This window comes from Microbacterium yannicii, assembly GCF_024055635.1.
GTDB classification, from domain to species: domain Bacteria; phylum Actinomycetota; class Actinomycetes; order Actinomycetales; family Microbacteriaceae; genus Microbacterium; species Microbacterium yannicii.
On sequence record NZ_JAMXMB010000035.1, the window covers coordinates 1 to 56,508 of the forward strand.

52 protein-coding genes (1 of these 52 only partly in view) are annotated in these 56,508 nt (G+C 69.8%); 25 read left to right on the forward strand and 27 right to left on the reverse strand.

Going from position 1 to position 56,508, the window contains the following annotated elements:
* Positions 1-234 precede the first annotated feature (234 nt).
* Positions 235-1,347, forward strand: coding sequence for a 5-methyltetrahydropteroyltriglutamate--homocysteine S-methyltransferase (locus NCG93_RS14190; RefSeq protein WP_194412427.1), 1,113 nt, complete (start codon positions 235-237; stop codon positions 1,345-1,347).
* A gap of 173 nt (positions 1,348-1,520) precedes the next feature.
* Here the strand turns inward: NCG93_RS14190 and NCG93_RS14195 are convergent, their stop codons facing one another.
* Genes NCG93_RS14195 through NCG93_RS14205 form a run of 3 tightly spaced genes read right to left on the reverse strand, consistent with a single transcriptional unit; the run spans position 1,521 to position 3,027 of the window.
* A complete protein-coding gene (locus NCG93_RS14195; protein ID WP_241741561.1) occupies positions 1,521-1,910 on the reverse strand; it encodes a hypothetical protein in 390 nt (129 codons plus the stop codon).
* Between the two features lie 29 nt (positions 1,911-1,939).
* Complete coding sequence (locus NCG93_RS14200; protein WP_241741562.1) at positions 1,940-2,311, reverse strand: hypothetical protein; 372 nt, start codon at positions 2,309-2,311, stop codon at positions 1,940-1,942.
* Complete coding sequence (locus tag NCG93_RS14205; RefSeq protein ID WP_194412428.1) at positions 2,308-3,027, reverse strand: ABC transporter ATP-binding protein; 720 nt, start codon at positions 3,025-3,027, stop codon at positions 2,308-2,310. The genes NCG93_RS14200 and NCG93_RS14205 overlap by 4 nt, the downstream gene beginning before the upstream one ends.
* Before the next feature lie 119 nt (positions 3,028-3,146).
* On the opposite strand from NCG93_RS14205, the gene NCG93_RS14210 reads away from it, so the two are divergent.
* A complete protein-coding gene (locus tag NCG93_RS14210; RefSeq protein WP_194412429.1) occupies positions 3,147-3,695 on the forward strand; it encodes a helix-turn-helix domain-containing protein in 549 nt (182 codons plus the stop codon).
* Positions 3,696-4,088: 393 nt separating this feature from the next.
* Here the strand turns inward: NCG93_RS14210 and NCG93_RS14215 are convergent, their stop codons facing one another.
* The 4 genes from NCG93_RS14215 to NCG93_RS14230 all read right to left on the reverse strand — a co-directional run bounded on the left by NCG93_RS14215 (position 4,089) and on the right by NCG93_RS14230 (position 7,718).
* Positions 4,089-5,039 (reverse strand): VOC family protein, encoded by a 951-nt coding sequence (locus tag NCG93_RS14215; RefSeq protein ID WP_194412430.1) that lies wholly within the window; start codon positions 5,037-5,039, stop codon positions 4,089-4,091.
* 67 nt (positions 5,040-5,106) lie between these two features.
* Complete coding sequence (locus NCG93_RS14220) at positions 5,107-6,219, reverse strand: 4-oxalomesaconate tautomerase (RefSeq protein WP_252787561.1); 1,113 nt, start codon at positions 6,217-6,219, stop codon at positions 5,107-5,109.
* On the reverse strand, positions 6,206-6,919 hold the full coding sequence (locus NCG93_RS14225) for a 4-carboxy-4-hydroxy-2-oxoadipate aldolase/oxaloacetate decarboxylase (protein ID WP_194412431.1): 714 nt from the start codon (positions 6,917-6,919) through the stop codon (positions 6,206-6,208). The genes NCG93_RS14220 and NCG93_RS14225 overlap by 14 nt, the downstream gene beginning before the upstream one ends.
* 43 nt (positions 6,920-6,962) lie before the next feature.
* Positions 6,963-7,718, reverse strand: coding sequence for a PIG-L deacetylase family protein (locus tag NCG93_RS14230; protein ID WP_194412432.1), 756 nt, complete (start codon positions 7,716-7,718; stop codon positions 6,963-6,965).
* 147 nt (positions 7,719-7,865) lie between these two features.
* On the opposite strand from NCG93_RS14230, the gene ligM (NCG93_RS14235) reads away from it, so the two are divergent.
* Positions 7,866-9,272: a vanillate/3-O-methylgallate O-demethylase gene (gene ligM / locus NCG93_RS14235; protein WP_194412433.1), complete on the forward strand. Its 1,407-nt coding sequence runs from the start codon at positions 7,866-7,868 to the stop codon at positions 9,270-9,272.
* A 295-nt stretch (positions 9,273-9,567) separates the two neighbouring features.
* Positions 9,568-10,428 carry an IclR family transcriptional regulator gene (locus NCG93_RS14240; protein WP_194412434.1) on the forward strand — a complete coding sequence of 287 codons (861 nt, stop codon included), beginning with the start codon at positions 9,568-9,570 and terminating at the stop codon, positions 10,426-10,428.
* Between the two features lie 167 nt (positions 10,429-10,595).
* Here NCG93_RS14240 and NCG93_RS14245 read toward each other — a convergent pair whose 3' ends face one another.
* The 4 genes from NCG93_RS14245 to NCG93_RS14260 all read right to left on the reverse strand — a co-directional run bounded on the left by NCG93_RS14245 (position 10,596) and on the right by NCG93_RS14260 (position 15,660).
* Entirely contained in the window at positions 10,596-12,236 is a 1,641-nt protein-coding gene (locus tag NCG93_RS14245; RefSeq protein ID WP_194412435.1) for a tannase/feruloyl esterase family alpha/beta hydrolase, read from the reverse strand.
* A gap of 153 nt (positions 12,237-12,389) precedes the next feature.
* Positions 12,390-13,181 (reverse strand): NAD(P)-dependent oxidoreductase, encoded by a 792-nt coding sequence (locus tag NCG93_RS14250; RefSeq protein WP_194412436.1) that lies wholly within the window; start codon positions 13,179-13,181, stop codon positions 12,390-12,392.
* Between the two features lie 11 nt (positions 13,182-13,192).
* On the reverse strand, positions 13,193-14,122 hold the full coding sequence (locus NCG93_RS14255) for an IclR family transcriptional regulator (RefSeq protein WP_194412437.1): 930 nt from the start codon (positions 14,120-14,122) through the stop codon (positions 13,193-13,195).
* A 152-nt stretch (positions 14,123-14,274) separates the two neighbouring features.
* Positions 14,275-15,660 (reverse strand): aminomethyl transferase family protein, encoded by a 1,386-nt coding sequence (locus NCG93_RS14260; RefSeq protein ID WP_194412438.1) that lies wholly within the window; start codon positions 15,658-15,660, stop codon positions 14,275-14,277.
* A gap of 302 nt (positions 15,661-15,962) precedes the next feature.
* On the opposite strand from NCG93_RS14260, the gene NCG93_RS14265 reads away from it, so the two are divergent.
* The 5 genes from NCG93_RS14265 to NCG93_RS14285 are packed head-to-tail and all read left to right on the forward strand — an operon-like array spanning position 15,963 to position 20,738.
* Positions 15,963-16,742, forward strand: a complete 780-nt coding sequence (locus NCG93_RS14265) for an ABC transporter ATP-binding protein (RefSeq protein ID WP_194412439.1) — start codon at positions 15,963-15,965, stop codon at positions 16,740-16,742.
* A complete protein-coding gene (locus NCG93_RS14270) occupies positions 16,729-17,439 on the forward strand; it encodes an ABC transporter ATP-binding protein (RefSeq protein WP_194412440.1) in 711 nt (236 codons plus the stop codon). Before NCG93_RS14265 ends, NCG93_RS14270 begins: the two co-directional genes overlap by 14 nt.
* A gap of 2 nt (positions 17,440-17,441) precedes the next feature.
* Positions 17,442-18,323, forward strand: coding sequence for a branched-chain amino acid ABC transporter permease (locus tag NCG93_RS14275; RefSeq protein WP_194412441.1), 882 nt, complete (start codon positions 17,442-17,444; stop codon positions 18,321-18,323).
* Positions 18,323-19,447, forward strand: coding sequence for a branched-chain amino acid ABC transporter permease (locus NCG93_RS14280; protein ID WP_241741564.1), 1,125 nt, complete (start codon positions 18,323-18,325; stop codon positions 19,445-19,447). Before NCG93_RS14275 ends, NCG93_RS14280 begins: the two co-directional genes overlap by 1 nt.
* A gap of 22 nt (positions 19,448-19,469) precedes the next feature.
* Positions 19,470-20,738, forward strand: a complete 1,269-nt coding sequence (locus tag NCG93_RS14285) for an ABC transporter substrate-binding protein (protein WP_241741565.1) — start codon at positions 19,470-19,472, stop codon at positions 20,736-20,738.
* A gap of 348 nt (positions 20,739-21,086) precedes the next feature.
* Here the strand turns inward: NCG93_RS14285 and NCG93_RS14290 are convergent, their stop codons facing one another.
* A complete protein-coding gene (locus NCG93_RS14290; RefSeq protein ID WP_308212180.1) occupies positions 21,087-21,755 on the reverse strand; it encodes a GntR family transcriptional regulator in 669 nt (222 codons plus the stop codon).
* A gap of 357 nt (positions 21,756-22,112) precedes the next feature.
* Between NCG93_RS14290 and NCG93_RS14295 the strand changes: the two genes are divergently transcribed.
* Positions 22,113-23,609 (forward strand): aldehyde dehydrogenase family protein, encoded by a 1,497-nt coding sequence (locus tag NCG93_RS14295; protein ID WP_194412442.1) that lies wholly within the window; start codon positions 22,113-22,115, stop codon positions 23,607-23,609.
* Between the two features lie 22 nt (positions 23,610-23,631).
* On the opposite strand, the gene NCG93_RS14300 is transcribed toward NCG93_RS14295, so the two are convergent.
* From NCG93_RS14300 to NCG93_RS14315, 4 genes are all read right to left on the reverse strand, one after another.
* Positions 23,632-24,213 carry a dihydrofolate reductase family protein gene (locus tag NCG93_RS14300; RefSeq protein WP_194412443.1) on the reverse strand — a complete coding sequence of 194 codons (582 nt, stop codon included), beginning with the start codon at positions 24,211-24,213 and terminating at the stop codon, positions 23,632-23,634.
* Between the two features lie 63 nt (positions 24,214-24,276).
* The gene (locus NCG93_RS20380) at positions 24,277-25,098 is read right to left on the reverse strand and encodes a helix-turn-helix domain-containing protein (RefSeq protein WP_194412444.1); all 822 of its coding nucleotides are present in this window, start codon (positions 25,096-25,098) and stop codon (positions 24,277-24,279) included.
* Positions 25,099-25,202: 104 nt separating this feature from the next.
* Positions 25,203-25,922 carry a hypothetical protein gene (locus tag NCG93_RS14310; RefSeq protein WP_194412445.1) on the reverse strand — a complete coding sequence of 240 codons (720 nt, stop codon included), beginning with the start codon at positions 25,920-25,922 and terminating at the stop codon, positions 25,203-25,205.
* A gap of 197 nt (positions 25,923-26,119) precedes the next feature.
* The gene (locus NCG93_RS14315; protein ID WP_194412446.1) at positions 26,120-28,576 is read right to left on the reverse strand and encodes a prolyl oligopeptidase family serine peptidase; all 2,457 of its coding nucleotides are present in this window, start codon (positions 28,574-28,576) and stop codon (positions 26,120-26,122) included.
* A gap of 183 nt (positions 28,577-28,759) precedes the next feature.
* Here NCG93_RS14315 and NCG93_RS14320 point away from each other — a divergent pair, with 183 nt between their 5' ends.
* The 8 genes from NCG93_RS14320 to NCG93_RS14355 are packed head-to-tail and all read left to right on the forward strand — an operon-like array spanning position 28,760 to position 37,257.
* Complete coding sequence (locus NCG93_RS14320; protein ID WP_194412447.1) at positions 28,760-29,662, forward strand: transporter substrate-binding domain-containing protein; 903 nt, start codon at positions 28,760-28,762, stop codon at positions 29,660-29,662.
* Between the two features lie 2 nt (positions 29,663-29,664).
* Positions 29,665-30,588 carry an amino acid ABC transporter permease gene (locus tag NCG93_RS14325; protein WP_194412448.1) on the forward strand — a complete coding sequence of 308 codons (924 nt, stop codon included), beginning with the start codon at positions 29,665-29,667 and terminating at the stop codon, positions 30,586-30,588.
* Complete coding sequence (locus NCG93_RS14330; protein ID WP_194412449.1) at positions 30,585-31,391, forward strand: amino acid ABC transporter ATP-binding protein; 807 nt, start codon at positions 30,585-30,587, stop codon at positions 31,389-31,391. Before NCG93_RS14325 ends, NCG93_RS14330 begins: the two co-directional genes overlap by 4 nt.
* On the forward strand, positions 31,388-32,530 hold the full coding sequence (locus tag NCG93_RS14335) for a CapA family protein (RefSeq protein WP_194412450.1): 1,143 nt from the start codon (positions 31,388-31,390) through the stop codon (positions 32,528-32,530). Before NCG93_RS14330 ends, NCG93_RS14335 begins: the two co-directional genes overlap by 4 nt.
* A complete protein-coding gene (locus NCG93_RS14340) occupies positions 32,527-33,771 on the forward strand; it encodes a CaiB/BaiF CoA transferase family protein (RefSeq protein WP_194412451.1) in 1,245 nt (414 codons plus the stop codon). The genes NCG93_RS14335 and NCG93_RS14340 overlap by 4 nt, the downstream gene beginning before the upstream one ends.
* Positions 33,768-34,805, forward strand: a complete 1,038-nt coding sequence (locus tag NCG93_RS14345; protein WP_194412452.1) for a 2-hydroxyacyl-CoA dehydratase family protein — start codon at positions 33,768-33,770, stop codon at positions 34,803-34,805. Before NCG93_RS14340 ends, NCG93_RS14345 begins: the two co-directional genes overlap by 4 nt.
* Positions 34,802-36,064 carry a 2-hydroxyacyl-CoA dehydratase gene (locus NCG93_RS14350; RefSeq protein ID WP_194412453.1) on the forward strand — a complete coding sequence of 421 codons (1,263 nt, stop codon included), beginning with the start codon at positions 34,802-34,804 and terminating at the stop codon, positions 36,062-36,064. Before NCG93_RS14345 ends, NCG93_RS14350 begins: the two co-directional genes overlap by 4 nt.
* 14 nt (positions 36,065-36,078) lie before the next feature.
* Positions 36,079-37,257, forward strand: coding sequence for an MFS transporter (locus NCG93_RS14355; protein WP_241741674.1), 1,179 nt, complete (start codon positions 36,079-36,081; stop codon positions 37,255-37,257).
* 27 nt (positions 37,258-37,284) lie between these two features.
* Here the strand turns inward: NCG93_RS14355 and NCG93_RS14360 are convergent, their stop codons facing one another.
* Positions 37,285-37,815 carry a MarR family winged helix-turn-helix transcriptional regulator gene (locus tag NCG93_RS14360; protein ID WP_194412455.1) on the reverse strand — a complete coding sequence of 177 codons (531 nt, stop codon included), beginning with the start codon at positions 37,813-37,815 and terminating at the stop codon, positions 37,285-37,287.
* A gap of 372 nt (positions 37,816-38,187) precedes the next feature.
* A complete protein-coding gene (locus tag NCG93_RS14365; protein ID WP_194412456.1) occupies positions 38,188-39,897 on the reverse strand; it encodes a tannase/feruloyl esterase family alpha/beta hydrolase in 1,710 nt (569 codons plus the stop codon).
* Positions 39,898-40,160: 263 nt separating this feature from the next.
* Here NCG93_RS14365 and NCG93_RS14370 point away from each other — a divergent pair, with 263 nt between their 5' ends.
* On the forward strand, positions 40,161-40,628 hold the full coding sequence (locus tag NCG93_RS14370; protein ID WP_194412457.1) for a MarR family winged helix-turn-helix transcriptional regulator: 468 nt from the start codon (positions 40,161-40,163) through the stop codon (positions 40,626-40,628).
* Positions 40,629-40,732: 104 nt separating this feature from the next.
* On the opposite strand, the gene NCG93_RS14375 is transcribed toward NCG93_RS14370, so the two are convergent.
* From NCG93_RS14375 to NCG93_RS14390, 4 genes are all read right to left on the reverse strand, one after another.
* Positions 40,733-41,350, reverse strand: a complete 618-nt coding sequence (locus NCG93_RS14375; RefSeq protein ID WP_194412458.1) for a PadR family transcriptional regulator — start codon at positions 41,348-41,350, stop codon at positions 40,733-40,735.
* A 131-nt stretch (positions 41,351-41,481) separates the two neighbouring features.
* On the reverse strand, positions 41,482-42,894 hold the full coding sequence (gene ligM, locus NCG93_RS14380; protein ID WP_194412459.1) for a vanillate/3-O-methylgallate O-demethylase: 1,413 nt from the start codon (positions 42,892-42,894) through the stop codon (positions 41,482-41,484).
* Positions 42,895-43,005: 111 nt separating this feature from the next.
* On the reverse strand, positions 43,006-43,881 hold the full coding sequence (purU, locus tag NCG93_RS14385) for a formyltetrahydrofolate deformylase (RefSeq protein ID WP_194412460.1): 876 nt from the start codon (positions 43,879-43,881) through the stop codon (positions 43,006-43,008).
* Positions 43,878-44,783: a methylenetetrahydrofolate reductase gene (locus NCG93_RS14390; protein WP_194412461.1), complete on the reverse strand. Its 906-nt coding sequence runs from the start codon at positions 44,781-44,783 to the stop codon at positions 43,878-43,880. Before NCG93_RS14390 ends, purU begins: the two co-directional genes overlap by 4 nt.
* Positions 44,784-45,121: 338 nt before the next feature.
* Between NCG93_RS14390 and NCG93_RS14395 the strand changes: the two genes are divergently transcribed.
* From NCG93_RS14395 to NCG93_RS14415, 5 genes are all read left to right on the forward strand, one after another.
* Entirely contained in the window at positions 45,122-46,105 is a 984-nt protein-coding gene (locus NCG93_RS14395) for an ABC transporter substrate-binding protein (protein ID WP_194412462.1), read from the forward strand.
* 191 nt (positions 46,106-46,296) lie between these two features.
* Positions 46,297-47,130, forward strand: coding sequence for an ABC transporter permease (locus tag NCG93_RS14400; RefSeq protein ID WP_252787562.1), 834 nt, complete (start codon positions 46,297-46,299; stop codon positions 47,128-47,130).
* A complete protein-coding gene (locus tag NCG93_RS14405; RefSeq protein WP_194412463.1) occupies positions 47,127-47,951 on the forward strand; it encodes an ABC transporter permease in 825 nt (274 codons plus the stop codon). Before NCG93_RS14400 ends, NCG93_RS14405 begins: the two co-directional genes overlap by 4 nt.
* The gene (locus NCG93_RS14410) at positions 47,944-48,765 is read left to right on the forward strand and encodes an ABC transporter ATP-binding protein (protein ID WP_194412464.1); all 822 of its coding nucleotides are present in this window, start codon (positions 47,944-47,946) and stop codon (positions 48,763-48,765) included. The genes NCG93_RS14405 and NCG93_RS14410 overlap by 8 nt, the downstream gene beginning before the upstream one ends.
* The gene (locus NCG93_RS14415) at positions 48,762-49,622 is read left to right on the forward strand and encodes a PaaX family transcriptional regulator (RefSeq protein ID WP_252787563.1); all 861 of its coding nucleotides are present in this window, start codon (positions 48,762-48,764) and stop codon (positions 49,620-49,622) included. Before NCG93_RS14410 ends, NCG93_RS14415 begins: the two co-directional genes overlap by 4 nt.
* Positions 49,623-49,652: 30 nt before the next feature.
* On the opposite strand, the gene NCG93_RS14420 is transcribed toward NCG93_RS14415, so the two are convergent.
* Genes NCG93_RS14420 through NCG93_RS14440 form a run of 5 tightly spaced genes read right to left on the reverse strand, consistent with a single transcriptional unit; the run spans position 49,653 to position 55,368 of the window.
* Positions 49,653-50,621 carry a PaaX family transcriptional regulator gene (locus NCG93_RS14420; protein WP_194412465.1) on the reverse strand — a complete coding sequence of 323 codons (969 nt, stop codon included), beginning with the start codon at positions 50,619-50,621 and terminating at the stop codon, positions 49,653-49,655.
* A gap of 24 nt (positions 50,622-50,645) precedes the next feature.
* Positions 50,646-51,911 carry a cytochrome P450 gene (locus NCG93_RS14425; protein WP_194412466.1) on the reverse strand — a complete coding sequence of 422 codons (1,266 nt, stop codon included), beginning with the start codon at positions 51,909-51,911 and terminating at the stop codon, positions 50,646-50,648.
* Entirely contained in the window at positions 51,911-53,548 is a 1,638-nt protein-coding gene (gene phnE, locus NCG93_RS14430) for a phosphonate ABC transporter, permease protein PhnE (RefSeq protein WP_194412467.1), read from the reverse strand. Before phnE ends, NCG93_RS14425 begins: the two co-directional genes overlap by 1 nt.
* A gap of 1 nt (position 53,549) precedes the next feature.
* Entirely contained in the window at positions 53,550-54,368 is an 819-nt protein-coding gene (gene phnC / locus NCG93_RS14435; RefSeq protein WP_241741566.1) for a phosphonate ABC transporter ATP-binding protein, read from the reverse strand.
* Positions 54,369-54,372: 4 nt separating this feature from the next.
* Positions 54,373-55,368, reverse strand: coding sequence for a phosphate/phosphite/phosphonate ABC transporter substrate-binding protein (locus NCG93_RS14440; RefSeq protein WP_194412468.1), 996 nt, complete (start codon positions 55,366-55,368; stop codon positions 54,373-54,375).
* A gap of 298 nt (positions 55,369-55,666) precedes the next feature.
* On the opposite strand from NCG93_RS14440, the gene NCG93_RS14445 reads away from it, so the two are divergent.
* A protein-coding gene (locus NCG93_RS14445; RefSeq protein ID WP_194412469.1) for a prolyl oligopeptidase family serine peptidase crosses the window boundary here: on the forward strand, positions 55,667-56,508 show its 5' portion. It continues 448 nt past the right edge of the window; only the first 842 of its 1,290 coding nucleotides appear in the window; the start codon lies at positions 55,667-55,669; its stop codon lies beyond the right edge, outside the window.

The following is a 56,508-nucleotide window of genomic DNA, read 5'->3' on the forward strand; positions in this document are numbered from 1 at the left end:
CCGGTTGGCGGGGCTCGGAGGCCGATTGCTGACTGCGCAGGGACCGGTTGCTGGCGGCCTCGGGGGCCGGTTGCTGACTGCGCAGGGACCGGTTGCTGACTGCTTCGGAGGCCGGTTGCTGACTGCGCAGGGACCGGTTGCCGACCGCTGCAGGATCGGTTGCTGAGCCTGTCGAAGCACGTTCTGTGACGCGGGGTTTCCCTACGCGGGAAGGGATCGACTACCGTTGCGAGGGTGTCAACACCGCCGTTCCGCGCCGATATCGTCGGCAGCTTCCTCCGTCCCACCGAGCTCGCAGAGGCGCGTCGGCGCTTCGCGTCCGGCCAGATCGACGCTGATGCGCTGCGCATCGCGGAAGAGACGGCGATCGCCGAGCTCGTCGTGCGCGAGGCCGATGCCGGCCTGAAGCTCGCGACCGATGGGGAGTTCCGCCGCTCGTGGTGGCACTTCGACTTCTTCGGCCTGCTCGACGGCGTGGAGGTGGTCGAGCTCGATCACGGCATCCAGTTCCAGGGGGTGCAGACGCGGCCGCGGGGTCTCGAGATCAGCGGCAAGATCGGCTTCAGCGACACCCACCCGTTCCTCGACCACTTCCGCTCTCTCAAGAGCCTGCTGGAGCGCACGACGGGGGCGGTGCCGAAGTTCAGCATTCCGGCGCCGACGGTCCTCGACTTCCGCCTCGAACCCGGGCACATCGACGGCTCGGCGTACGACGGCCGCGACGACATCGTCGACGACCTCGTCCAGGCCTATCGCGATGCGGTGGCCGCGTTCTACGACGCCGGCGCCCGCTACCTGCAGTTCGACGACACCGCATGGGCCTACCTCTGCTCGGACGTCGAGCTCGAGAAGGCGCGGGAGCGCGGCATCCGCACCGACGGCATCGCCGAGCGGTACGCCGGCATCCTCAACCGCATCCTCGACGGCAAGCCCGACGACCTGACCGTCACGACTCACGTGTGCCGCGGCAACTTCCGCTCCACCTGGATCTCGTCGGGCGGCTACGAGCCGGTCGCCGAGCAGCTGCTGGGCAACACGGCGTACGACGGCTACTTCCTCGAGTACGACAGCGAGCGGGCCGGCGGCTTCGAGCCGCTCCGCTTCCTGCCGGAGGGCGACAAGACCGTCGTGCTCGGACTCATCACCTCCAAGAGCGGTGACCTCGAGGACGTGGATGCCGTCAAGCAGCGCATCGACGAGGCATCCGCGTTCGCCCCGCTCGAGCAGCTCGCCCTCAGCCCGCAGTGCGGCTTCGCGTCGACCGAGGAGGGCAACGTCCTCACCGAGGACGAGCAGTGGGCCAAGGTGCGCGAGGTCGTCGACATCGCCGCCGACGTCTGGCGCTGACCCGCGCTTCGTCTCGGTCGCTGGCGCTCCCTCGCTCAGCGACCGGGACATGGGTCTGCGCGCCGGACGTGCGCTTCGTCTCGGTCGCTGGCGCTCCCTCGCTCAGGGACCGAACCTTTCTCCCGGTCGCTGAGCGAGCGCCAGCGAGACGAAGCGTCAGACGACGCATCCGCTCAGCGCAGATCCCGGCGCAGGGGAGCGATGAGCGCCGCTCCCGCCGCGAGCAGCGCGTAGAGGACGAGGATCGCCGCCCCCAGGAGGGGTGAGGCGAGCGGTGCCGCGGTGAGCGAGGTCTGCTCGGCGATCGCGTCGGTGAGGAACGTGAAGCGTGTGAGCGACGCGGTGGCTCCGCCCGGCAGGATCGGGTAGAGCGCGTTCACGCCGGGGATCAGCATGAGGACGTGCTCGAGGAAGTAGAAGTATCCCAGCACGATCCCGATCGCGAGGAGCTGGTGGCGGGCGAGCGCGCCGATGCCGACTCCCAGCACCATATAGACAGCGGATGCCGCAGCCAGCTGCGCCAGCATCACCACGAGATGCTCGGTGCTGAGCCCGATGGTCACGCCGCGCAGGGCGGCGGCGCCGATCAGAGTCAGGCCCGCCGGACCGACGCGACGACGCCGTAGAGCAGCCCGAGCATCGTGTAGACCGCGAGCTTCGCGCCCAGGACCCGACCGCGTCGCGGGACGGCGAGGAATGTCGCGCCGATCGTGCGGTGGCGGTACTCGCTGGTGATCGCGACGGTGCCGATGAGCGCGGGGACGAAGAGCATCAGGGCGCCGAGCCCGACCACGAGGCCGGCGCCCTCGGCGGTGTCGATGCCGGGCATGGGAGTCGTCGAGTTCTCGGGTCCGATCAGCGCCAGAAGGCCGGTGATGCTGCCGGTGCAGACGGCGCCCAGGAGCGTCCACAGCGGCAGCCGGGTCGCGAAAAGGCGCACGAACTCGCCGTGGATCGCGTTCATCGCTGTGCGCCTTCCTGTGTGAGGTGAAGGAACGCCTCTTCGAGGGAGGGCCTCGTCGTGAGGACGTCGGCCAGCGCGCCCGACCAGGTGACTCGACCCCGGTCGATGAGCACCACGTCGTCGATGCTGTGTTCGAGGTCGTTGAGAAGATGGCTCGAGATCAGGACCGCACCGCCGGCGGCGGCGAACTGCCGCAGGAATCCACGCAGCCACACGACGCCCGCGGGGTCGAGGCCGTTGGAAGGCTCGTCCAGCACCAGGATTCGCGGCTCGCCGAGCAGTGCGGTCGCGAGCGACAGCCGCTGTCGCATGCCGGTGGAGAAGGTGCCGATCCGGCGGCCGGCGAAGCCCTCGGCGCCGACGGCGGCCAGCGCCGCGTCGACCCGCTCGCCCGGCAGCCCCGCGAGCGCAGCCATCGTGCGCAGGTGCGCGGACGCGGTCATCCGGGGGTGTGCGGACGCGATGTCGAGCACGGCGCCGACGGTGCGGACCGGGGCCGCGAGATCGCGATACCGCTGCCCGTCGATGAGGGCGGTTCCGCCATCCGGGCGGATGAGACCCAGCAGCATGCGCAGCGTCGTCGACTTGCCGGCTCCGTTCGGCCCGAGGAAGCCGGTGACACGTCCCGCGTGAACCGCGAAGCTCGCCTCGGTCACGGCGTCCACGGTGCCGAAGCGCTTGCTGAGACCCGTCACCTCGATCGCTGCATGCGTCATGCGCGCACCTCGCGCTCGGCTCCGGTCGATGTCCTGAGCATCTTCATCCGCGTACCCCGTTCGGTAGAATCGTTCCAATGCCGAGAACATTATCACGCTGATAACAATGAAAGGCCCGCATGGACGACTCCTCGATCGCCGACGTCGTGATGCATCCGGTGCGGTTGCGGATCATCCAGCAGCTCGGCGGTCGCAGTCTCACCACTGCGCAGCTGCGCGCCGCGCTGCCGGACATCACGCAGGCGACGCTGTACCGGCACGTCGCGACGCTCGTCGAATCCGGCATCCTGTCGGTCGTCGAGGAGCGCAAGGTGCGTGGGGCGGTGGAGCGCACGCTGGCGCTGGGTGACCGCATGGCCCACGTGGACCAGGCCGAGCTGCGCGCCATGAGCGATGCCCAGCTGCGCTCGGCGTTCCTCGCCTTCCTGGGCGACCTGTCGGCGGACTTCGACCGGTTCGTCGACAGCGAGGATGCGACGCTGCGAGACTTCGTCGGTTTCGGACGCGTTCCGCTCTATGTCGACGCTGCCGACCTCGCTGCCATCCAGGCCGGGCTCTCGGAGCTCCTCGCGCCGTACCTGTCGCAGACCGGCGACGATGGCCGCCGCCGGGTCAGCTTGGCGACGGTGCTCGTGCCGGAGCCCGAGCTGCCCTCAGCGGCCGACTGACTCATCCGCCCGTGACGCGGCGCGGCGGGCGGAGCCCGCGCTCTCACTCCGCCGACGTCTCGCGCTGACCCGCGCTTCGTCTCGGTCGCTGGCGCTCCCTCGCTCAGCGACCGAACCTGTCTCCCGGTCGCTGAGCGAGCGCCAGCAAGACGAAGCGTGGGACCATTGACCCGCGCTTCGTCTCGGTCGCTGGCGCTCCCTCGCTCAGCGACCGAACCTTTTCTCCCGGTCGCTGAGCGAGCGCCAGCGAGACGAAGCGTCGGACCATTGACCCGCGCTTCGTCTCGGTCGCTGGCGCTCCCTCGCTCAGCGACCGGGACATGGGTCTGCGCGCCGGACGTGCGCTTCGAACCTGTCTGCCGGTCGCTGAGCGAGCGCCAGCGAGACGAAGCGTCAGACCACGGGGGTGCCGTGGGTGTGGAAGGTCTCGATCGTCTTCATGCCCCACGCCTGACCCTTGCGGCGCTCGGCCTCGGACCACTCCACGACGGGCTGGTCGGGGTCGAGCAGCAGCCGGGCACCGGCGTTGGCGAACTCGATGCGGTTGCCGCCGGGCTCCCACACGTACAGGAAGAACGTCTGGTTGATGGCGTGCTTGTGCGGTCCGGACTCGATGTGGATGCCGTTCTCGAGGAAGATGTCGGCGGCCTTCAGGATGTCTTCGCGGGTGTCGGGGGCGAACGCGATGTGGTGCAGGCGGTTGCCGTGCTTCGTCCAGTCGTCGGAGTACACGACGTCGTACGACTTCAGTGAGAAGTGGAACCACCACGCCGCGAACTTGCCGCTGTCGAGGCGGATGCGCTCCGACTCCCGCATGCCGAGCGCGTCGCGCAGGAACGCGCCGTTCGCCTCGACGTCCTTCGCGAGGTAGTTGATGTGGTCGAGGCGGCGGGCGTTGACGCCCCGCCCCGGGAAGCGAGAGGCCTGGTTCTTGAGCGCAGGCCGGTCCTCATCCCCGGCGGCGTAGCGCTCCGCCTCGTAGAAGATCGCCATTGCGTGGCCGTCGGGGTCGGTGAACCCGTACGTCGGGCCGCAGCCCACGTCGCCCTCGGTCCATCCGGTGCCGTGCTCGCTCGCCTCGATGGCTGCGACGCGTCGCTCGAGCGCCTGCGGCGACGAGGCGCGGAACGACGTGCGTCCTACGCCCGCGGCATCCGATGCGGTGAGCTTGATCGTGTACAGCTGGTACTCGTCCCAGGTGCGCAGGTAGATCGAGTCGCCGTCCTCGGCGACGACGCGCATCGCGAGCAGCTCCTCGAAGAACCACCGGCTCTCCGCCGGCTTCGGGGTGAGCAGTTCGACGTGGGCGAGATGGGCGACGTCGAACGACGTGTCGGCGGTCATGGGGCGTCCTCTCTGACGGGTTCAGGTGCGGTCGGACGCTTCGACAGGCTCAGCGACCGGGTTGGGGTTACCGGCGCGGTCTCGGGAAGACCGTGCCGTCGAAGAGCTTGCGGGCGGTGCGGAGCGAGAACGAGGTCGCACGCCACGTGCCGTCGGCGTCGCGGGCGACGTCGACGCGCGACGGGAACGTGCCGCTGGGGTGCTCGACCGCCGTCTCGTCATCGGTGAGCGGGCCGGCGATGTCGTGCCCGACGGCGCCGGGGATCCGCAGTGCTGCGGCGACGGATGCCGCCATCAGTACGCCGATCGACGTGTGCACGCGCGTCGGGATGAAGGCGCGGGTCGAGATCGCGCCACCGGCGCGGGGCGGCGAGAGCAGAATCATCTTCGGCACCGTCTGCTCCGTGACGTCGCCGAGTCCCATGAGCGGACCGGCCGCGAGCCGGATGTGCTCGAGGCGGGCGGCCAGCTCGGCGTCGCCCTCGAGCGCAGCCGGCGACTCGGTGCCGACCACGCCGAACTCCTCGGCGCGCAGCAGTACCACCGGCATTCCGTTGTCGACGAGCGTGACGGTGTGGCCGTCGATCTCGTCGGACGCGTGGCCCGTGGGCAGGAGCGGCTTGTCCGCCCCGCCGCCGACTTCGAGCTCGATCGCGGCTGCCGCTCCCGGCACGCCGTCGATCGTCGCGTCACCGTCGTATTCGGGGCGCCCGTCGACAGTGGGGAACTCGGCGGTGGCGATGTCGCCGGTATTGAGCAGCCGGATGCGGACCGTTGTGCGCTCCCCGGTCGCCCGCACGAGACCGCGCTCGACCGCGAACGGCCCGATGCCGGCGAGGAGGTTGCCGCACGTCTGCGCGTCGCCGACGGTCGCGGCGTCGACGCCGATCTGCAGGAAGAGGTAGTCGACGTCGATCCCCTCGGCCGTCGAGGAAGACACGATCGCCACCTTGCTGGTGAGCGGGTGTGCGCCGCCGATGCCGTCGATCTGGCGCGGGTCGGGCGAGCCCATGATCCGCAGAAGCAGGTCGTCTCGCGCCGCGCGGTCGCTCGGCAGGTCCGTGGCGAGGAAGTAGGCGCCCTTCGACGTGCCGCCGCGCATCAGCAGGCAGTGGATGCCGTCGCGCACCGCCGCGCCCACCGACGGCCCGGTCACGGCCGCCGCGTCAGCCGTGTTCACGGTCCCGCGCCTCCCAGTCGGCCTGCGTGAGGTACTCGACGCCGAGCTCGCCCAGGAGCGGCCGCAGCCCCTTGCGGTCGAGGCTCAGATCGCCGCTGCGGTACGCCGCGCGGTCGGCCTCCTCCTTCGCGAGGCGCGCGTCGGCAGCGGCGAGCGCCGACTCTGCGCCGCGCCGGGGAACCCGCAGCACGCCGTCGTCGTCGGCGACGATGACGTCGCCGGGAGCGACCGTGACGGCACCGAGGATGATCGGCACGTTGACCGAGCCGGGCGTCGCCTTGACCGTGCCCTGTGCGAAGACGGCCGGCGACCACACCGGGAACCCCATCGCCCGGAGCTCCGCGACGTCACGCACCCCGGTGGTCGTGACGAGCCCGCGCACACCGCGGGCGTGCAGTGCCGTCGCGAACAGCTCGCCGAACGCCCCGTCGACCGAGGGGGAGGTCGTCGTCACCACGAGCACATCACCCGCGCGGCACTGCTCCACCGCGGCGTGGATCATGAGGTTGTCGCCCGGGTGGCTCAGCACGGTGACGGCGGTGCCGGCGATGCGCACGCCATCCTGGAGGGGACGGATGCCCGGACCCACGAGTCCCGTCCGGCCCATCGCCTCGTGCACCGTCGCGACACCGTGCACGCCGAGCCGGTCGGCGGTCGCCGCATCCGCGCGGACGATGTCGGTGACGATGACGGCGGTCACGGCATCCGTCCGTCCCGCACAGGGCACGCGCGAAAGGTCGCGCTCATGACAGGACCTGCGCGACCTGCGGGAAATGCCGCATGTACGCCTCGCCCATCGTGTCGTGGGGGAGGCCCAGGTTCGGGCCGGCGTTGCGCTTGAGCTGCACACCGCGGCGGACGGCGAGGTCGGTGTAGTACGACCACATGTGCTTCTGGGCGGGCAGGCACTCCATCGCCGCGCACTTGCGCGGGAACGCCTCAGTGATGTCGAGCAGCACGTTCGGCGTGAAGTCGCACTGCTCGGGCTGGTGCGGCTCGAAGAAGAAGACGGGCGGTGCGCCGATGATGTCGTCCTTCGCCGGGTACGACCCGTCGGAGTTCGCCACGCCGATCGCCTGCGCGAGTACCCGGGCTTCCAGCGCCATGCGCGCCGCGGCAGGGTGGTCGCCGTTGTACGGGTCGCGGAGGGTGTGCGTCAGGACGACGGTCGGCTGCACGCGTCGGTACAGATCGACCAGGCGCGAGACGGCCTCGCGCGACTCGACGAGCGGGTAGTCGCCCAGGTCGAGGAACTCGATCTCTGCTCCGAGAGCGGATGCCGCTGCCTCGGCCTCGTCGCGGCGGATGCGCTTGATCTCGTCCAGCGATTTGCCGTCGAGCCATTGGCTGGCCGACTCGCCGCGCTCGCCGTACGACAGGCAGGCGACCACCGCGCGCTCGCCGCGGAGGGCCGCGGCGGCGATCGCGCCGCCCGCCCGCCAGACGAAGTCGCCGGCGTGGGCGCTGACGACGAGGAGCGTGTCGGCAGGGGCTGTCATGGGGCCAGCGAATCACACCCATGGCGAAATGGTCAACAAATTGTCTACAATCGTGGCGACCAAATACCTCTGGACGTAGGTATAGCGGACACGTAGCATCGCGCTCAGGTCACCCCGGAAACACTGGACGAGGAAGTCGAGGAACTCATGGCGAGCAATCTGCAGGAGCTCATGAACGAACGGGGGAGTGTGGTCGAGATGCTGCGGAACTCGCAGCTCGGCACCTACATCTATCCCGTCGTGCCCGCGGAGTTCACGAACTGGCGCCGCGAGCAGAAGGCGTGGCGCGAGACGGCGGTGCTCTACGACCAGACGCACCACATGGTGAACTTCTTCATGACCGGTCCCGACGCGCTCACGCTGCTGTCGGACACCGGCATCAACTCGTTCGCCAACTTCCCGGTGAACACGGCCAAGCAGTTCGTGCCGACCTCGTCGACCGGCGGGGTCATCGGCGACGGCATCCTGTTCCACCTGGCCGAGAACGAGTACGTCTACGTGGGCCGCGCGCCCGGCGCCAACTGGCTGCAGTTCCACGCCGAGACCGGCGGCTACGACGTCGAGACCCGCTACGACGACCGGTCGCCGTCGCGGCCCTACGGCGAGGCGGTGACGCGGGAGTTCTATCGCTTCCAGATCCAGGGCCCGAACGCCTGGCAGATCATCGAGAAGCTCGCGGGCCGCGAAGTCGAGCAGGTGCGGTTCTTCCACATGGGCGAACTCGAGATCGCGGGCGCGCACGTGCGCACGCTCCGCCACGGCATGGCCGGCGCTCCCGGTCTCGAGATCTGGGGACCGTACGAGCAGCACGGCCGGATCCGTGATGCCGTGCTCGAGGCGGGAAGGGAGTTCGGCATCGAGCCGTGCGGTTCGCGCGCGTACTCGTCGAACACCCTCGAGTCGGGGTGGATCCCGTCGCCGCTTCCCGCGATCTACACCGGCGGCGACATCGAGCGGCGCTACCGCGAGTGGCTGCCGGCGAGCAGCTACGAGGCGATCAACGCCCTCGCCGGATCGTTCGTGTCGGACGACATCGAGGACTACTACCTGAACCCGTGGGATCTCGGCTACGGCTCGTTCGTGAAGTTCGACCACGACTTCATCGGCCGTGAGGCCCTCGAGCAGGTCGATCCCGAGGCGCAGCGCAAGAAGGTCACGCTCGCGTGGAACGACGAGGACCTCGGGCGCATCCTCACCAGCGTCCTCGACCGTGAAGGCCCGGGGTACCAGTTCTTCGACCTGCCGAACGCGAACTACGGCTCGTCGAACTACGACGCCGTGATCGACGCGGACGGCAGCACGGTCGGGCTGTCGCTCTTCACCGGCGTCACCGCCAACGAGAGGCGCGGCCTGTCGCTGGCGACGGTCGACCGCGACGTGCCGATCGGCGCCGAGGTGCGTGTGGTGTGGGGCGAGCCCGACGGCGGCTCGCGCAAGACCACCGTCGAGCCCCACGAGCAGATCGCGGTGCGTGCGGTCGTGAGCCCGGTGCCCTACGCCGAGACGGTGCGGCAGGAGTATCACGGCGGCTGGCGCACGGCCGGAGCGGCCTGAGCTGCCGAGCAGGGGTTCCGGTCCCTGAGGTGGTCTCCGGTCCCTGAGGTGGTCTTCGGTCCCTGAGGTGGTCTTCGGTCCCTGAGGTGGGTCCCGGTCCCTGAGCTTGTCGAAGGGCGCTTCGACAGGCTCAGCGACCCAGGCGCTTCGACAGGCTCAGCGACCCAGGCGCTTCGACAGGCTCAGCGACCCAGGCGCTTCGACAGGCTCAGCGACCGGGGCGCTTCGACAGGCTCAGCGACTCGGCAGCGACCTGTGGCCCCGGCATCCGTCCCCCACCCGAAGGAGGTTCGACGTGGCACGCGGCTCGGACGGCGAGTCCGTCCTGCACAAGCATCTGCGGGTGCTGCAGGCGTTCGACGTGCTGCGCCCGTTCCTCACGCTGACCGAGATCGTGGAGACGACCGGCCTCGCGGTGTCGACCACCCACCGCCTCGTCGCCGAGCTCGAGCGCGAGGGCCTGCTGGAGCGGATGCCGGACCGCTCGTACCGGCTCGGCATCCGGTTGTGGGAGTTCGCGTCGCGGACGCCCGGGGCACTCGGCCTCCGGGAACTCGCCCGCCCGTGGCTGGAGGCCGTGCACTCGCGCGTGCGTCAGCACACCCAGCTCGGGGTGCGCAGCGGGCGGGACGTGCTCTTCATCGAGCGCCTCTCGACCCGGGAGGCGGTGGTCAATGCCACCGTGATCGGCGGGCGCGTGCCGCTGCCGGTCAGCTCGAGCGGGCTGGTGCTGCTCGCCCACTCCGAGCCGGGCGTCGTGGCGGAGGTCATCGCGGCGGGCTGGCCGGCGTACACGTCGGCGACCATACGCACCGGGGAGGAACTTCGGGCGCGGCTGCGCCGCGTGCGGGCGGACGGGTTCGCCGTCACCGACGGGCACATCCATCGCGAGTCGCGGGGCATCGCCGTGCCGGTCCTCGATGCCCACGGCCTGGTGCACGCGTCGCTGGGCGTCGTCGTGCCGAACGACGGCACGTCGCCGCAGGCGGCGGTGGAGCTGCTGACCGTCGCGGCAGCCGGCATCTCACGTGCGCTCGAGGCGGCGGGCGGCGCAGGCGCGCAGGGCATGCGCACCCTCGCCAGCACCTCGCGGAGATCGATGGACTACTTCTCATCGCTCGACGCCCACACCCTGCCGTCGGCGACCGCCGGCTGAGCGCGGAGCGGCGTCGGCCGGGGCGTTCGAGGGTCGCGAAGCGCTGCTTCGGGGTGCCGGTGACGGCGTGTCGTGACACCTGAGCTGCGAGCGACCTCACCCGCCGAAGGCCCGGGCATCGGAGGATGCCCGGGCCTTCGCCCGTCATGACGAGACGGGGTGCGAGGTCAGCCGGTCACGCAGGTGTACGAGCTCGCGTCGTCGATCGATCCGGAGCCCGAGTACTCCGGCCAGGCCGGGTACTCGCACATCGGGCGGGTGCGGTCGGCGCCCGCGTTGCCGTCGCTCGCGACGAGGCCGGACGGGGCGACGCCCTGCTCGACCCAGGCGACGATGGCGTCGAGCCCGTCGTACTGCGCCAGGAACCGGCCCTGGCCGTGACCCCAGCCGGGGACCATGTAGAACTTCGCGAACCTGTCGAGGCGCTTGCCGAACTCGTCCTGCAGCGACTCCCAGTACTGCACGGTGTTGTGCGGCGTGATGAAGTCGTCGATGGTGCCGTGCGTCAGGATGATCTTGCCCCCGTGTGCGCGGAACCGGTTGAGCGAGACATCCGTCACATCCATGATCTCGCCCACTTCCTGCACGCGGTCGGCGTAGTCCAGTGGATCGACCGTGTACGGGTCGAAGCCGGGAGGATTCCCCGCGACGCCGTACCGCATCGTGGCCTCGAACACGGCGAACTGCAGCCCCTGCGCCTGGGCGCTGGTGCCGAAGCCCGCGAACCCCTGGTACAGGGCCCCTTCGAGGAGCGCACTCCTCGCGAAGATCGAGTTGCCCTCGACGTCGATTCCCAGGTCGTAGTCCGTGCTGATCTTCACCGCGGCCGCGATCTCGACGTCCGAGAGGCAGGTGTCGACGGCGGCGGCATCCACTCCTGCGGGGCAGGCGAGCGACTGGATGTCGAACGCCGCGTCGCAGCCGGCGACATCGCTGATGATCCCGTCCACCGCGCCGTCGAGCCCGTCGCAGGTGGCGTAGACCGCGTTGGTGATCGTCGCCGTCTCTGCGGAGTTGAGGTGCCCGGCGCCGCCCTCGAGCTGCAGCGCGTCGCGGAAGTTCACCGCGCCCACGTGCATCATCGTGACGTTGTAGGCCGGATAGTTCGCGATGACGCCGTCGTAGTCCTTGGGATAGCGCGCCGCCGCGTCGAGGGCCTCGTGGCCGCCTTGGGAGCCGCCGATGAAGTAGGACCACTCGGGGTCGGTGCCGTAGGCCGCCTGGATCACGACTGCGGCGGCATCGTGCGCCTTCTTGACCGACCACTGCCCGTAATTGAGGAACAGCTCCTCGTCGAGCTGGAAGGTGCCGTCGAACCCGGGCGCCCCCTGGTGCCCGCCGTCGGAGCCGAGCGTGACCCAGCCCTGCGCCAGCGCCGTGGGGGTGCCGGCCGGCTGAGCGGTGTAGGCGCCGGTCGCGGTGACCAGGGATCCGTCGAAGCCGCCGCCGCCGAACTGCAGGGTGCGCTCGTTCCAGACGGCCGGAAGGTTGACCTGGAACTGCATGTCCTGCGGGGCCGATACCGCGCGGATCCAACCGGTCACGGCGCAATAGCTGCCGGCGGCATCCCACACCGCCGTCTCGACGTCGGCGCCGCTGGTCGGCAGTCCGATCTTCTTCGCGGCGATCGTGAGGCCGGCGAGCGACGCGCACTCGGATGCCGTGAGGGTGGCCGGGCCCGTGTGCCGGCCGCTGGGACCGCCGGAGCCGCCCGGCGCTGCCGTGGCCGACGTGACGCCGGCCGTGAGGACGAGAGCTGCGGCGATGCCCAGCGACACCGCTGACAGCCGCCTGAACGTGGATTTCATCGACGCTCCTTCGCGTTGTGAACCCGCCGTCGCCGTGGGGCCGGCGCCGTGCGTGTGGCGAGGATGCCATCCGCGCGCGCGGGCGGCAACGGCGCTTCCGTCCAATGCGCTTCGTCGTTGTGCCGGGCGGACGATCCGAGTATGTTGTCGCGCTTAGTCGTGGTCGAGAGCGCGTTCGCGCTCGGCGACGAGCCGCTCGAACCATGCCAGTGTCGCGCGGGTCATGTCGGTGGGCTGCCCCGACGACTCGAGTGCCGCCAGGGCGGCGCGCACCTCGTGCTCGCGGCGCACGGCGTGCACGGTCGAGCCGTCGACGAGCCGCTCGACGAGCGCGGCGCCGTCAGGGCCCAGCTCGTCCGCCATCTGCCCCCGCAGCCACTCCTCGGCGCCGGCGGCGCGCGCGGCACCGAGTCCCTCGAGCACGAGCGCCGCCAGTCCCTTCATGAACACGCTCCGCAGCAGCCGCAGGCGCGCGGCTTCGCCCGCGTCGCCGTCGATGACCTCGACCGGCACCTCGAACGGCGCCACGCGCTCGGCGAACGCCCGTGCTCCGGGTCCGCTCGCGAGCAGCGGCGTCCGGTGCCCGGCGCGCACCACGGGTGCCAGCACCGCGACGTCGGCCATGGCCAGTCCGCGGTCGGCCGCGAGGCGGGCGATGCGCTGCTTCAGGTCGGGGGCGGCGGTGTTGAGGTCGGCGTAGACGGCCCCCGCGGCGATGTGCGGCAGTGCCTCTCGGGCGACGGATGCCGCGGCATGCCCCGTGACCAGACTCAGGGCCACGTCGGCCCCGGCGACGGCGTCGGCCATCGTGGCGAACTGCGGCACGTCGGGGTCGCCGAGGTCATGGGCGGGGTCGAAGGCGCGGATTTCGGCTCCCGCATGCGCCAGGCCGCGGGCGTAACGACGGCCGGCCTCACCGAGGCCGAGGATCGCGATCGTCGTCATGGCCGCCAACCCTAGAGCACCGGCGCAGACCCGAGGGCCCGGCCCCTGGCGGGCTCGGCTGTACCGGGAGCGGCTGGCGTGCCGGCGTCGTGCGGGTCGGTGTCGAGGCTCTCGAGGTACTCGAGCGAGCGGCGCGACCCGCTGACGAGCGAGCGGATGCCGTGGGTCCGCTCGTCGACGTCGGGTCGGTACGCGACAGCGAGCTCGCGCGCGATGCCGGCGGCCGCGCGGCGCAGCAGCTCGGCGTACGCGTGGGTCGAGGCGCCGTCGTTGGGCACCACCACGCCGATCGCGGCGTAGACGGTGCCGCCCGGTCCCGTCACGGGCACCGCGATCCCTCGGGACTCGGGGTGGATGGCGCCCTCCGTCACCGCGTACCCGTCCTCGCGGACCCGCCGCAGCTGAGCGCGCAGCTCCGTGCCCGTGCGGATCGTGTTCTCGGTGTACGGTCGCAGCCCACGCGCGATCACGTCGTTCACGAGGGCGTTGTCCGCGTACGCCAGCAGGACGAGACCGCTGGACGACGCGTGCAGCGGGATGCGGCCGCCGATGAGCGTCGCGTTCACGACGGCCTCGCGTGTCGACATCCGGTCGATGAAGAGGACGTCGCGCCCGCTCAGCACGCCGAGCTGCGCGTGCTGGCGCACCCGCTCGTGGACGGCGCCGAGCCACGGCCGCGCGATCTCGCGGAGGCCGACCGCGCCCGGCGTGCGGCTGGCGAACTCCCACAGCCGCACGCCGAGGCGGTACGTGCGGTCCGGGAGTCGCTCGAGCAGACCCTCGCGCTCGAGCTCCGCGATCAGCCGGTGAGCGCTCGAGCGGGGCACGCCCGCGGCATCCGCGATCTCGCTGAGGGTGAGGAACGGATGCCACGCGTCGAAGCTCTCGAGCACGCGCAGGTGCCGGTGCAGGACCGACTCGCCCGCAGATCCTCGTGCCACGGCATCCTCCTCGATGACGCCGCCATCGTAACTCCCCACGCTCCGGGGTTTCCGTTGAGCGGAACCGCCCCCTCGTTGACTTGCCCCACATGCACGCGACACGCCGTGCGCGCTGTACATCTGGGGCAAGTCAACTCCGCTTGCGAAGCGACTCAGGCGTTCGCGCGATACACCGTCCGGGCGTAGTCGTGGTACGGCGCGGGGGCGACGGTCGCGCGGATCCGCACCTGCCGGTGGTCGGCGTCGACGGAGTCCTTCTGCGAGATCGGATCCTCGCCCCACACGATCTCGACCTCGTCGCCGTCGCGCAGCGCCATGTCCAGGGTGGCGAGCGACATGTAGAGCTGGTCGTACGCCACATAGCCGGCATCCGTCGAGATGCCCACGCGCTCGCCGTCCTTCAGGATCTCGTCCATCTGGTACAGCCCGTAGCGCGCCTTGGGGAAGTCGAGGTACTTCGCGGGCGTGCCCGGCTCGACCTGCGAGCGCACGACCGCCGCGACGTCGTCGGCGTTCCAGAGCAGCGTGACTTTGCGGCGGCGCTGGTTCTCGGCGTGCTTCTCGAGCGCCTCCCGTCCGTGGAAGTCGTGGTCGAAGCGCACCGAGCGCCCGAGTCCGATGTCGAACGGCGTCATGTAGAACTCGTGGACGTCGGCCGAGTACAGGGAGCCGGCGACCGAGCCGATGCGCGCGGCGGGCAGCCAGGCGCGGTACTCGGCGAAGTCGTCGTCGAACACCGCAGGGAAGGGCGTCGGCACCCACCCCGACTCGAGCGGCGACGACGAATAGGCCTTCGCGCCGACCCGGCGGATGTCGTGCTCGGCGCCCGCCTCCATCAGCGCGTTCAGGACGATCTCGTTGTCCTCCCACGGTCCGTAGAACTCGAACCCCGGCTGCCCGGCCATGCCGTGGCGCAGCGCTTTGACCGGCCGTCCGGCGATCTCCACGTCGCCGATGTGGAAGAACTTGATGTCGGGCGCCGGTCCGCCGAACACCTTCTCCATCACCAGGTCGGCGTGAGGACCCTGCAGCTCGTAGCGGTAGAACGTCGGCGGTCCCTGGCGCATGTGCGAGTTCGCCTCGAGGCGGTAGCGGACGTCCTTGCCGGCATCCTGCGCCTTCTCGATGTTGAAGCGCACCCAGTCGATGAGGATGTGATGCCCGATGAGCACGAGCCCCTCGGGCCCCTCGGAGTTGTAGAACAGGATGCCGTCGCCGATGAGGTAGCCGTCCTGGTTTACCGAGATCAGCTGCTTCGCGACCCCCGGGCGGAACGTCGCGAACGTGTTCGGCGAGATCGAGCTGAGGAGCGGGATCAGGTCGGCGCCGTCCAGGAACAGCTGCGTCATGTGGTGCGACTGGTCCATGAGGGCCACCGAGGTGTTCCACGCCCGCTGCTCGTCGCGCCAGTTCGTGAACTCCGGTGCGACCGGGAATGTGAACGCCGGCCAGTTCTGGTTGCGCAGCAGCTCCACCGGGCTGCCGGCGCGTTCGATCGCCTGGGCGAGTGTCTCTGCTGCGGTATCGGTCGCGGTCATCGTCGACCCTCCTTCGTTGTTGCGGAAGCTGCGGTCAGCGTAGGAGCGCGTCGACGCAAGGGCGTCAGCCAGTTCCGTTGAGTGGAAACGGATGCCGCGGGCGGACGCTCCGCGCGTCACGATCGAGTCGCAAGGTCACGGTCGCGGAACTTCACACCAAAATCGTTGACAATCTCGACGCACCTCCGTAGTTTCCCAACAGGGGAGGACTCGAGTCCCCAGTACGACCGCGACGACGCGAGATGCGAAAGCGCGATGACGCGACAGTGCGCAAAGCAGGGCGATGGGCGAAAGGTGGAGCGATGGGCGCTCGGCTCGAAGTCCGTGATGTCAGCCTCCAGTTCGGCGGCGTCAAGGTGCTCGAAGACGTCAGCTTCACGGTGGAGGCCGGACAGATCTTCGGTCTCGTCGGGCCCAACGGCGCCGGCAAGACGTCGCTCTTCAACTGCGTCAGCGGGCACTACCGGCCGAGCGCGGGCTCGATCACGATCGACGGCGACGAGGTGCTCGGCTCGCCGCCCGCCACGCTCGCCCGCCATGGACTCGCCCGCACGTTCCAGCACCCGGCGCTACAGCTGCGCGAGACCGTGCTCGAGAACGTGCTGCTCGGCGCCCACAGCCGGCTGCCGGGCGGGCCGGTGGAGTGGTCGCTGCGTCTGCCGCGCACGGTGCGGTCCGAGAAGACGCTGCGTCAGGAGGCGCTCGACCTCCTCGACAGCCACGGCCTGGGCTGGGCGGCGAAGACGCGTGCCGACGAGCTCTCACACGGACTGCACAAGGGCGTCGAGCTGTGCCGGGCCCTCCTCATGAAGCCCCGGCTGCTGCTGCTCGACGAGCCCGCCGCGGGCCTGCCCCACTCCGAGGTCGAGCAGCTCATCCAGACGGTCCGTCGCGTCCGCGACGACGACATCACTGTGGTGATCGTCGAGCACAACATGGGCCTCATCTCCGCCCTCACCGACCGCGTCGTCGTGCTCGACCACGGCCGCAAGCTCATGGAGGGCTCGGCCGCCGAGGCCCAGTCCGACCCGAGGGTCATCGAGGCGTATCTCGGAAAGGACGCGGTCGATGACGCTGCTTGAGCTCGCCGACGTCCGGGCGTTCTACGGACGCGTACAGGTGCTCGAGGGTGTGTCGCTGACCGTGCCCGACGGCGGCGCGGTGGGCATCCTCGGTGCCAACGGCGCCGGCAAGACGACGACCCTGCGCGCGGTGTCGGGCACCGTCCGCTCGACGGGCACCATCCGATTCGACGGCAAGGAGCTCCGCGGCCTCCGCCCCGACCAGGTGGCGGCGCTCGGCATCGCCCACGTGCCGGAGGGACGCGGCACGCTGTCCGACCTCACGGTGCGCGAGAACCTGCGGGTCGGGGCCTACCGCCGCAAGGACGCCAAAGGCATCCGCACCGACATCGACTACTGCCTCGACCTGTTCCCGCAGCTGCAGGACCGCGTCCGCTCCGCCGGCTCAGCGCTGTCGGGCGGCGAGCAGCAGATGCTGGCGATCGCCCGCGCGATCATGTCGAAGCCGCGGCTGCTCCTTCTGGACGAGGCATCCCTCGGCCTCGCCCCGAGCACGGCCAAGGCCGTGTACCAGGCGATCGGCCGGCTGCGCAGCGAGTCGGGCATCGCGATGGTCGTGGTCGAGCAGAACGCCAACCTCGCCTTCACGCTCGTCGACAGCGCCATCGTGCTCGAGACCGGGCGCAGCGTCCTGACCGGCTCGACGGCGGAGCTCAAGGGCATGGACGAGATCCGCCGCGCGTACCTGGGAGGCTGACGGTGGGCACCTTCATCCAGCTCGTGATCGACGGCCTGTCGACCGGATCGATCTATGCCGCGCTCGCGCTCGCGATCGTGCTGGTCAACCAGGCGACCGGCCTCATCAACTTCGCGCAGGGCGGCATGGCCGTGCTGTCGGCCTACATCGCGTGGGCGCTCAACGGCTTCGGCGTGCCCATCCTGCTGGCGATCCTCGCCGCCATCGTCGCCTCGTTCCTCCTCGGCGCGGTCATCGAGCGGTACCTCATCCGCCGCTTCGAGCGGGGCGACCCCGACACCGCCGTCGTCGTCACGATCGGCCTGCTGACCCTCATCACCGGGTTCTGCGCCTGGGTCTGGACGTACAACAACCGCCTCTTCCCGTCGCTGTTCCCGCTCGAGACGATCCAGGTCGCAGGCGCCGTGATCAGCGTGCGCTCGCTCGGGACGATCATCGTCATCGTCGTGATCATGGGGCTGCTGCAGGCGCTGTTCCTCGGCACCAAGCTGGGCCTGGCCCTGCGCGCGGTCGCCATCAACCCGGCCTCGGCGGCCTTCTCGGGCATCAACGTCGGCCGCAGTCTCATGACCGGATGGGGCCTGGCCGCCGTGCTCGGCGCCGTCGCCGGCGTGCTGGTCGCCCCGCAGCTGACACTGACCCCCGGGATGATGGACTCCGCCCTCGTCTATGCGCTCGCCGCCTGCATCCTCGGCGGTCTTTCCAGCCCCATCGGAGTGGTGGTCGCCGCGTGGCTGATCGGCGTGCTCGAGAACCTCGCGGCGGTCTACATCCCCTTCATCGGCCACGACCTCAAGATCGCCGTGCCGTTCATCCTCATCTTCGTCGTGCTCATCGTGCGGCCACAGGGCCTGTTCGGCCGGAAAGCGGTGGTGCGCGTCTGATGCCTTCGACCGCGGAGTCCTCGAGCCGGACGCCCTTCTTCGCCCGCCCCTGGGTGAGGTGGGCGGGGATCGGCCTCGTCGTCGTGCTGCTCGTGGTCGGGCCGCTCATCCTGCCCGAGTTCGCCAACCAGACGATCGCCCGCATCGGCGTCTTCGCCGTCGCCGTGCTGGGCCTCAACGTCGTGATGGGCTACACGGGTCAGGTCTCGCTGGGGCAGATCTTCTTCGTCGGCGTCGGGGCGTACGCCACTGCGTGGGGCGTGGAGCACGACTGGAACGTCGTGCTCGTGTTCCTGCTGGCGTGCCTGGTGCCCGCCGTCATCGGACTCCTCATCGCCCTCGCCGCTGCGCGCCTGGGCGGCCTCGCGATCGCGATGGTGACGATCGCCCTGCCGATCGTGGGCGTGCCGCTCGCGAAACGGCTGTCAGACCTCACCGGCGGATCGCAGGGCACCTCCGCGCGCTTCACCGACGCCCCCGAGTGGACCGGGCTGTACGACGACCAGTGGCAGCTGTACATCGTGATCCTCATCGGCGGCATCACGTTCCTGCTCACCCGGAATCTCGTCCGCGGCAAGTACGGCCGCGCCTTCGCGATCGTGAAGGGCAACGAGGCCGTCGCCGGCTCGATGGGCATCTCGCCGTACCGCTACAAGGTGCTCGCGTTCACGATCGCCTCGCTCATCGGCGGCGTCAGCGGGTTCCTCTACATGGTGGTCATCCAGTACACCTCACCCGAGACGCTGCACTTCGGGCACTCGATCGAGCTCCTCGCCTCGATGGTGATCGGCGGTGCCGGCAGCATCGTCGGCTCGCTCCTCGGCGGCGCCTGGTACGTGCTGCTGCCGCAGATCACGAACCTCATCGACCCCAACATCACGGCGATGCTGCAGGGCGCGATCCTCCTCATCGTCCTCTTCATCCTTCCCGGCGGCCTCGTCTCTCTGCCCAGGCTGTGGCGCCGTCGCCGCCGTGACGGAGATTCTCCCCGCGGTGCCGGGACGGCCGGAGTGGGGGGCGGGACGGATGCCGCGGCATCCGTCTCCGGTTCCTCCACGGTCGCCGACGCCCTGGGCGCGCCGGCGCCGCCGACGACCCCACCACCACCAACGACGCAGTCATAATCCACACAGAGAGGCAGGACCAATGAGTACGAACCGCAGGAAGATGCGTGTCGCCTCGGTCGTCGCAGGAATCGGCATCGTCGCCGTCCTCGCCGCCGGCTGCTCGCGCGGCGGCGGCACGCCGAACAGCACCGAAGACGGGGCGGCCGAGGCCAGTCCCGGCATCACCGACACGTCGATCACGCTCGGCATCACCACGCCGCTGAGCGGCCCGACGGCAGGCCCGGGCACGTGCACGGTCGCCGGCATCACCGCCTACTTCGGTGCCAAGAACGCCGACGGCGGCGTCGAGTTCGGCGACGGCAAGACCCGCACCGTCGAGATCGAAGCGCTCGACGACGAGTACGACCCGCAGAAGGCCAAGGCCAACTACGACCAGTTGAAGAGCAGCGTGTTCGCGATGACGGCGGGCCTCGGCACTCCCACCAACCGTGCGTGGCGCGAGGCGGCGATCGCCGACGAGGTGCCGCAGGCTCTCATCATGTCGGGCGACCCGATCTTCAGCGACCAACAGGAGAGCCCGTGGTCGCTCGGGTTCGTGCCGATCTATCAGAACGAGGGTCAGGCCTTCGGCGAGCTGCTGGCGAGCTCCGGCGAGGACCACACTGTCGCGATCCTGTCGCAGAACGACGACTACGGCGAGGGCTACGTCGAGGGCTTCAAGACCGGCATCGAGGGCGCCGACAACATCGAGATCGTGAAGGAGCTCACCTACGAGGCGACCGACACCTCGGTCGACGCGCAGCTGACCGAGCTCGCGGGCTCGGGCGCGGACGTCTTCTTCAACGCGATGTCGATCACGCCGCTCGTCATCTCGTCGCTGCAGAAGACGCAGGAGCTCGGCTGGCTGCCCTCGTGGTTCCTGCCGTCGAACACCTCGAGCCCGAGTGCGATCCTCGAGCCGGGCGGTGCGTCGGCGTTCCCCGGCGTCTACACCGTCGCGTTCGCCCAGTCGGCGGCCGCCCCGACGTTCGCTGACAGTGAGGACGGTGCCGCCTTCCTCGACGGGCTCAAGGAGTACGCCGACTACTCCGACGTGCCCGCGTTCCCGCACTGCGTCTGGTCGTACCAGGTCGGCGCGACGCTCGAGCAGGTCTTCGCGAAGATGACCGAGCCGACGCGCGACGACTTCATGGAACAGCTGCGCAGCATCTCGGGCTACACCGCGCCGCTCATGCTCGAGGGCTCCACCGTCGACACCACCGAGGACGGCCTGCCCGCCGTCTCGACGGTGCAGGTGCAGAAGTACAACGGCAAGGGCTACGCCCCCGCCGAGAGCTGGGACGAGTGAGCTGAGCCCGCGCGACGCGTAGGCGAGGGAGGGGGCGGCCGGAGCATCCGGCCGCCCCTTCTCGACGCGAGGTGAAGGATGCCGCGATCGCCGGTCCCTGAGCCTGTCGAAGGCGGTCCCTGAGCCTGTCGAAGGGCGTGATGCTGGGCGCGCTTCGACAAGCTCAGCGACCGAGTCGCGGGTGTGCGTCTTGGTGGTTCAGGTCCCGTTGGTCCCGTCGCTGCGCGAGCGAGGACGCTTCGTCTCGTCGCTGCGCTCCTCGCTCAGCGACCGACTCGCGAGACGAAACGCGCTGAGCCCACCGGTCCCTGAGCCTGTCGATGGCGGTCCCTGAGCCTGTCGAAGGGGTCACTCCATGCCGTGCAGGACCTCGACGATGCCCGAGAGGTGGGCGCGCGTCGCGGCCTCGGCGGCATCGGGATCCTTGGCGAGGATCGCGTCGATGATCGCGATGTGCTCCGGAGCCGACGTCGCGGCACGGCCGGGGTGGAACGCGAGGCGGAACTGGTGGCGCGCCGATTGGGCGCGCAGGCGCTCGAGCAGCTGCGTGGCGGTCCCGTGACGGCTGAGGTCGCGGATGCGGCGGTCGAGCTCCTGGTTGAGGCGGGAGTAGGCCATGAGGTCTCCCGATCCGATCGCCGCTTCGATGTCGGCGCGCAGCGCGCGCAATCGCTCGGCGTCGGCGGGCGTGAGGTTCTCGGCGGCCTTGCGTGCGCACAGCGTCTCGAGCCCGATGCGCACCTCGACGATCTCGATCGCCTCGTCGACGGTGATCGCGCGCACCCGCGCACCGCGGTTGGGGAGGCGCTCGACGAGCCCCTCGCCGGCGAGATTGAGGAGGGCCGTGCGCACCGAGGCGCGCGATGCGCCGTACCGCTCGCTGAGGTCCGCTTCGATGAGGCGCTGGTGCGGGGCGAACTGGGCATCGAGGATGGCCTCGCGGATCACCTGCGTCAGGTCGGGCCGCTCCATCGCGTCGTCGTCGCTGCGCACCGCGGCATCCGTCATCTCGCCCATCCCTTTCGACGCCTTCGTCCGTGCACTGACACTATCTCTCGACGATGGTCCCCCGAGAAGCATTCGATACGAAATCTTCGCGAATATCGTCGACAATCTTGATTCAGGCGCATGGGAGAGGCACCCTTGGGAGCAGGTCGACGGCGCCCGCTGCCGACGCGCTGACAACCCGAACAAACGCGCTTCGGCGAGAGCCGCAGTGAAGCAGGCGCAGAGGTCCCGGCGAGACCCGGAGCCGAAGACACATGGCCCCGGCGAGAGCCGAGGCCAGAAGAACACATCGCCCGGCGAGAGCCGGAGTCAAGAGACACGTGCCCCGGCGAGACCCGGAGCAAAGCGACGGAAAGGTGGCGTTCCATGGGCGAGACCGCGATGGAGACATCGGTGCGGACCGGACTGTACATCGGCGGTGAGGAGCGGTTCACCGACGAGGTGCTGACCATCCCCGACCCCGGCAGGCCCGGTGCGGTCGTCGGCGAGGCGGCCGCAGCATCCGTCTCGGATGTGAAGGATGCCGTCGCTGCGGCGAAGGCGGCCTTCCCGGCGTGGGCGGCACTCACGCCGCAGGAGCGTGCCGCGCAGATGGCTGCGGCGATCGCCGGTATCGCGGACGACCGCGACGCGGATGCCGCGATCCTGTCGCAGGAGAACGGCAAGATCCGGATGGAGGCGTGGATCGACGCGCTCGTGTTCGAGCTCCGCTGGAACCTGGCCCTCATGCTCACGGACGAGGTCGACGCGTCGAAGACGCTGCCACCGGTGCCCGGGGCGATTCCGGTGTCGACCGACGTGACCTATCAGCCGCTGGGTGTCGTGACGGTGATCGTGCCGTTCAACTGGCCCATCGCCATCCTCGGCGCTGCGCTGCCCCACGCGCTGCTGGCCGGCAACACCGCGATCGTGAAGCCGCCGCCCTCGGCGCCCCTGGCGACCGCGCGGGTGGTGCAGCGGGTGGCCGAAAAGCTGCCGCCCGGCGTCCTGAACGTGGTGACCGGACGCGATCAGGACATGGCGGACCTCATCCAGAACCCCGACGTCGCCAAGGTGTGCTTCACCGGCAGCGTGAACGGCGGCAAGCGGATCATGGAGATGGCGTCCCAGACGCTCACCCGCGTGACGCTCGAGCTGGGCGGCAACGACGCGGCAGTGTTCCTCGACGACGCGATCCTCGACGACGCGCACCTGGACCGGCTCTACGCCGCCATCTACGACACGACCGGACAGATCTGCATGAACGCGAAGCGCGTCTTCGTGCACCGTTCGCGTCTCGACGATCTGGTCTCAGGTCTCAGCGCGCGGCTCGAGAACGCCAAGCTCGGCTATGGGCTCGACGACGGCACGACGATGGGCCCGCTGCATCAGCCGGCGCAGAAGGCGTTCGTCGACGAGATCATCCAGGAGGCGAAGGATGCCGGAGCCGACGTGCGCGAGTACGGTTCACTGCCCGAAGGCGATCTGGCGGGCGGAAACTTCGTGCGCCCCGCGATCGTCGTCGATCCGGCGCTGAACCTGCGCGTCGTGACGCAGGAGCAGTTCGGCCCCGTGATCCCGGTGATCCCGTTCGACGACGAGGACGAAGCGGTCCGCCTCGCCAACGACACGTGGGGCGGGCTGTGCGGCTCGGTGTGGACGGCCTCGCCCGAGGCCGCGCAGCGCGTCGGCTCGCAGCTCGAGTGCGGTTACGTCTGGGTGAACGACCACGGCGCGACGCGCCTGGACCTGCGCGCCCCGTTCGGTGGCATGAAGCAGTCGGGCTTCGGCCGCGAGCAGGGCATCGAGGGCGTCCGCGCCTTCCAGGACACCCGTTCGATCGCGACCATCGATCCGGAGGCGCTGGCGTCGATGGCGCACTGACCGGCACAGGGTCGGTGACCGGTCAGCGACGGACCGGGAAGCGCAGGTGGAGCACCCGGCTGCCCTGCACGACGATGTCGGGGTCCTCCAGCAGGTGCGGGGAGTCGACGGAGCCGAAGTAGCGCTTGCCGGCGCCGAGCACGACGGGGGCGACGTCCATGCGCACCTCGTCGACCAGGCCTGCGGCGAGCACCTGGCCGCCGACGTCGCCGGCGGCGACCTCGACAGTGCGGTCGCCCGCGAGCTCCTGTGCCTTGGTCACGGCGGCTTCGATGCCCTCGACGAAGTGAAACGGCGCGTCGGGATTCCAGCCCTCCGGCGCCGGCCGGTGTGTCACGACGACGACGTGGTCGATGCCGCTCGGAGGCTGCCCGTCCCAGCCGTCCGTGATGTCGAAGCTGTGGCGGCCGGCGATCGTCACCCCGATCTCGTCCCAGTACGGCCGGATGTGGTCGTACGAGGCCTGCGACACGTTCAGTACGCCACTGCCGTCCAGGGGCACGTCGCCGCTGACCAGCCATTCGAACAGCGGACCGGGATCGTCGTTCTCCGCCGCAATGAAGCCGTCCACCGAGACCGACGCATTCATGACCACTTTGCCCATGGGCTTCCCCCCTGTTCGGAGTCACCAGTCTCGTGTGTCATGTCTGGTCGATCTTGTAAGAAATCAATCGGCGGGCACGGGCCACCCTTCCAGCACGTGGTCGGGATGCTCGCGCAGGAAGCGCTGCCGGGCTACGACATACCGGGTAGGCGTGAGCCCGGTGAACTCCCGGAACTCGTGGACGAAGTGGGCCTGGTCGAAATAGCCTGCGCGAGCTGCGACGTCGCCCCACTCGATCGGCGCGGCGACGTCGATCGCCAACACGGTGGCGGTGAATCGGTAGCTGCGCGCCAGCCGCTTCGGCGTGACGCCGATCACCTCCTTGAACCGCTTCGCCACGTAGGTGCTGCTGGCATGGGTTGCCACGCCGAGATCGCTGATCGGCACGCGTCCGCCGCTTTCGGCGATGGCGTTGCTGACGTCGCGGACGATGTCGAGCCCGTCCATCGTGCGCAGCCGTCGCACCAGTTCCTCCTCGAGCAGCATGAGCATCTCGTGCGGTGTGTCCGCCGACGCCAGCCGTTGTCGCAATTCAGCGAGAGCCGGTCGGCCCCAGATCTGCTCCACCGTCGCCGGTCGGTCGCACAGCTGAGCCGCGGGCATGGGGAGGAACGGTGCCAGTCCCCACGGCGTGAAGTGGACGCCCACGGACCGCGTCGGGGTCGGGTATCCGAACTCCCACGCGCGGGTGGGAGTGGTGACCACGCAGCCGTCGGCGAATTCCGCCGCTTCTGGATCGGCGCCCGCGCGGAGCAGAAACGGCGCCCCGAGGTTGACGATGAGAAGAGGCGCGGGCGCCGCCGGCAGCATCAGGCGAGAGTACGGCGGCTCACCCTCCAGGTAATAGAGGTCGTCGATCAATCCGTCGAGCGGAGGACCGGGCACCCTCGATACATACTCCACGCTGACATCATGGCCTTGCCGCCGGTCTGAGTGGCATCACGGCGCAGCAGGGCCCGGGCAGCCGTCCACATATCCGCTGGGCGATATCACGGACCGAGTGGGCCCCGGATCGCGGTGGCGGATTCGGACAGCGGAATCCTCTCTGCATCGCTGTCGGGATAGGCATCGGTGCCGACGGCGATGGTGAGGTCTTCAGTGATGCCGCTTCCCATGGAGCTCCCTGCCGACCACGGACTGCAGCCGATGGACGTGGGGATGCCCGCACGGTACGCCAGCACGCAGACCTGCGATTGCCCGCGGCTGGTCCCGAGGTAGACGTCGACACCATCGATCGTCGCCACGAACCGGGTGCTGCCGGGGTCGATGGTGTCATCGACCACGTCGAGGGCGTCCTCTTCGGTCGCCGGCCTCAGCAATTCCGGGGGCAGTCCTTCGGTTTGCGATGCTGCCGAGGGCTGCCCGACCGTTCCCTGAGCAACGAGCCATCCCAGTGCTCCGCCGACGATCAGACATGCCGCGGCGACGAGCAGAGTCGTCCCTCGGAGCCTGTTGGCGCGAGACGAGGTCGTGGAAGTTTCGGTTGTCGATACCGTCGGCGCCGGAACCGTCTGCTGATACTCAGTTGACAACTCCGTCGGCCGATCCTCAGTCGACGTTGCCGCCGGCTGGGCGAGCTGTTCTCGCTTCTGCGCCTCGAGGTGGTGCAGTCGCTGCTTCTCGGAGTCGGTCAGCGGCACGGCGGGATCGGGTGCATAGAACCGGGCACCCAAGCGTCGGAGTTCCTCGGCCTCTGCGTCATCAAGCATGCGTTCGATTCTGCCCTGGCCGCCGCCATCTCACCGCGACCGCGCACTCGACAGTCGCGTCCGGTGCGGGCCGTCAACAGGTGCCGATCCCACGGACTACAACCACGACGAACGCCTGGCCCCCAGAGCGCCAGCGCCCGACCGACAGCAGGAGGGCAGCCGCACGATGCGGCTGCCCGCCTGCCTCCTGTCCGGCGTCAGTGGCGCCCGCCTCGCCATGACGACGTGGCCGGCTCGGACTCGCCGAGGATGCTCACCGCGCTGACGGTGAAGGCCTGTGCTCCCCGGCCGGCGTCCAGTCGGCACGTCGTCGCACGCGTCTCGCAGACGACGTCACCCGACGAATCCCGCACGATGTAGCGGTCCAGCGGCAGGTCGGATGCCGGGGCTTTCCACTTGATCCGCACGGCGCCGCGGCCGATGCGCTGAGCCGTCACATCGGCCGGCGCGTCGGGGCTTGCCAGAAGGTGTGTCCCGGCCGAGACATGAGCGACGCGGGTCGCGCCGTGGCGCGTCAGCTGGAGCGTGACCTTGCCGTCCGCCGTGACGCTCAGCTCGGCGGGCTCTGTCGGGTCGAGGCCTGCCCTGTCGAGGTCCACGCGCAGCTTCGCCACGTTCTCCGCCGAGAGGTCGAGCGCGTTGCGCGGATCCTGCTCGCCGGTGGGCGCCCAGGCCTGGTCGCGCACCTGGACGTTGCGGCCGTCGATGACCTGCATCTGATCCGTCAGCACCGCTTCCGTGGACGTCGTGGTCAAGGCGTGCGATGTGGCAGCGACGCGACTCCAGCGGGCCGACGCGTCGCGAACCGCCATGTCGGTCAGCCAGTAGGCGCGGTCGACGGTGATCCCGAGGTCGGGCCGAGCGTCGCCCGGCTCCCAGCGGAAGGTCACCTGGGCGGGAGCGTGGGTGCGTTCCGGATGCTGCTCCACGTACGCCGCCGCGTCGCTCCACCCGAGCGACTCGCCGAGCTCGCCGTGGGTCGCGCCCTCGTAGTAGTTGGCGCGGTACCGGATGCCGGCGGCATCGGCCGCGGCATCCCAGCGGCGAGTGTTGTTCAGCGCCACGTCGGCCGATCCGGAATCCATGAAGGTGACGAGGTTGCGGAGATTCTCCGTCCTGCTCTCGTCGCCCTCCTGGTCGCGCCGGCCCTGCGTGTCGTAATAACCCGCACCCGAGACGATGACGGCCGCGGCGAAGAGATCCGGATGGTTCGCGGCGATCCTCGTCGCGCCGACGCCACCCATCGACCACCCGCCGATCACCGTGCGATCCGGGTCCAGCGTGTACGCTCGCGCGACGGATCCCCAGGCCTCCCAGACATCCAGCTCGCCCTCGTTGATATACCAGGTGGTGTTGCCGCGGCCGAGCGGCGTCACGCAGATCGAACCGCGGTCCTCGCACATGGGGCCGTAGACATCATCTTGGGTCACGCCACCGAAGCCGTTGTGGTTGCGGTCGCCGGCGTGCAGCAGCAGGGTGAGCGGTGCGGGCTCGCCGGGCTGATATCCCGTCGGCACGTAGACGGTGTAGGGCTGGACCCGGCCGTAGAACGAGGGACCCCGCAGGGCGGGGCCATACGTGTCACGCGCCTGCGCGTCGAGTCCCTGACCGAGGTCGAGTGACGAGACGTACCAGCGGGTCGAGTATCCCGTCGGCGCGGGTTCCGCTGTCGACGCCCGCTGGGCGATGCGGCTCCAATCCAGCTCGACGGCGAAGTCGCTCACGTCCCCGGCCGTCAGCGCGGCGGACTGGCCGCCGTTGTTCCATCGCGTCGACGAGTCGGTCCATCCGCCGGCGAGGAACGGCTCGTCGTCGCGATCCCGGAAAACGGCGTTGTAGACGCGCGAGCCGTCGCCGGCCTCGGGAGCCGGAGCGAAGCCGTCGCCGGACGCGTTCGCGACGCCGGCCGCGAGCCGCACGGTCCATTCGTCTTCGGCGGTCATCAGGGCGCGAGGCACCGCGACGACGAACGACCGGGAGGACTCGTCGACGGTGACGGTGGCGCCGGACGCGGTCAGATCGGTGCGGGCTCCCGATGTCGCGTCGATGAGCCACGCGCCGCGCGACGAGACGATCATCGCCGCTTCGATGCCGGGCGACACGACCCCGGCGTCGGCAGGCCAGGAGGTGGCCCCGGTGGTCGCATCGGCGTCGGTGTCGAAGGCCCACGTCGCCACGGGGACGTCGGCGTCCAGGAGCGTGTTCCAGTCGACGCGCCAGTACGTCTGCGTGGCGTCGCCCGCGATGCCGGCGCGGAACACGTCGGCGCCGTTGGCTCCCGCTTCCGGCGATGCGTAGGTGAAGTCGCCGCGGCCCATGTCGTCGTAGAGCCAGTCCGTCCACAGGAAAGCGCCGGCGTCGTAGCGTCCGGTTCCCGACGTGCGGGGGAACTGCTCCGAGAACGGCCAGCGCTCGGCGCGGGGCAGCGAGGACTCCGGCGCGGTGGCGGCAGCGGGGATGTCGGGCGGAAGCCCCCCTGCACGATCGGTGGCGTCGGCCGCGGTCGGCTCGGCGGTCGCCGCCGTCGCGGAGACGGGGCACAGTGCCAGCACCACGGCCGCGGTGAGGGCGCCGATCAGCCAGGTGGGTGCGGTTCGCGCGCGCCGGGCTTTGGGCGGAGCTCCTGCCTGCCCGTGAGGAGAGAGGTGGACCATGGCTTCTTCCCCTTCGAAGAAATATCATAGAACTTGATATTCGGCACGCTAACGCGGTCGTCGCATGGACGTCAATCACGGCCACGGAATTGATAGTTGAAATTCTCAATCATCAACTTTTATGATGTTATCCACGGTGATCGACTGACACCGACCCGATCTGCACAACGATGTGGAGTCCTCATGCGCACCACCAAGAGCGTCGCAGCCCTCGCCCCGCTTCTCATCCTCGGTCTCGTCGCCGGCTGCTCGTCGGCGGCTTCGAATGCTGAGCCGGCAGAGACCGAAGCCGCGACCGAAGCACCGCTGTACGACCAGCTGCCCGACGCGATCAAGGACGCCGGCGTCATCAAGATCGCCGGCGACACGCACCCGCCGTACCGCACGATCGAAGAGGGCGGCGAGATCACCGGCATCGATCCGGACCTCCAGACGGCGCTGTCGGAGCAGCTGGGCGTCCCGTTCGAGATCGTCACCGCGTCCGGCCTCGACGCGATGCTCACCGGCATGCTGTCGGGTCGGTTCGACGCGTTCAACGGGCCGGTCCGCACCACGCCCGAGCGCGAGGCGGAGTTCGATGCGGTCGTGTGGATGACCACGCGCACATCGTACGTGTACCTCGCCGAGCGTGCCGATGAGCTGAGCGATCCGGAGGCCTTGTGCGGCGCGCGCGTCGCGGGCGTGACAGGCTCGGTGACCGAGAGCCAGCTGGCTCGCTACAACGAGTGGTGCGCCGACGAGGGGCTCGACCCGGCCGAGTTCGTCGGCCTGGAGGACAGCAACGCGACGTTCCTCGCGGTCAACTCCGACCGCGCCGACTACGCCGGCACGACGCAGTCTGCCGCCATCGATCTGCAGGCCTCCGATCCCGACACGTACGAGTTCATCGTCCAGTCCGACGAGCAGGGCGCGGGCGTCGACCAGCTCGCGATGTTCATGCCGAAGGGGAACGGGCTGGCCGAGCCCATGCTCGCCGCGTTCGAGGCGATCTTCGAGAACGGCGAGTACGAGCGGATCATGACCGAGTGGGGCATCGAGGACACCGCCGTCGACGCGCCCACGCTCAACCCGATGACCAGCAAGTGACGATGACAGACCTCACCACCCAGCCGGTCCGCAACCCATCAGCCGACAGATCGATCGATGCCGCGCGCGCACGACGCCGCATCCATCCGTGGCGGGTGGTGGTCGGCATACTGCTGGCCTTCGTCACGGTGCAGATCGCGGTCTTCCTCGTCACGAACGAACGGTTCGAGTGGCCGGTCGTGGCGGAGTACCTCTTCAACCCGAGCGTGCTCATGGGGCTCGGCATGTCGATCATGCTCACGGTCGTGGGCATGATCCTCGGTTCGCTCCTGGGCACGGCCCTGGCGGCCGGACAGCTGGCCGAGTTCGCGCCGCTGCGGTGGGCGTGCATCGTGTTCGTCGGGGTGTTCAGAGGAGTGCCGCCCCTCGTGCAGCTGATCTTCTGGTACAACCTCGCCTACCTGCTGCCGCGCCTCGCGGTCGGCGTGCCCTTCGGGCCCGAGCTCTTCAGCTGGCCCACGAACGATCTCATCACGCCCCTCACCGCGGCGATCATCGGGCTGTCGCTCCACGAAGCCGCGTACATGGCAGAGATCATCCGCGCCGGCATCCTGTCGGTCGACTCCGGTCAGCGCGACGCCGCCGCCGCGATGGGGTTCAGCCGGTGGCACTCGTTCACCCGCGTCGTGCTGCCGCAGGCCATGCGCGTCATCATCCCGCCGACCGGGTCGCAGGTGATCGCGCTCTTGAAGGGCACTTCGCTCGTCAGCGTCATCGCGATGGGCGACCTGCTGCACTCGGTGCAGGTCATCTACAACCGCACGTACGAGGTGGTCCCCATGTTGATCGTCGCCGTGATCTGGTACCTGGTGCTGGTCACCGCCCTCACACTCGTGCAGCGCAGGGTGGAGCGGCACTTCAGCAGGGGGATGTCGCGAGCCGCCGTCGCCCGCCGCGTCGTCGAGCGGACGGAGGCGGTGGCATGACCGGCGAGAACGCGACCATGACGCCCGTGCTGCAGGTCGTCGGCGTGCGCAAGGAGTACGGCGACAACGTCGCCCTCGACGGAGTCGACTTCGAGGTGCACGCACAGGAGGTCGTCGCGGTGCTCGGACCCTCGGGGTCGGGCAAGTCCACGCTCGTGCGCTGCATCGACCAGCTCGAGTCGATCGAGGGCGGCGCGATGTATCTCGATGGCGAGCTGCTCGGGTACGAACGCCACCGTGACGGCATCCGCCCCCTCGCCGACGCCGACGTCAAGCGGCAGCAGCGTCGCATGGGCATGGTGTTCCAGCAGTTCAACCTGTTCCCGCACTGGACGGTGCTGCGCAACATCACCGAGGCGCCGATCAAGGTGCATGGCGTGCCTGCCGCCGAGGCGCAGGCCCGCGCGATGGAGCTGCTCGCCCGGGTCGGGCTCGCTGACAAGGCGCAGGCGCACCCGCGCCAGCTGTCGGGTGGGCAGCAGCAGCGCGTGGCCATCGCACGCGCGGTGGCCACGAATCCGCGCATCCTGCTCTTCGACGAGCCGACGAGCTCCCTGGACCCGGAGCTCGTCGACGAGGTGCTGCAGGTCATGAAGGACCTCGCTGAGGCCGGGATGACGATGATCGTCGTGACGCACGAGCTCGACTTCGCCCGTCACGTCGCCGATCGGTGCGTGTTCATGGCGGAGGGGCAGGTGATCGAAGACCGCCCGTCGACGGAGTTCTTCGACGCTCCGCGGTCGAGCCGCTTGCGGACGTTCTTGACGCGCACGGCGACGCCGGCGCGCGAGGGGGGCGCGTGACGACCATCCGTGCCGTCGGCGACCTGGTGCTCGAGCGCGAGGATGCCCGCCCGCTCCTCGCGCCCGCCCGCGACGTGCTGCGGGAGAGCGACCTGCTCATCGGGCAGCTCGAGATCCCGCACATCGACGCCGACGTCGACGGGGCTGTGGTGCAGACGACCGATGTTCCGGCACTGCCCGGGCCGCCGTCGGCCCTGGATGCCCTCGCCGACGCCGGGTTCGGCATCCTCACTCTCGCCGGCAACCATGTCTACGACTTCGGCCCGGAAGGCATCCGCCACACCGTGCGCCACTGCGCCGAGCGAGGACTGCGCACGGTGGGAGTGGGCGACAGCCTCGATGAGGCGTTCACGCCGGCGATCACCGACGTGAACGGCACCCGCATCGCGGTGCTGAGCGTCAACTGCGTCGGTCCCCGCGACACGTGGGCGTCGAGCCTCAAACCGGGTGCCGCGTACGTCGAGGTGATCACGCACTACGAGGTGCGCGGCGCGAACCCGGGCGGCCCGCCTCTCGTGCGGACGTACGCGGAGTCCGCGAGCCTGGCCCGCCTGCGCGAGGCGGTCGCGGGCGCGGCCGTGCACGCCGACATCGTCGTCGTCGCGCTGCACAAGGGACTCGTCCATGTTCCCGTCGACATCGCCGACTACGAGATCGAGGTCTCTCATGCGGTGGTGGATGCCGGAGCCCACGCCGTCATCGGACACCACGCGCACATCGCGAAGGGCGTGGAGATCTATCGCGGCCGAGCGATCTTCCACGGACTCGGCAACTTCGCCGCCGTCACGCGCGCCCTCTCCGGGTCGGCGGAGGGATCACCCGAGCGCGTCGCGTGGGCGCGGCAGCGACGGCGGCTGTTCGGCTTCGAACCGGATGCCGCGATGCCCGACTATCCGTTCCACCCCGAGAGCCGGCACACCGCGATCGCCGAACTGGTCGTCGAGGACGGCGAGCTCGGCGCGGCGCTCCTGCCGTGCTGGATCGACGACGAGGCGCGCCCCGTGCCCGTCGGGCGCTCGGAGCGCGGCGAGCAGGTCGCCCACTATCTGCGTACGATCACGGCGCTTGCCGGTTTCACCACTGATCTCGCGTGGGACGGCGATCGACTCGTCGTCCGCGCGGGGGAGAGCACACGATGAGCCATCCTGACGCCCCGCTTGCGGGCAAGACCGTGATCGACCTGACCACCGCCCTCGCGGGGCCCTACGCGACGCTGCTGCTCGCGAGCCTGGGCGCGCGCGTGATCAAGGTCGAGAACCCTGAGCGTGGCGGCGACTCGTCACGGAACAACTCGCCGTACGTGACCGCGGACGGACTGCAGCTGCGGCGCAGCGGTCCCGACGACATGTCGGTCTCGATGATGGCGCGCGGTCGCGGCAAGGAGAGCATCACGCTCAACCTCAAGCACGCCGCCAGCCGGGAGGTGTTCTTCGACCTCGTGCGCCACGCCGACATCGTCGTCGAGAACTACAGCGCCGGCGTGACGCGGCGCCTGGGCATCGACTTCGCCGCCGTGCAGCAGGTCAACCCACGCATCGTCTACACCTCGATCAGCGGCTTCGGCGCTCAGGGCGTCCCGGGTGAGGGCAAGGCGATGGACACCATCATCCAGGCGCTCAGCGGCGTCATGATGACCGCCGGCGAGCCGGGCGACGCACCGGTCCGGTTCGGCCTGCCGATCGGCGACCTCGTCGCGCCGCTGTTCGCGGTCATCGGCACCCTCGCCGCCGTGATGGATGCCGAGCGCACCGGCGAGGGCCAGCACGTCGACGTCTCGATGCTCGGCAGCCTCACGTCGCTCGTCGCCTGCGAGCCGTTCGATGCACTGGAGTCTGTCGGCTTCCCGCTGCGGACGGGCGCGGTCGTGCCCCGCCTCGCGCCGTTCGGCACGTTCCAGTCGGTCGACGGCTGGTTTGCGATCTGCGCACCCACCGACGCGTTCGCCGAGGGGACCCTCGCCGCGATCGGGCAGCCCGAACTGGTCGACGACCCGCGGTTCTCGTCGCGGGACGCACGGGTCGACAACGCCGACGAGCTGCATGCCCTGGTGAGCCAGTGGGCCCGCAGCCGCTCGTCCGCCGAGGTGCTGTCGGCGTTCGAGCACAACGGCGTCCCCGCGGCTCCGGTGCGCGACACCGCGACCGCCGTGCGCGACGACATCGTCACCGGTCGCGGAGAGGTCGTTCCGCTCGTGCACCCGCAGTTCGGTCACTTCGAGGGCCTCTACGGCACCGGGCTTCCGATGGTGTTCTCGCGCAGCCGCGCCGACCTCTCCAAGCCCGCGCCCGGTCTGGGCCAGCACACCGACGACGTGCTCGAAGAGCTCCTCGGCTACGACGCCGAGCGCGTGGCGCAGCTGCGCCAGGACGGCGTCCTGTGACCCCGAGCACCCCGGTGATCGGCGTCGTCGGCAACGATGCGCCACGGCAGCTGCTCCTCGGGTTCGGTGCCCGGCCCGTGCGCCTGACCGGATCGTGGAGCGGTGTCATCGATCCTGAAGCGCAACAGCTTCTCGGAGCGACAGATGCCGCCGTGGCGCGGCTGCTCACGGAGCTGCGCAGCGGTGCGCATCCACTCGACGGGCTGATCGTGTGCAACGACTCGCAGGCGCACCTGCGCCTGTTCTATGTGCTGCGGGCCACCGGTTCGGAGGTGCCGGTGCACCTGCTCGACATGCCGCGCGCGCCCTCCTCTCCCGCGCGCCGCTTCGCGCTGTTCCAGCTCGAGGCGCTCGCCGCCTTCTGCGCCGGCGTGACGGGCGCCGAGCTGAGCGCCGCCTCTCTCGCCGCCGCGGCCGATGCCGAAGCGGCCCTCGGCGACGCGGTACGACGGCTGCGCGCCCGGCGCCGCGCCCACCCCCCACTGTGTGCGGGCGCGGATGCGGTGGACGCTCTCTTGGATGCGGCGCGCATGGCGCCGGCCGAGGCAGTGGCACGCCTCGACGCGGCGCTGACGCCTGCGGTGTCGGGGGCGACGAGGGTGCACGCGACCGGCTCGTCGCACCCCGACGCGACGTTCTACCGCCTGCTGGAGGCCGACGGGCGTCTCGTGGTCGTCAGTGATGACCACGACACCGGTGACGCCGCGTGGCTGGGTGAGGCGGTGCGGGGGGAGACGACCGACGACGTGCTCGACGCGCTGATCGACGCCCACTTCGCGCGCATCGCCACCTCGGCCACCGCCCTCAGCTCCGACCGTGCGATGCTCACCCGTGACGTCGCACGCGCCGCGGACGCGGACGCGGTGGCCGCGATCATCCGCGAGCTCGATGAGGCCCCGCTGTGGGACCTCGCCGATCAGCGCGACGCAGTCGAGGGCACCCCGTTCGTCAGCGTGCGCGTGGAGCCCGGCGGCGAGCAGGATTCAGCCCGAGATCTGCAGCGCGACCTCGCCGAGAGGCGGGTGTCCGCGTGAGCGGCCGCGGCGCGGAGGGCTCGCCGCGGCTCGAGAGCGCCGCCGCCGCGACGGCGTTCCAGAAGGAGTGGTTCCTCGGTCTTGCCGACCGAGCGCGCGAGGGCGAGCCGATCGCCCTGGCGAATGCGGATGCCCCGCACGAGGTGCTGCGGGCCCTCGGCATCCCGTACGTCGTCAACCAGTGGTGGTCGTCGATCATCTCCGCCAAGCGCGCCGGGCCGGCCAGCCTCGCCGCCGTCGCGGAACGAGGCCTGCCCGACGACAGCCGGCAGTATGACGTGCTGCCGTTGGGTGCCCAGGGGCTTGCCGCCGAGATCGCGCCGTGGGGCGGGCTGCCCGAACCGCGCTTCGCGATCGCCGAGCGCAGCGGCGACGTCACCCACAAGATCTTCGAGCAGTGGGGTCGCCGCCCGGGCACCGAGACCTTCCTGCTGTCGCGCACGGCAGCCGTGCCGGCGCCTGCCGGCTGGTGGGACCGCGTGGCGAACGACTGGGAGGACATCTTCGGGGCCGCCCGCATCGGACTGCTCGAGGGCGAGATCCGGATGCTGGCCGCCACGCTCGCGCAGCGCGTGGGTCGCACCCTCGACCTCGAACAACTCGCCGAGATCATGGCGCTCGCCAACGAGCAGGCGGAGTGGAACCGTCGCACGCGCGACCTTCTGGCGGCCGCGCGGCCACTGCCGGTTGCGGTGACCGACATCATCCCGGCGGTGATGGTGCCGCAGTGGCATCGCGGGACGCCGTGGGCGGTGGCTGCAGCGAGGCGTCTCCACGACGAAGTCGCACGCCGCATCGACGACGGCCATGCCGTCTTCCCGGGAGAGCGACGGCGCCTGATGTGGATCGGCCGCGGTCTGTGGTCCGACCTGGAGATGTACCGCTCTTTCCAGGAGGAGTTCGGCGCGGTCTTCGTGTGGTCGATGTACCTGGCGATCGCCGCGGACGGCTACGCCCGGTACGGAGACGATCCGGTGAGGACGCTCGCGGCGCGCTTCGTGGGGTTGACCGACCTCCTCTACGTGCCGCCGATGTCGTCCTCGTGGTACGTCAAGGAGGCGCTCGCCCACGGCGCCGACGGCGTGGTGCACCTCGTCGCAGACGACACCCCGGCGCCGGGCGTCATCACGGCGGCGCTCGAGGAGCGAGGCATCCCGGTCCTCGAGATCCGCGCCAGCAACGCCGATCCGCGGGCGACCGTCGGTGTGCGGCAGAAGATCGCGGACTTCGTGCGGGAGCGCGTTCCTGCCGCGCGATGAGTCGCGTGCCACGGATGCGTGTGTTCGAGCCGTTCGGCAACGCCCGTTTCTCGCTGTATTTCAGCGGTCAGGTGGTCTCGAACACCGGCACGTGGTTCCAGAACCTGGCACTGTCGCTCGTCGTTCTCGAAGCGACGGGGAGCGCCCAGGCGCTCAGCGGTGTGACGGTCGCCCAATTCCTGCCGCTGCTCGTCCTGAGTCTCCCGGCGGGCCGCCTCGCGGACCGGGTGCGGCCTCGCACGATTCTGCTCGTGACCTCGCTCGCATCGGCGATCGTCGTGGCGGCGCTCGCGTTCGTGACCCTCGCATCCGAGCCACCGGTCGGGCCGATCTACGCCCTCGTGGCCGCTCTCGGCACCGTGCACGCGTTCGAGAGGGTCGCCGCCCAGGCGATCATCTTCGAGATCGTCGGACCGGAGGGCCTCGGCCGCGCTGTCTCGCTCAGCACCATCGCGCTCGCCTCTGCCCGTTCCATCGGTCCAGGACTCGCCGGCATCGCGTTCCAGGGACTCGGTGCGACGGCTTGCATGCTGGTCAACTCGGCGTCGTTCCTGCTGGTCTTCGCATCGATCGCGGCCATCCGCCCGGCGCGGCTGTTTCCGCGACCGGGACGGCCGGAGCGGCCGGGCCGCGGCATCCGTCCCCCGTTCTTCCGTCGTGAACTGGTGACGCTCCTCATCGTCAACGCGCTCGTGGCCCTGCTGGCGCTCAACCTGATGCTCGTGCTGACATCGACCGTTAGTCTCACCTTCGCCGGGGACGCGACGGCGGTCGGGGCGACGCACACGCTGAACGCCCTGGGCGCCATCGTGGGCGGCCTCATCGCCGCCGGCCGCGACCGCGTCACGGTGCGGTCGCTCATCGTCGCGTGCGCGGGACTCGGAGCGGCACTCCTGGCGAACGCCGCCGCCCCGACGCTGGCGATCCTGCTCGCGCTCGGGCCGCTGCTCGGCCTCGGCGTCGGGTACTACCAGGGCATCCTCAACGCGGCGGCCCAGGTCAGCGTCGCTCCCGACCAGATCGGCCGGACGATGTCGCTCGTGACGCTCGGGAACTACGGCATGGTGCCGTTCGGGGCCCTGCTCATGGGATGGGTGATCGACGCTCAGGGCGGGAGGGTGGCGCTGGCGATCGGCGGCCTCACCGGGTTCGCCTGTGCGGCTTTCGTCGCGGTCCGGCTGCGGAAGCGATGACGGATGCCGAAGGCCAGGGTCCCCGGGTCAGGACGGAGCCAGTCCCGATCCCTTGCGTGGGCGCCGGCGCTGGGCGACCGCCTCGGCCTCGGCCTCCGCATCTCCGAAGTAGCCGCCGGCGAGGGTGTCCGCGGCCCGATCCAAGACCTCGGCGAGCGAGCGCCCCAGGTCGGGACCGATGATCTCGGCAAGCCGATCCTCGCGCTCGCGGATCTCGGCTTCGCACTTGGCCAGCGTGTCCCAGCCGGTCTCGGTCAGCTGCACCAGCCGCACGCGTCGGTTCGTGGGATGCTCGACCCGCTCGATGAGACCCGACTCGAGCAGTTCGGCCGACACCACGTGCGCCGCCTGAGAGCTGACGAACGTGCGACGCGCGACCTGCGCGTTCGACATCGGCAGCCCCTCTCCGAGCACCTGCAGGATGAGGAGCTGGGGGAGAGTCACGCCGTGCGCGAGGCCGGTGTTCTCGGCGGCGCGGTTGAGGGCGCGGGCCAGACGGTAGGCCGTGTAGTTGAGCCGATCGGTGGCGGGGGTTCCGCGCGGATCTCGGCTCTCCATCGGCACACTCCCAGCCTAGTCGGCGCCCGCTCCCGGTCGGCCGGCGTCTGCGCCGCGTGCGCGCGTTTCGCCTCGCGCGTCGGTCGCGGAGCGAGGAGCGCCAGCGACGAGACGAAGCGTCCTCGCTCGCCCAAACACCGGGATGGACGAGAGGGTGGGTCCTCGGCTTCGACGCGATCCCGTGAAAGCGCCGGGCTCGATCGAGCAGTTCAGCGCGCGCAGCCACGGATATCGCCGATTCTGCCCGGGTCTTTCACGCCCCGGCATCCCCGAGCTGCTCGGTGGGCTTGAACCAGCGCTCCTCGACGTCGTCGAGCCGCGACGACGAGAGGATGGCTCCACCCACCCTCTCGCCGCGCGCCGGTCGACGCGTCAGCGCGCGCCGTAGGCGAGTCCCGGGCGAGGCCTCTCGCAGGCGAAACTGGACGCGCTCTCGGGGTCGCCGGAGACGTACTGCGCCACCTGCGGGTACACGCACAGCGGGCGCGTGCGGGTCGGCGACCACGTAGCTGGCACCTCGGGGTTGGCGGGATTGACCGACGCGATCAGCTGGTCGGGAGCGGATCCCTGCTCGACCCAGTCGACCAGCGCCGCGAGGCCGTGGTGCTGGTCGGTCGCGGGTCCTCCGGCGACGTGGCCCATGCCGGGAACCTCGAAGTACCGTGCGAACTGCTCGGCGTTCCCGCGGTTGTTCCGGTCGAGCTCGTCGAACCAGGCGGCGGTGTCGTCGGGCGAGAACACGCCGTCCGAGGCGCCGTGGATCACGATCATCTTCGCACCGCGGTCGCGCAGCGTGTCGAGGTGCGTGGGGTCGGGCGGCGTCATGAACGACATCGAGCTCTCGGTGTAGATGCCGGAGGTGGCGTAGATCTTCGCGGCCTCGGTGTCGACGTCGAAGCCGAGCGCGTAGCCCTGCAGATCGGCGAGGATGCTCGGGTCTGCCGGCGGCGTGGTGAAGATGAAGCCGACGGCCGGCGCGTCGCGGGTGATGGGGGAGCCGAACTTCCAGCCGGCCCAGCCGCTCTGCGTCAGGCCCGGGTCGAAGGGGAACGACGAGTAGATCTCTTTGTTGTTGCTCGTGTGCGCACCCGCGAAGATCTCACCGATCACGGCCTGCTGCTCCTTGGTGAGGCAGGTGCCGTTCCGCTCGCCCGTGCACCGCGGCACATCTCGCTTGATCGAGAACGCCTGCTGACAGGTCGCGCTGTTCTGGACCATGCCGTCGGCCAGGCCGTCGAGGCCGTCGCAGCGGGCCAGGATCGCCTGGGCGACGAGGGTGCGCTCGGTGGGGGTGAACGCGGTGCTCAGATCGGCGGGCGTCGTGGCGACCCGGGCCCACTGCTGCGCACCCCACAGCTGGGCGACCGCGGCCTGCGGCAGGTTGAAGCCCGGCGAGATGGCGAGGAAGCCGTCGTACTGGTCGGCGTAGCGCGCCGCGGCCACCATCGTGTGCCGCCCGCCGTTCGAGCCACCGGTGATGTAGGAGCGATCGGGCCCGCGGCCGTACGCATCCGTGATCAGCGCCTTGGCCATGGGCGTCAGGGTGCCGACGGCCTGGTAGCCGTAGTCCAGACGCGCCTGCGGCTCGCGACCGAACAGCGGATTCTGGCTGCCGTTGTGGCCGGCGTCGGAGCTGATGACGGCGAACCCCATCTGCAGTCCGCTCTCGCCTCCGCGGGTGGCGCCGAGCGCGGGGGCGACCGAGCCGTCCAGACCGCCGTTGCCCTGGTAGAGGAAGCGCCCCGCCCAGGCCGAGGGAAGCCGCATCTCGAACCCGATGGCGTAGGTCTGGCCGTCGAAAGTGCTCACGCGCTCATTCATGGTGCCGCGCACCAGGCAGTGCTCGCCGATCGGCTGACCGCCGTTGCTGACCGTGCCCGCCGCCACTCGCGAGACCTGGGTGATCTTCGTCGAGGGGAAGGCGAAGTCCACGAGACTTTCGCACGCCTTCAGCGTGCCCGGCTGTGCAGCCGAGAGCTGCGGCAGCGGGCTCGGGCCTCCGGGTGGCGCGGCGGCGGCGGGCATCGCGAGGCCCAGAGTCAGGACGACGGATGCCGCGGCCGCGCCGACGAGCGCTGACATGCGGTGTCGCCCACGGGCGTGCGGCGCGTGTGCGTTTCGGGGACTGCCCCCGCGCGTGCCGTCGAAGAAGCGTGACATGGAGTCCTCTTCCGGGTCCGGTCCGGGGAGGTCGTTCTCACCGGACGATCGGGATGCCCGCTTCGCTGCGGGTGTGCTGACAAGCTAGGCAAATTGGTTGCGTATTGCAACTGTTTTCTCAGTGAGCGGGTGTCCGCGTGGCTAGACTTCGAGCCACAGGTCCGGGGACACGGAACGGGGAATCGTTGGCACAGGGGAGCGATGCGCGCGCTGCGGGACGCCTCGCCGGCAACCCCGGTTTCCTCTCCGCTCGGTTCACCTCGGTCGCTGCGACCGTGTCCAACCGGGTACTCGCCCCTTTCGGACTGCGCGCCCGCAGCTACTCCCTCGTCGAGGTGGCCGTGGCGTCGGGCGGCCTCTCGCAACGGGACATCGGGCGCATCCTCTGCCTCGACAAGGCGCACGTCGTGCGACTCGTGGATCAGGTCGCTGCGATGGGGCTCGTCGTGCGCACGCGGGACCCCAGGGACGGCCGTGTGTGGCTGATCCGGGCCACCCCGCGTGGTGCCGAGATCGCCGAGGAGGCCGGACGCGCGCTCGACGAGGCCTTCGCGCAGCTGCTGCGGCGTCTGAGTGGGGCTGAGCTCGAGGCCACGATGGCGACGCTGCAGCGACTCGCGTTCGACCTCGACGTGTCCGACGACGAAGACTGAGCCTGCCGGCGACCACCGGGAACAGGAACCGCCCTTCCACAAGCTCAGGGACCGCCCTTCGACGAGCTCAGGGACCGCCCTGCGACGAGCTCAGGGACCGGTGCTTAGCGGCCAGAGGTGCCGGTCGCTGAGCTTGTCGAAGCGCCCTCGAGGCGGTCGACGAGCTCGAGCCCGCGGCGGGCCCAGGCGATCTCGCCCTGCGCGCGCTCGACGAGACCCTCGTACGCGAAGCGCTTGTAGGCGATGGTGCGCTCACGGTCGGCGTCGGCCGTCACCGCGAGTCGGCGCGCCAGCATGGGGTTGGCGACGGCGTCGATGCGCTCCAGCTCGCCCTCCCACTGCGCCAGTTCGCCCGCCCACTGGGCGATGTGCCGTTCCAGGAAGCTGCGCGCGGCCTCGGGCGTGGTCGTCTCGAGGTAGGCCGCACGCAGATGGGCGGGGTCGCGCACGCGCTGGTAGTCGAGGGACGAGGCCATCCAGTCGAGGAAGGCCCGGTCTCCGGCATCCGTCACGTGGTACATGCGGCGCGTGCCGCGCTCGCCCCGCGTCTGCTCCTCGCCCTCGATGAGGCCGAGCTCCTCCATCTTGCGCAGCTCGGGGTAGATCTGGGAGTCGGGCGCGTGCCACACATGGCCGACGGACTGGTGGAACTGCTTCTGCAGGTCGTACCCCGACAGCGGGCCGACGCGCAGGATCGCCAGCAGCGCGTATCGCAGACTCATGCGACTCCCTTCGCCTTCCCGAGGGTAGCGGGAACGCCACGACCGGGTCCTTCGACAAGCTCAGGGACCAGGCCACCAAATGGTACGAGGGGGCCCGCCCGGAGCGGGCGGACCCCCTCGGGTCTCGGGGGTCAGGCGGGCTGGGACTCGTAGCCGGTGCGCCAGCCGCCCTGGTACGACTGCCGGGCCACCGTGGAGTACGGCACCGGGGAGACGACCGCGCGGACCTCGAGCTGCTGGTGCGGCTCGACCGAGGCCTTCGTGGTGCCGCCGTTCGGCTCGCCCCACACGACGGTGACCTCGGCGCCCTCGGGCACATCGGGGTTGACGGTCGCGAGTGAGAGGGCGCGCTTCTCGTTCGCGCTGTAGCCGGTGAACATCGAAAAGCCGACGACGTCCCCTCCGGCATCCGTCACGGAGTCGTAGTTCGCCGACCCGTAGTTCGCCAGCGGAAGGTCGAAGAACTTGTAGCTCTCGCCCTCGACGTCGAAGAGCGACGCGAAGATCTTCGTGACGTCCTCCGGATTCCATGCGAGCGTCACCTTGCGCCGCTGCGTGGCGGGGTCGATCTTCTCGAGGGCGTCGCGGCCGATGAAGTCGTGGTCGAACTTCACGAACGAGCCGTAGCCGAGCTCCCAGGGCGTCAGGTAGTAGTCCTCGATGTCGTCCGACACGAACGAGCCGGCGAGGGTGCCGGTCGCCTCGTAGCTGTCGACGCCGAGCCACTCGCGGTAGCCGCGCTCGGCCTCGCCGGAGTAGATCGCGGGAAGCGGCGACGGGATCCAGCCCGATTCGAGCGTGTTCGACGGGTACGCGCGCGAGCCGACCGGGACGAGGCCGAACTCGGCGCCCGCCTCGACGATGATGTCGCGCACGCGGTGGTGGTCCTCGTACGGCCCCCAGATCTCGAGACCGGGGGCTCCTGCCATGCCGTGGCGGAGGGTGCGGACGTTCGCGCCGCCCACCTGCATCGTCGACATCGTGAAGAACTTGAGCTGCTCGAGCGGTCCGCCGTTGAGCTTCTCGATGACCTGCCATGCGGCCGGCCCCTGGATCTGGAACCGGTAGTACCGGCGGCTGACCGCGTCGCCGTACGGGCGCGAGGGTGAGCGGCGGTCGACCGTGATGTCGAGGTTCTGGTAGCCGCCGGTCTCACCGTGGTAGAGCAGCCAGTTCGACGCGGGCGCGCGGCCGACGTAGACGTACTCGTCCTCGGCCTCGTGGAAGAGGATGCCGTCGCCGATGACGTGGCCCGACGCGGTCGTCGGCACATACTGCTTGGCGCGGTTCACCGGGAAGGTTGCCACCGAGTTGATCGCCGTGTCGGAGATCAGCCGGATCGCATCCGAGCCCTTGAGGAACACATTGTCCATGTGGTGCGACTGGTCGTAGAGCACGGCGGTGTCGCGCCAGGCCTTCTGCTCCTTGATCCAGTTCTGGAAGTCCGCGGGGACGACCGGATAGATGTACGAGCCGATCTGCGAGTTGCGCAGCATCTCGACGGCGTTGTTGCCGTCGAGCAGCTCCTGCAGATTCTTCGCCATGGGGAACCTCTCTGTTCGTGGGGTTGTGGTTTCGGGGGACGGATGCCGGGGGCCGCGGCGCTTCGGCAAGCTCAGCGACCGGCCGGGTCGCGGCCCGGGCGGTCGCCTTGGCTATGTGAAGACGATGGTGCTGTTGCCGTGTCGGATGACGCGGTCTTCGGCGTGCCATTCGACGGCGCGGGAGAGCACGGCGCGTTCGACGTAGGCGCCGCGGGCCTGCAGGTCGGCGGCGGACATGGCGTGGGTGACGCGGGCGACGTCCTGTTCGATGATCGGGCCCTCGTCGAGGTCGGCGGTGACGTAGTGGCTGGTCGCGCCGATGAGCTTGACGCCGCGTTCCTTGGCCTTGCGGTACGGGGCGGCGCCGATGAACGCGGGCAGGAACGAGTGGTGGATGTTGATCACCGGCACCCCGACCTCGTCGAGGAATGAGTCGGAGAGGATCTGCATGTACCGGGCGAGCACGACGAAGTCGACGTTGCCCTTCAGCAGTTCCACGATCTTGGCCTCGGCGGCGGACTTGTCGGCGCCCTGCGAGGGCACGTGGAAGAACGGGATGCCGAAGGAGCGGACGTCTTCGGCGGTGTTGGTGTGGTTGGAGATGACCATCGGGATGGTCACCGGCAGCTCGCCGCGACGGTGCCGCCAGAGCAGTTCGAGCAGGCAGTGATCGGAGGTGGAGGCGAGGATCGCCATCCGCTTCGGGATGGACTGGTCGGTGACGCGCCACTCCAGCTTGAGCGGGCCGAGGGTCTTGTCGAGGTCGGCCTCGATGTCGGGCAGCGCGGCCTGCAGCTCGGGGCGGTGGAAGACCACGCGCTGGAAGAACTCGCCGCCCTCGGGGTTGTCGGAGTACTGGTCGAGCGTGACGATGTTCCCGCCCACCCGGGTCACCAGCGCTGTCACGGCGGCCACGATGCCCGGCTGGTCGGGACCGTGCACGATCAGGCAGGCGTGGTCGCGATGCGTGTCGAGGTGCGTCGTCATCGGCGCGCCCCGGAGGACTGCGACGCGACGAACTCCCGCGCCCAGGTCGACGTGGCGAGCAGCCCACCGAACGTGTAGAAGTGCAGCTTCACCTCGCCGGAGCCACCCCCGGTCCCTGAGCCCGTCGAAGGGTCCGCGAGCAGCGTCGCCAGGTCCGACACGAACCGGTCCGGCCCGGCGGTGCCCATCAGGTTGGTGAGTGAGAACCCGTACTTCTTCACGATCATCGCGTTCGCGCCCACCCCGAACCGGCGGGCGAAGCTGATGAGTCGTTTGATGCCGGCCGGTCCCGGCGTGCCGATGCGGATGGGCGCGTCGATGCCCCGCTCGCGGACGGCGTCGATCCACGTCATCACCGGATCGGTGTCGAACGCGAACTGCGTCAGGATGACGGCATCCAGCCCCTCCTGCGCGAGGGTGAGCGCCTTCTCGTCGAGGTGACGCCACAGCACGTCGGCGGGGATGTCGGGGTGCCCCTCGGGGTAGCCCGCGATCGACACCTCACGCACTCCGAACTTCTGCAGCACCCCCGAGCGGATCACGGTGAGCGCGTCGGGGTAGGGGCCCTCCGGGTCGGCCGGGTCGCCGCCGACGGCGAAGACATGCTCGGTCGCGCCGACCTCCTGCAGGCGGCCGAGGAACTCCTCGAGCTCATCCTGCGACCTCAGACGGCGCGCCGAAAGGTGGGGGACCGGGATGAAGCCCATCTCCTTGACGGCCTTCGCGGCAGCGACCCGCATCTCGAGGTCTTCGTTGCCGAGGAACGTGACGTTGACCTTCGTTCCCTGCGGAATCGTGTCGCGCGCCTCTTCCAGACCGGCGATGTCCTTGCCGGTCATCTCGAGCGAGAAACCGTCGACGAGGGCGGCCGCCGAGGGCGATGCGGGAGTCGCGTGGGCCATGAGGGGAGGTCCTTTCCTCTTCCGGGTGCGTCTCTGCACCGCGGTAACCAGAGAATACCTATCACCATAGGTAATGGCAATAGGCACGCTGTGCGTGCGCACCCATCTTCGGGGGATCCACGCGCGGCGGAGGCGGCGACTTCCATTGAGCGGATGCCCGCCTCCGAGGTGCGTGCGTAGTTCACGTGTTTCGTGACGGGCGTCACAAAAGCATTGACAATCGATCCGCAGTGGCGCACCATGACTGTTGTCCGGCACGCCGCGGTGCCGACGCCGACTCCGGTCGGTCGGACGCGGCAGCCGGCACCCACAGCACCCGTCCTTTGAGAGGCCCGTCAATGAAGAAGAGTCTTGCCACCCTCGGCGTTCTCGCCGCCGCCGCACTCGCGCTCAGCGGCTGCACCGATTCCGGCGCCACCCCGTCCTCCACCTCGACCGACGACGCCGCCGGCGGCGAACTCACCAAGGTCCGCGTCGCCGCGCTGCCCATCGCCGAGACCGGCGCGCTCTGGGCCGCGATCGACGAGGGCATCTTCGAAGACCACGGCCTCGAGATCGAGGTCGTCCCCGCGCAGGGCGGCGCCAACGCCATCCCCGCGCTGCTGAGCGGCGACATCCAGTTCGCCATCGGTCAGCCGTTCGGCCCCATCCGCGCCGACGTCCAGGACCTCGGCGTCGTGATCGTGGGCAACTACGCCAACAGCCTCGCCGAAGGTGACGACGTCAACGCGGTCGTCGCGCTGGGCGACTCCGGCATCACCCGCCCGGCCGACCTCGCGGGCAAGAAGGTCTCGGTGAACACGATCGGCGCCGCCGGCGACCTGACCATCCGCAAGGCCGTGCAGGACGACGGCGGCGATCCCTCGACGATCGAGTTCGTCGAGGTGGCGTTCCCCGACGTGCCCGCGCAGCTGGCCGCCGGCACCATGGACGCCGCGTGGGCTCCCGACCCGTTCCGCGGCATGGTCCTCGGCGACGGCGGTGTGTCGGTCGTCGCGCCATACCAGGCGACGATCCCCGGGCTGTCGGTGCTCACCAACATCACGACGCAGGCACTCCTCGATGAGGACCCCGACCTCGTCGCCGACTACTCGGCCGCCATGTCCGAGGCGCTGGAGTGGGCGAGCGACAACGAGGACGCCGTGCGCGCCGCGATCGCGACCAACCTCGACATCCCCGAGGAGGCAGCCGCGGGCATCACGCTGCCGACCTTCACGTGGGATCTCGCCGACGCCGGCATCGAGGACCTCGGCTCCCTCGCTGTCGAGTTCGGCTACATCGACGCCGAGCCCGACTTCGACCGGCTGCTCCAGCAGCAGTAGGCCGCGCGGCGTGGGATGGTGAGCGGATGCCGCGGCTCGCGGCATCCGCTCACCCCCACGCATCGCAGCCGGCGGCCCGGACGCTGCGGCCGGCCTCGGGGCGCAGCATCCGCTCGCCCTCTCCATCCCTCGCTCCCTCGTGGAGCCTCGCGCCCACGCCGCGCGACCCGACCGCACCGATCGGAGGCATTGTGACCGCCACCGCTGACGCTCCCACGACCGTCGCCGGCGCACCGCGCGCCCGGCACCACCGCACCATGCGCAAGCTCGTGCTCGGCGTGGCCGGCATCCTCGGCTTCCTGGCGACGTGGCAGCTGCTGCCGACGCTCGGGATCGTCAACCCGGCCTACTTCCCCACGGCGACCGAGACCATCCTGCAGCTGTTCGTGCTCTTCGGCGACCTGGAGTTCTGGCGCAACGTCGGCCGGACGCTGACCTCCTGGGCACTGGGCCTGCTGATCTCCACGGTGCTCGCCGTCGTGCTCGGCACGATCATCGGCCTGGTGCCCTTCCTGCGTCGCGCGACGCACACGACGGTGGAGTTCCTGCGTCCGATCCCGTCGGTCGCGCTCATCCCGCTCGCCATCCTCATGTTCGGCTATCAGCTGCAGGCGGCGCTCCTCATCATCGTGTACGCGAGCTTCTGGCAGGTCTTCATCCAGGTGCTCTACGGCGTGGCCGACGTCGACGCCGTCGCGCGCGACACGGCGCGCAGCTTCGGGCTGTCACGGGGATCGCGGATCGTCAACCTGGTGTTCCCCACCGCCTTGCCGTACCTCATGACGGGCCTGCGGCTGGCCGCGACCGTCGCGCTGATTCTCGCGATCACCGCCGAGATGTTCATCAGCATCCCGGGACTGGGCCGCGCGATCATGCTCGCCCGCGAATCCGGGCAGTGGACGACGGTGTACGCCCTCGTCATCGTGACCGGCATGCTCGGACTGCTTGTCAATCTGATCTTCCGGGCGATCGAGCGCCGTTCGCTGTCGTGGCACCAGTCCGTCCGAGGGGAGGAGGTCCTGTGACCCTCTACACGAGCACCGTCGTCACACCCCGCCGCCCGTCGCGGGTCTGGGCGAAGTTCGGCGAGAACACCGCGTACGCGCTCGGGCTGCCGATCATCCTGCTGGTGATCTGGGGCGTCTGGTCGTCGATCTCACCCGCGCCGTTCTTCCCGAGCCCGCTCGTCATCGCCGAGGCGTTCATCGAGACGTGGGTCGGACCCGCATTCTTCGCCGATGTGCTGCCGAGCCTCGGTCGCCTCGCGATCGGCATCGTGCTCGCCGTCGGACTCGGCATCGCGGCAGGGATCGTCATCGGCCTGGTGCAGTGGCTGCGAGAACTGCTCGAGCCTGTGTTCGAGTTCTTCCGCGCGGTGCCGCCGCCGGTGCTCATCCCGATCGTGGCGGTGCTCGTCGGCGCGAACGACCTCATGAAGGTCGTCGTGATCGTCGCCGGCGCGATCTGGCCCGTGCTGCTGAACACCATCGAGGGCGTCCGCGCGACCGACTCGGTGATGACCGAGACCGCGCGTTCGTTCGCCGTGACCTCGGGGGAGCGCCTGCGGTACCTCGTGCTCCCGTCGGCGAGTCCGCGCATCATGACGGGCGTGCGGCAGTGCCTCTCGATCGCCCTCATCCTGATGGTCATCTCCGAGATGTTCTTCTCGTCCTCGGGCCTGGGCTATCGAATCGTCTACTTCCAGCGCAACTACCTCATCGCCGAGATGTGGAGCGGCATCGTGCTGCTCGGGCTGATCGGCGTCCTGCTCGCCGTCATCTTCGGCTTCGTCGAGCGGCGCGTGCTTCGCTGGTACCACGGAATCAAGGAGGTGGAGCGTGCCTGACGCGCTGCGCAAGAGTGAGCCCCTGCTGAACGTCGAGCGCCTGCGCAAGGTGTACGAGTCGTCCACGGGCAACGTCGAGGCGATCGGCGACATCGGATTCCGGATGGATGCCGGCGAGTTGGTGTGCATCGTCGGCCCCTCGGGCTGCGGCAAGACGACGCTGCTGAAGTGCATCGCCGGGCTGCTCAAGCCGACGTCGGGTGTCATCGAGCTCGGCGGTCGGAAGGTCACCGCCCCGCCGCCCAACATGGCTCTCGTCTTCCAGGAGTACGGTCGCAGCCTGTACCCGTGGCTCACGGTCCGGGGCAACGTCGAGCTGCCACTGAAGCACAAGAAGCTCAGCCGCCCCGAGCGGGACCGGCTCGTCGACGATGCGCTCGCCGCCGTCGGCCTCGAGCATGCGACCAAGAGCTACCCGTGGCAGCTCTCCGGCGGCATGCAGCAGCGCGTCGCCATCGCCCGCGCTGTCGCGTATCAGCCGGAGGTGCTCATCATGGACGAGCCCTTCGCCGCGGTCGACGCGCAGACGCGCGCCGACCTCGAAGACCTCGTGCGGGCGCTGCACCGCGATCGCGGCATGTCGATCCTGTTCGTGACCCACGACATCGACGAGTCCGTCTACCTCGGCGAGCGGGTCATCGTGCTCTCGAAGTCGCCGACATGGGTGCAGGAGGACCTCGCCATCGACCTCGCGCCCGAGCGCGACCAGATCACGACGCGCGCGCTGCCGCGCTTCACCGAGCTGCGCACCCACGTGTACGAGCAGATCCAGCGCGCCAAGCGCGGCGAGGCCGTGCGCCCGGAGGCCGCGTGAGCGTCGCAGCCGCGCGGGTCGCCGTCGCGATGCCCGCTCTCTCGGCCGTCGAGACGTCGGTGCTCACCCGCAAGCCGCGGCAGCTGCTCCTGGCGTTCTTCGGCGAGTACGTGTGCGACCGGTACTTCGAGCCGCTGCGCGCGAGCGTGCTCATCGGCGCGCTCGAGAGCGCCGGCGTCGCGGCTTCGGCGGTGCGGACCAACCTCGACCGCATGGTGCACAGCGGCCTGCTCGAACGCCGGCGCCTCGGCCGTGAGATCGGCTTCGTGCTCACCGCGCACGGCAGCGAGGTGCTGCGCGAGGCATCCGGCCGGGTCAACGGTCCGGCGCCGTTCGAGCCGCAGGGCGACGGCTGGACCCTCGTCACCTATACGGTGCCCGAACACCTGCGCGACCTCCGCCATCGCCTGCGCGCCGCGTTGACCTGGTCGGGATTCGCCGTGCTGCGAGACGGACTCTGGATCGCGCCCGGCGCCGTCGACCTCGCCGCCGCGCTGGGGGCGATCATCCCGGATCTGCCGCCGGGATCGGTCAACGCGTTCTCGGCGGGCGAGCTCGACGGGTTTCCGATGGCCGAGGCGGTGCGCGTCGCATGGGACGTGGAGCGCATCCGCGAGGCCCACGACGAGTTCATCGCCCACTGGGAGCGTGAGGATGCGGCATCCGATCTCCCGCCGCTCACCGCACGCACCCTGCTGGTCGCCGACTGGCTCGCGCTGCTGCGCGCCGACCCGCGCCTGCCCCGGCAGTACATGGGCGAGGACTGGCCCGCCGACCGCTCGGCAGAGTTGTTCACGCAGCGCCACCGCGCGTTCGCGTTCCCCGCGGTGCGGGACTTCGCGGCGATCGTCGGCTGAGCTTTCGCGGTTGCCGGGGCGACGGGGCTGTCAGGTGTTGCGAGACGCGGGAACGTCCGCATAGGCGGCGAACGTGTGATGCGACACCCGCTCCGCCAGCTCCGCCGAGTGCGGCTCGAGGAGGCGGCGGAACTCCGCCTCGGCAGCAGGCCCGGTCGAGTCGTAGATCATCGAACAGACGGACAGTGCCCGCTCGAAGGGGAAGTCATCGCCGACGAGTGACCGGGGCAGCATCGGATCGGCGTGGCGAAGCTCGCGCCACTCGCGCATGATCGAGGTGCGCAGTCGCAGCGCATCGCCATCATGGGGCATCCGCTCGTCGCGGCTCTCGGGACGGCGTGTGCGCCCACTCGCCTGGATCTCCGCCGCGATCGGCTCCCATCGGTCGAGGAAATCGCGGTACGCCGCGGCGATGCCGTCCAGTCCGAATGCGTCGCGTGCGATGGCCGTCACGCTCTCATCGGGCAGATGTGCACCGACGAAGACCGTCAACTGTCCGAATGACGGTCGCACCGCGAGTTCTCCGACGATCGACTCCACCTCCGACCGGCGATCTCCCGGCCGGATCCACAGGCCGTCATGCACGTTGCCGAAGCCTGATTGGCGCAGCCGCTCTCGCAGGGTGTTGCGCGCGCCTCGCTGGTCCTCTCCCAGGGAGTACCCGACGACGGTCCATGTGCCGTCCCACGGACGGGGGATGTGGCTGCGGAAGAGCAGCTCCACATGGGCGTCGACCGACTCCTGGCTCATCGGGGAGACGGAGTAGGCGGTGGTCCTCCCCCTCTTGACGCTGACCAGGAATCCGCGCTTCGCGAGGCGCTGGATCGCCGCTCGGGCTCCGGCGGGGGTCACGTCGAACAGCTCCAGCAATGCGACCAGCGCCGCGGACGGGATCGGCTCCGCGCGCAGGTGCCAATAGTCGCCCAGGAGGACGATGAGAAGCTGCTGCGAGCGGGCGCCCTGCTGGTCGCGCGGGAGCAGATCGTCGGCTGGCCTCATGGAGCGATTGTGCCAGTCAGGCGGTCACACGACGTTCGCCGGCGTGAGAGCGAGCGGAACGGTGCGTGGGCCGTACTCGAGCCAGTTCATCATCCGGACTTCGCCGGCCGGCTCGAACGACGTCGTCCGCTCCAGCAGGGTCTGCAGCGCGATGAGCAGCTCGACACGGCCCATCGTGGCGGCCGGGCATCTGTGTGCGCCGCGGCCGAAGGCCAGATGCGAGTTGTTCTTGCGATGCAGCACGAATTCGTCCGGCCGGTCGAAGGCCGCGGCATCCCGGTTCGCCGAAGGGAACACGAGGGCCACCGGTTCGCTCCTGCGCACCATGCGTCCGTGCACCACGGTGTCTTCCCTCGGCGTGCGCGCGAAGACGCGGTACGGGGCGTGGAGGCGCAGGAACTCCTCGATGGCCGCGGGGAGGTCCTCCGGGTGGAGACGCAGGTGCTCCTGCAGGTCGCGGTCCTGCGCGAGGTGGACGACGCAACTGCCGAGTACGGCCTGGGGCGCCCCCATGCCCGCGACGATCATCTGACGGATCGTCGCGATGGCCGTCCGCTCGGTGATGTGGTTCGCGGGGTCCACGGCGGCGGCGTGCAGGCTGGCGACGAGGTCCTGTGAGGGATCGGGGTCGACGGCGAGACGCTCGCGGTAGACACGTTCCGCGATGTCGTAGAGCTCGGTGCTGCACTCCGCGATGACGTCGTCGTCCATGTCCTGGATGGCGAAGCCGTAGCGCACCCCGATCTCTCGCACATGACGGGTGAGCTCCACCGGAACGCCGAGGAACGCCGCGAAGCAGTCGACGACGAAGGGTGCCGCGAAGTCGGCGACGCCGTCGGCGCTGCCCCGGGCGAGCATCTCGCTCACCAGCTCGTCGGCGCTCGCGCGGAACGTGGACTCGTGCGTCTTGACCACCGCGCGTCGCATCACGGGGTCGATCGCCTCACGATAGGCGGTGTGCTCGGGAGGGTCGAAGTGCAGCGGCGGGCGCCGCGCTGACCGCGGGACGTGAGGCACGACATTCTGCACCGACGTGACGAATCGCTCGTCCTGCGCGATGGCCACCACATCGTCGTAGGTCATCGCCGCCCAGAAGCCACCGAAATCCTCGCTCCAGGGGAAGGGATCCGTCCGCCGCAGTTCGGCGTAATCGCGGTGCGCGCTGCCGAATGTCTCGTCGAGGGCGGGCGACCACTCGCTGGGGCGCTCCGAGCGCGTGCGTGCGTCCACATCGGCGGACGACGAGATGTCCTCGTCCTGCGTCGTGAAGCCGAAGGGGCAGGCGGCCATCAGATCACCTTCCTGCGCGCCCAGCGCGCGACGGATTCGAGGCTCACGACGACCGCGATGAGCCCGATGAGGATGCCGGCGGTCGTCTGGTAGTGGAGAGTGGCCACCGACTCCTCGAGGAGGAAGCCGATGCCGCCCGCGCCGACGATGCCGAGCACGGCGGACTCGCGCAGCGCGAGATCGGAGGTGAACAGGCTGTTGCCGATGAAGCTCGGCACGAACTGGGGCCACACACCGCTGACGAACACCTGCACGCGATTGGCGCCCGTCGCCTCGAGGCTGCGCAGCGGCGCGGGATCGACCTTGACGAGCGAGTCCGTGAAGAACTTCGCCGCGAGCGCGGTGCACGAGATCGCGAGGGCGAGGAATCCCGCGAACGGTCCGAGCCCGAGTGCGGCGACGAACAACAGCGCGTAGATGATGTCCGGCACGCCGCGCACGAGCACCATCAGGCCGCGCAGCGCGAGGGACAACGGCTCGAAGCGGATCAGATGGCGCGTCGACAGTACGGCGATGACGAGACCGATGATCACGCCGAAGGTGGTCGCCGAGATGGCCATGATGACGCTCTCGAAGATCCCGTACGCGATGTCGAGCGTGAAGACGGGCGGGAAGAACCCCGAGATCACCGCGAGCGCGTTCTCCCAGATCCGCGCCAGGCGAGGAGAGTCGGCGAAGAGCTGGGTGAGCGAGAAGACGAAGAGGGCGAGCACGGCGACGCCGGAGCCCACCCGCAGGATGCGCGAGCGGTTCCATCCCGGCGTTGCCGGCGTGTGCCCGGCTCCGTACAGCTCGGCGGCGGTGTGCTCTTCGGCGTGCTCGGCCAGGGCGCGCTGGGCGACGTAGGCGACGGCCTCGAGCAGGAGCAGCATCACCACGATGACGAGGATGATGCCGAGTGCCCGGTGGTAGTCGAGAGATCCGATGGCAGTCTGCAGCGCCACTCCGATGCCTCCCGCACCGACGAGGCCGAGCACCGCGGAGGCGCGGATGTTGATGTCGAGGCGGTACAGCACGATCGCCGTGATGCTCGGCAGCGCTCGACTGAACGTCGTCGCGACGAAGTTCTGCGCCCGGCTCGCCCCCACGGCCGCCACGGCCTCCCGCGGGGCTGGATCCTGCTCTTCGAAGACGTCGGCGAACATCTTGCCGATCATGCCGACCGAGTGGAACGCGATCGCCAACCCGCCGGCGAGGGGGCCGAGTCCGACGATCCGCACCAGGATCAGGGCGAAGACGAGCGAGGGGACGGCGCGGGCCACGACGATGATGCCGCGCGCCAGCCAGGCGACGACCCGCGGTCCGGTGAAGTTCCGCGAGGCGGCTGCGCCCAGGAAGACGGACGCGACGGTGGCGAGTCCGGTTCCCGCGATGGCGATCCACAAGGTCTCGAGCGCGAGAGTGGCGAGATTCGCGGGGTCGCCGACGGTGGGCGGCACCATGCGCTGCAGCAGCGCAGCGATGTCTTCCAGGCCGGCGATGAGGGCAGCCGGGCGGATGTCGAGCCACCACATTCCGAAGATCGTGACGGCCAGGTAGGCGAGCGGGATTCCCACCGTCGCGGCCGATGCGCGTGGACGGCCGGAACCCGGGCCCGGAGCCGCCTTCACCGGAGGGCGGTCGACGGTCAACGACATGTCAGGCCGATCCCTGCTGCTCGTAGACGGCGCGGATCTGCTCCTCGGTGGTCTCCGAGGTCAGGGCGTCGTGGACGAACGAGCCCTGCCGTACGGCGACCACGCGATCCGACACGGCCAGGGCGAGCTCGACCTGGTGCAGGGAGCAGATCATGGTGAAGCCATCCTCGCTGCTCAGCTTCTTCAGCGTCTGCAGCACTGAGACGCTCGCGTTGGGGTCCAGCGACGCGACCGGTTCGTCTGCGAGCACGAGCTCGGCCTCCTGCATGAGCGTGCGTGCGATGGCCACCCGCTGCTGCTGACCACCGGAGAGGGTGTCGCAGCGCTGGTAGCGCTCGTCGAGGAGTCCTACTCGCTCCAGATTCGCCACCGCCCGCTCGCGCAGCTCCTTGGGGTAGCTCGAGATGCCGTAGCGCGGCATCCGCAGCGAGCCGAGCGCGCCCATGAGCACGTTCTCCATCGCGCTCAGGCGCCCGACGAGGCCGAACTGCTGGAACACGAATCCCACGCGGGCGCGAAGTCGCTGCAGGGCGCGCCGGCCGCACGTCGCCGGGTTCACGCCGAGGACCGACAAGCTTCCACCGGTCGGCCGGTGGCTGCCGTTGATGAGACGCAGCAGCGTCGACTTCCCCGCGCCGGATGGCCCGACCAGGGCGACGAACTGACCGGCGGCGACCTCCAGATCGACACCCTTCAGGACCGCCTTGTCGCCGAAGCGCATGCTGACATCGCTGAGCGCGACACTCACGGCCCCCGTGTCCATCGGAGCGGTCGTCTTGTCGGGCATAAGAGGAGCCTTCTGCGTCACCGGGGCGGTCATCGGATCATTCCTCACCGCGGCAGACGTCGGTCTTGAGCGTCTGGCAGATGGCGCTGATCACCTCGTAGTCGGATGCCGTGGCGGGCTCGAACGCGAAGGCCCCGGTGCCGCCCCACTTGCACGCCGTCTTCCCGGCGAACTCCTCGCCCCACTCGGCGGGCGCTTCGCGGTTCTGCTCTTCGCACAGGCCGGCCTCCGACGCCGAGACGGCGTTGTACTCCGTCACCGCCGTGACGATCTGGTCGCGGAGCTTCTCATCCAGCCAGGTGCCGACCACGATCGGGGTGCCGGGGATCGGATCCGAGGTCCACACCGTCTCGGTGTCACCCTCGGCGATGATGCCGCGATCGGGCAGGATCGTCGTCACGAAGGTCTCTGCCACGAAGGCGATGTCGCAGTCCCCGGCCAGCATCTGCGTCACGGCGACGTCGTGCGATCCGACGAAGAGCGGGTTGATGTCGGACTCGGGGTCCATCCCCGCCTCCGTCATCGCCGCCGCCGCGGTGAGGTATCCGGTCGTCGACGCGGGGTCGGTGAAGCAGACGTTCTTGCCGGCCACGTCCTCGATCGAGGAGATGTCCGAGCCAGGGGCGACGACGCCGACCGAGTTCACCGCGCCTGAACCGGCTTCGGGGGTGCGCTGGTCCTTGGCGATGGGTTCCACATCCGCGACGTCTGCCGCCAGGTAGTACGAGAAGGCGCCGTATGTCGCGATGTCGACACGCTCCGCCACCTGCGCCTCGATGACACCGGCGTTGCTGCTCACGGCCTCGATGCGCGTGGGGATGCCGGTGGTCTCCTCGATGGCCGCGACCAGCGGCAGGAAGCTGTTCTCCAGCTCCTCGCTGTCATCCGTCGGCACGACGGCGAACACCAGCTCCGCGGGCGCATCCGACGGCGAGTCCCCGTCATCCGGTCGGGCATTGGGGCTCGCGCCGCACGCGGTGAGGAGCAGCCCGGCCGCCATGACGCTCGCGGCCAGAACCAAGGTCTTCTTCATGTCGGCACCTTTCGACTTCGGGAAGACGGCCGCGACGCTTCGCACCCGCATTGGTGAGAAACACATTGAACAACGTCCGTCGTTGGAGGTGTGGTCTTTAAACGAAACCACTCATCGTTGCGATTGTCAACGGATCTGTTTCGCAACCGTTGACATCGTCAATCGATCGTGTCAAGGTCAAACCGCTACACCTCCCGCTGCGTACGGCGCCATAAGTGTCGTGTGCTCGGTCAACGAAGACCTGATGGTGCGACGCTCGACGGCGAGCCCGGCTCGCGTGCGTCGCGGAAAGGGAACGATGTCATCACGCTCGATCCGCGTCGGAATCGGCCTCGCCGCTTCCGCCGCTCTCGTCCTGGCCGCCGTCCCGGCGGCCGCGGCGCCGCTGTCACAGCCCGCGGAGATCCGCGGCGCGCTGCCCGGCGGCGGTCAGTACGTCCTCCACGAGCCCGAGCAGTGGAACGGCACGCTGCTGACGTGGAGCCCGGGTTATGGCGGGGGAGGAGGAACAGCGTCCGCCGGACCCTCGAACGAGGTCGTGTCGTGGCTCACCGGCCAGGGGTACGCTCTCGCCGGCGCGGCGGCCGGCACGGGATGGGCGGTCGAGGACCTCCTCGCCGCGCAGCCACAGGTCGTCGAAGCCGTCACCACGGCGCTGGGAGCGCCCGAGCACGTCGTGGCGTGGGGTGCCTCGATGGGAGGTCAGGTCTCGGTCGCACTGCTGGAGCAGCAGCCCGACATCTTCGACGCCGCGCTTCCGCTCTGCGGCTCGATCGCGGGCGCCATCCCCATGCTCAATGGCTCGCTCGACGGCACGTACGCGCTGAAGACGCTCCTCGCCCCCGAGGACTCACGGCTGGAGCTCGTGGATGTGACGAACGAACCGGCGCGGCAGGCCGCCTTCAAGGAGGTGCTCGACGCCGCACAGCAGACCACGGAAGGGCGAGCACGGATAGCCCTCGCGGCCAGTCTCGCCCAGATGCCGACATGGTCGCAGCCCGGCACCGACCAGCCGGACCGGCATGACATCCAGGCGCAGCAGGAGCAGCTTTACGGCATCTTCATGTGGGGCGCCGTATCGCCGCGGCAGCCGCTGGAACAGCGGGCCGGCGGGAACTTCTCGTGGAACACCGGCGTGGA

Bases quoted from the DNA above. Each gene is read 5' to 3' on its own strand.
- NCG93_RS14200 (WP_241741562.1), bottom strand. From the start codon at position 2,311: ATGAACGCGATCCACGGCGAGTTCGTGCGCCTTTTCGCGACCCGGCTG.
- NCG93_RS14205 (WP_194412428.1), bottom strand. From the start codon at position 3,027: ATGACGCATGCAGCGATCGAGGTGACGGGTCTCAGCAAGCGCTTCGGC.
- NCG93_RS14210 (WP_194412429.1), top strand. From the start codon at position 3,147: ATGGACGACTCCTCGATCGCCGACGTCGTGATGCATCCGGTGCGGTTG.
- NCG93_RS14215 (WP_194412430.1), bottom strand. From the start codon at position 5,039: ATGACCGCCGACACGTCGTTCGACGTCGCCCATCTCGCCCACGTCGAA.
- NCG93_RS14230 (WP_194412432.1), bottom strand. From the start codon at position 7,718: ATGACAGCCCCTGCCGACACGCTCCTCGTCGTCAGCGCCCACGCCGGC.
- ligM (WP_194412433.1), top strand. From the start codon at position 7,866: ATGGCGAGCAATCTGCAGGAGCTCATGAACGAACGGGGGAGTGTGGTC.
- NCG93_RS14245 (WP_194412435.1), bottom strand. From the start codon at position 12,236: ATGAAATCCACGTTCAGGCGGCTGTCAGCGGTGTCGCTGGGCATCGCC.
- NCG93_RS14250 (WP_194412436.1), bottom strand. From the start codon at position 13,181: ATGACGACGATCGCGATCCTCGGCCTCGGTGAGGCCGGCCGTCGTTAC.
- NCG93_RS14260 (WP_194412438.1), bottom strand. From the start codon at position 15,660: ATGACCGCGACCGATACCGCAGCAGAGACACTCGCCCAGGCGATCGAA.
- NCG93_RS14265 (WP_194412439.1), top strand. From the start codon at position 15,963: ATGGGCGCTCGGCTCGAAGTCCGTGATGTCAGCCTCCAGTTCGGCGGC.
- NCG93_RS14270 (WP_194412440.1), top strand. From the start codon at position 16,729: ATGACGCTGCTTGAGCTCGCCGACGTCCGGGCGTTCTACGGACGCGTA.
- NCG93_RS14280 (WP_241741564.1), top strand. From the start codon at position 18,323: ATGCCTTCGACCGCGGAGTCCTCGAGCCGGACGCCCTTCTTCGCCCGC.
- NCG93_RS14285 (WP_241741565.1), top strand. From the start codon at position 19,470: ATGAGTACGAACCGCAGGAAGATGCGTGTCGCCTCGGTCGTCGCAGGA.
- NCG93_RS14290 (WP_308212180.1), bottom strand. From the start codon at position 21,755: ATGGGCGAGATGACGGATGCCGCGGTGCGCAGCGACGACGACGCGATG.
- NCG93_RS14295 (WP_194412442.1), top strand. From the start codon at position 22,113: ATGGGCGAGACCGCGATGGAGACATCGGTGCGGACCGGACTGTACATC.
- NCG93_RS14300 (WP_194412443.1), bottom strand. From the start codon at position 24,213: ATGGGCAAAGTGGTCATGAATGCGTCGGTCTCGGTGGACGGCTTCATT.
- NCG93_RS14310 (WP_194412445.1), bottom strand. From the start codon at position 25,922: ATGCTTGATGACGCAGAGGCCGAGGAACTCCGACGCTTGGGTGCCCGG.
- NCG93_RS14315 (WP_194412446.1), bottom strand. From the start codon at position 28,576: ATGGTCCACCTCTCTCCTCACGGGCAGGCAGGAGCTCCGCCCAAAGCC.
- NCG93_RS14320 (WP_194412447.1), top strand. From the start codon at position 28,760: ATGCGCACCACCAAGAGCGTCGCAGCCCTCGCCCCGCTTCTCATCCTC.
- NCG93_RS14325 (WP_194412448.1), top strand. From the start codon at position 29,665: ATGACAGACCTCACCACCCAGCCGGTCCGCAACCCATCAGCCGACAGA.
- NCG93_RS14330 (WP_194412449.1), top strand. From the start codon at position 30,585: ATGACCGGCGAGAACGCGACCATGACGCCCGTGCTGCAGGTCGTCGGC.
- NCG93_RS14340 (WP_194412451.1), top strand. From the start codon at position 32,527: ATGAGCCATCCTGACGCCCCGCTTGCGGGCAAGACCGTGATCGACCTG.
- NCG93_RS14355 (WP_241741674.1), top strand. From the start codon at position 36,079: ATGCGTGTGTTCGAGCCGTTCGGCAACGCCCGTTTCTCGCTGTATTTC.
- NCG93_RS14360 (WP_194412455.1), bottom strand. From the start codon at position 37,815: ATGGAGAGCCGAGATCCGCGCGGAACCCCCGCCACCGATCGGCTCAAC.
- NCG93_RS14365 (WP_194412456.1), bottom strand. From the start codon at position 39,897: ATGTCAGCGCTCGTCGGCGCGGCCGCGGCATCCGTCGTCCTGACTCTG.
- NCG93_RS14375 (WP_194412458.1), bottom strand. From the start codon at position 41,350: ATGAGTCTGCGATACGCGCTGCTGGCGATCCTGCGCGTCGGCCCGCTG.
- ligM (WP_194412459.1), bottom strand. From the start codon at position 42,894: ATGGCGAAGAATCTGCAGGAGCTGCTCGACGGCAACAACGCCGTCGAG.
- purU (WP_194412460.1), bottom strand. From the start codon at position 43,881: ATGACGACGCACCTCGACACGCATCGCGACCACGCCTGCCTGATCGTG.
- NCG93_RS14390 (WP_194412461.1), bottom strand. From the start codon at position 44,783: ATGGCCCACGCGACTCCCGCATCGCCCTCGGCGGCCGCCCTCGTCGAC.
- NCG93_RS14395 (WP_194412462.1), top strand. From the start codon at position 45,122: ATGAAGAAGAGTCTTGCCACCCTCGGCGTTCTCGCCGCCGCCGCACTC.
- NCG93_RS14420 (WP_194412465.1), bottom strand. From the start codon at position 50,621: ATGAGGCCAGCCGACGATCTGCTCCCGCGCGACCAGCAGGGCGCCCGC.
- NCG93_RS14425 (WP_194412466.1), bottom strand. From the start codon at position 51,911: ATGGCCGCCTGCCCCTTCGGCTTCACGACGCAGGACGAGGACATCTCG.
- phnE (WP_194412467.1), bottom strand. From the start codon at position 53,548: ATGTCGTTGACCGTCGACCGCCCTCCGGTGAAGGCGGCTCCGGGCCCG.
- phnC (WP_241741566.1), bottom strand. From the start codon at position 54,368: ATGACCGCCCCGGTGACGCAGAAGGCTCCTCTTATGCCCGACAAGACG.
- NCG93_RS14440 (WP_194412468.1), bottom strand. From the start codon at position 55,368: ATGAAGAAGACCTTGGTTCTGGCCGCGAGCGTCATGGCGGCCGGGCTG.